Source organism: Paraburkholderia sp. SIMBA_053, assembly GCF_046534895.1.
GTDB classification, from domain to species: domain Bacteria; phylum Pseudomonadota; class Gammaproteobacteria; order Burkholderiales; family Burkholderiaceae; genus Paraburkholderia; species Paraburkholderia caledonica.
This window is the reverse complement of sequence record NZ_JAWRXU010000001.1, coordinates 226,912-284,582: the sequence shown is the minus strand read 5'-3', so window position 1 is coordinate 284,582 and position 57,671 is coordinate 226,912. Positions and strand designations below refer to the sequence as shown.

Here is a 57,671-nt window from a genome sequence, read left to right as displayed (position 1 = left end):
GGGTCGAAAGGATCAAACGGAGACCCTCCCAGATACGACCGTCCGGCTCCTCGAAGCTGCGGCCGTACATGAAGCCGAAGCCCTGCACAGGCGTGGGGTCGGCCCTGCCGCCGGCACCGCTCGCCTTATCGACCATGCTGGAAACTTCGTCCCGACTATCCGCCGAAAGACACAACAGCACCTGCGCGTCCGCGTGTGCGTCGACGATTCGCTTGCTGGTGAACTGGCGCCACATGTCGTGCGTGAGAAGCATCGCGGAAATCGTCTCGGAGAACACCATGCACGCTGCGGTGTCGTCACTGAATGCGGGGAGGGCAAGAATCGACAAAAGCTGATCACGCCTTAAAACCAGACTCCGGGTGGCGCGCGAGAAAGACCGGCAGGTCGGTGGTCGGAGGTTTCGCGGGTACGTCGAAGAACATTTCGCACACCCAGCCGCGGTGATACGAAGCGTGGTTCACGAGATGCATGAACATGGCGCCGCGCGACATGACGGAACGCTCGCCCGAGATGAACGCGAACGAAAGCTCTTCGTCTAGCGAGGCGTTGGTCTGGGCATCGGCCCAGCTTTCGAACCATGCGTTGAGTTGCTGTTGCGCGACGCGCAAGCTCTCCAGGTCGGCGTGCAAAATCACGTTGCGCGAGGTGAAGCCGTGTTCCTTGCGTTCGAGATGCGCCTTCCAGATCAGATCGACCACGTAGTTGTGGTTAAGCGTGCCGATCATTGTCTTGAACAGCGTCTGCCGGATCTTGACGACTTCATCTGGCGGCAATGCGGCGGTAGCGTCGAACAGTACGGTGTCGGCCCAGGTTTTATAACGGGAAAGAATGCGAGCGGTTTGGGTATTGAGCATGCCGGTTTCCTCGATGATTCGTTTGCCTCGTCCAACACATCCAGTGCCGCGCGACGTGCGTCGCATCAACGTTACTCCGTCGCCTGAATACGCTGTATACAAATTATACATCGGGACGTCCTAGGCCGCATTTAGCGGCCACAACAGTCGCGCTCACCGTACCGCATGCGAACACGGACTAACTCAACCGGAAGACCGCCACTGCGTCGCGCAACAGCCTCGCCTGATCGTCGAGCGAGGTGGCCGCAGCCGCTGCCTGTTCGACCAGAGCGGCGTTCTGCTGCGAGACCTCGTCCATCTGCGATACGGCGAGGCTCACCTGTTCGATGCCATCTCGCTGCTCGTCGGACGCGCTCGCAATCTCCCGCATGATTGTGGTGACGCGCGTGATCGAGTCGCTGATCTCGTGCATCGTTTCGCCGGCGACGCTGACGAGCTGTGAGCCTGACGCCACACGTTCGACCGATTCATCGATCAAGGTCTTGATTTCCTTGGCGGCCGCGCCGGCGCGTTGCGCGAGCGAACGCACTTCCGACGCGACCACGGCGAAGCCCCGTCCCTGGTCGCCGGCGCGGGCAGCTTCAACGGCGGCATTGAGCGCGAGGATGTTGGTCTGGAATGCGATGCCTTCAATCACGCCGGTGATGTCGGCGATCTTTTGCGAGCTGCGGTGGATTTCCGTCATCGTTGCCACGACATTGCCGACGACCTGCGAACCGCGCGTCGTGACGCTATGCGCCGACTCGGTCAGCAATTGCGCGGTGCGCGCGTTGTCCGCATTCTGCCGGACTGCCGCGGTCAATTGCTCCATGCTGGCCGCCGTTTCCTGCAGCGAGGCCGCCTGTTCCTCGGTGCGCTGCGAGAGGTCGTTGTTGCCGGCGGCAATCTGCCGCGTAGTGCTGGCAATGGATTCCGAGCCGCGCGTCACTTGCCGCACAACCTTATCGAGACCGCCCTGCATCTGTTGGAGTCCGTCGACGAGTTGGCCCATTTCATCGCTCGTGCGTGCGCGAAGCGACCCAGTCAGATCGCCTTGCGCAATGCGCTGCAGTGCCGCAAGCAGGCTGGAGAGGGGCATCACGATCGCCCGACGCAATCCGTAAGCGCAGGCCGCGCAAATGGCGAGCCCCAGTGCGATCAGCACCGCGCCCACGACGCGCAGCCTTGCATTGAAACGCTCGGCCGAAGCAAACGCCTGCTTGCCATACGCGCTCTTCCAGCGATCGAGCGCCTCGCTGCTATTCGAGAGCACGGTCGAGAGCGGCGAGATCGCCTTCGATGCGATGCGGTCCGCCGTGTCGCGATCGCCTTTTTTGAGTGCATCGGCGAGCGGTACGATGCCACGCTGAACGAGTGCAGTGCGCGCCTCATCCACGCGATCTGCAAGCGCCTGCTCCTCTGGCGGAAGCCCGAGTGAACGGTAGGCGTGCCACGCGCGATCGGAGTCCGACAGGTGGCCGAGCGCTTTCGTGACGGCCTCCGGCACGTTGGCGCCCTCGGGATGTATCAGCGCGCGATTCAGCACCGCGCGCGCGATCTCCAGTTTCAGATTGGCCCTGCCCACGGCAATCGATGCGGCCAGCTGGTTGGAGTAAGCGTAGTCGAGCGCGTCGTTCGAACGTTGTATCGCGAGCTGCCCGAGCATACCCACCGTGACGATGACCACGCCCAGCACGGCCATCACGGCCGAGAGCCGGCCGGAGATTGAAAGACGACGAAACATTTTTTGTCCCCGATTAACATCTGGTCTGAATCAGTTTGGGTCTCTGCCCGAACCGCTTTGTTGTCCCCATTCGTGAGGCGGCGCGTGATCTGCATCGCGCCGTAATGGCCGCGCGTCTGCTGCTATCACCAGAATCAGTGACGCACGGTAATAGCGCAGTTCGTCTGCTCATTCACCGCAACGTCCAGCCTCGTTTTTGCATCCTCAATCCGGAATTCGCCCGGTAAGGCGACACCGTTCCTGACCGCTGTGACCTCGGCCAGAATCGATACCGCGATTTCCGGTGGCGTACGGCTGCCTATGTAAATGCCGATGGGCCCGCGCAGACGGTTGAGTTCATCGTCGGTGAGATCGAAATGCGTTTCGAGCCGTTCGCGCCGCGCGGCATTGTTGCGGCGCGAACCCAGCGCGCCGACATAGAACGCCGGCGTTCTGACCGCTTCCATCAACGCGAGATCGTCGAGCTTCGGGTCGTGCGTAAGCGCGATCACGGCGCAGCGCTCGTCGAGTTTCATGTCGAGAACGGTGTCGTCAGGCATCGTGCGCACGAGCGTCGTGCCCGGCAGATGCCACACGTCGGTATATTCCTCGCGCGGATCGCACACGGTGACCTGATAGTCGAGTCCAAGCGCGATCTGGCAGAGATACTTCGAAAGCTGGCCTGCGCCGATCACGAGCATCCGGTAACGCGGGCCATGAACGGTCAGCAACTTGCGGCCGTTGAAATCCATGCCGTCGGCTGAGTGCGCCGGCAGGAGTTTTACCGCGCCGCTTTTCATATCGAGCGAACGTGCGACGAGCTGGCCTGCCATCACGCGCCTGCAAAGTTCGTCGATACCGCTTGAGCGCGTCAGCGGCTCGAGCATGAGCTCGATCGTGCCGCCGCACGGCAAGCCGAAGCGGTGCGCTTCGTCGGCGGAGATGCCGTATCTGAGAACTTCCGGGCGTGTCTGCTCGATGCCCTGGCGGCGCACGCGGTCGATCAGATCGTCCTCGATGCAGCCGCCCGAAACCGAACCTGCCACCGAGCCGTCTTCCAGAATGGCGAGCATCGCGCCTTCAGGCCGCGGCGACGAACCCCACGTCCTCACAACGGTCACGAGCAGCACGCGCCGGCCGCTTTCGATCCAGCGCGCGCTCGCCTTCAATACTTCGAGATTGACGCTATCCATAAGCACACCGTGTGGTTGCCCGGCCTGAGCCGGGGTTCGGCGAAGTCGCGTTAATGCCGCGTTAATGTCGCTTTAGTGCCGCTTCAATGCCGCGATAGCGCCGAGCGCAACGACATCTCGCGCGCAGCCTCCGGCGTGATGGTCCGGTTGAGCATGAAGCAGGCGACACCCGCCGCGAGCAACGGCAATGCACCGAGCAGAAAGATCGTGCCGATCGGCGTGCCGACGGCGATCAGCAAACCCGCCAGCAGCGGGCCGATGATCGCGCCGATCCGCGCCACGGCGAACGAGGCGCCGGTGGCGGTCGATCGGATGAAGGTCGGATAGATCATGCTGGAAATCGCATTGAGGCCGATGTTGCCGCCCAGCACCAGCAGACCCGAGATCAGCGCCATCGCCATGGTGAGACTCGCGCCCGTGCCGACCGCTACGCCGAGTGCCGCTACCGGAATGGCGCCGAGGATCATCGTCAGCGTCATGACCGATACGCCCTTACGGTCGATCAACCAGCCGAAGAACCAGCTGAAGCCGGCGCCGAGCTGGAACAGCGCCTGGCTGCGCGCTGCGTTGGCGTAGCCGATTTCGTCGGTCAAGAGCGTCGTCATCCATTGCGAGAGGAAGAAGTGCGTGACGAACGAAAGACCGAGCCCGAGCCACAGGAAGGCGGTCATCGCAGAACGGCCCTCGGTAAAGAGGTGCCTCACCGGCACACCCGTACGGATCTGCTCCGGAATCGAGAAGCGTGTGTCGTCGGCGAAATGCGCGCTCGGCTTGAGCTTGCGCGCGTAGTGGAGAATGCGTTCGCTGCCAGGCTTGCGCAGCGTCAGGTAGCGGATCGATTCAGGCAGCCCGATGAGCAGGATGATGCCCGCCACTACCGCGCCAGCGCCGCCCACGTAGAAGACCGAGCGCCAGCCGTACGCCGGGATGATCTCGGCAGCGAGCAGGCCGCCGCCGGAGGAGCCTGCGGTATAGCCGAGATAGAGCAGGGTGATGATGAGCCCGCGCTTGCCTGAGCGCGCGTAGTCGGTGATCAGCGAGACCGCCATCGGCATGCCGCCGCCGATGCCGAGCGCGGCGCAAAAGCGCAGGACCGACAGTTCGACCAGGTTGTGCGCGAACGGCACGGCGAACGTGAAGACGCCGAACAGCGAGGTGGCGAGCAGGATCGCGCGGCGCCGGCCGATCCGGTCGGCCAGCATGGCAAACACCACCGAACCCGCCATCCACCCGACGATGCTGATGTTGAACACGGGCGTCATCAGCGCCCGGTTGATGCCCCATTCCTTGATGATGCCGGGGGCGGCGTAATTCAAAGCCTGATTGTCGAAGCCGTCCGCGAGCATGACGAGCGCGCAGAGAATGAAAAGGCTCACAGTGAACCAGCTTCGCTCCTGCGTCTCGATGACGTGGGCTATATCGACGGTATTGTTTTGAGTCATGGCTGTCTCCGGATGCCTCTGCTCCACGGGTTGTTCAGTGCGGCGTGCAAGCGTGTGCTTATTCGCCGTGGCCACCCGAGGCCTCCCGCACCGGAGTTTCCGGCTTCACGCCGCCTCGCCGGTTGGCCCACGTACGTTCACCCGTTTCGCGCCAGCCGCCCGAGGTCGCCGCTTCTGCGTACTCGTCCCAACGCTTGTCCCAGTCGCCGAGGTGATAGCCATGCCATGGCGGCTGCGGCGTCAGGCTCGGCAGATTCAGCTCTTCCCAGATCTTGCGTGCCGCGCTCATGTATTGCTCCTTCGGCAACGCAAGCGGCGGCATCGGATGCTTGAGCGTCGCGTCGATCAGCAGCGTGCTTTCGAGCGGCGCGCGGCCGGACTTGGGACCGTGACCGCTCGCCCGGTAAGGCGTCACGTGCAGGTCATGCGTGAAGTCGGAGCGATAGGCGAGGGACCAGAAGATCGCATCGGCGTTTTCCGGGTCGATGTCTTCGGAAACGGCGATCACGAGCTTGCCGCACTGCGCCTGCAGCGTCGCGGCGCCTTGCAGACCGCGCCATACTTCCGCCTGCTGCGTGCCGCGCGCGAACTGCAGGAAGATCACCTTGCGCAGGTTCGTGAGCGGCTCGTGCATCACCACGCGCTTGATGCCGCGCACGCCCATCACCTTGCTCAAATGTTCGAGGTACAAAGGCTCGTAGGCAACCTTCTTCAGCACGGAGCTTTCGCTCGGTGTCACCTGACTGATGATGGAGACGAAGACAGGCTTCTTCTTCATCGTGATCGCGGTGACGTGCATCGACATGTTGTAGTCTTCGAGCGCGATGTGGCCGTGGCTTTCGCCGAACGGACCTTCGGGCTCCAGCGCGTCGGTGTCGATCAGACCTTCGATGACGATTTCGGCGTCGGCGGGAACCACCAGATCGATGGTCTTGCAACGCACCACCTCGACAGGGGCGCGCATCAAACTGCCGGCTACGGCCATCTCGTCCTGATCGATCTGCAGTTTTTGCGGACCGGTGAACAGCACGGCGGGCGCGCAGCCCAGCACGATCGCGCACGGCATCTTCTCACCCATCGCGCGATATTTTTCCCAGTGCAGATAACCGCCCGCACCCGACAGACGGCTCGCCATGCGCACGCCCAGCCGGTCTTCCGATTTCAGCGCGGCGCGGTAAGTGCCCATGTTCTGCACGCCGCTCTCCGGATCTCTGGTGACGCACAGCGTAGCGGTGAGATAGGGCGCAGCGTCGAAGCCGGGCGTGGAGACGGGCACCGGCAGACGCGACAGGCCTTTTTCCTTCAGTTCATCGCCGCTGATCACGACTTCATGACACGGCGCCTCGTTCACCATGACGGGCGGGACCGGCTCGGCAATCGCTTCGGTCCATGCCTTGCCGATCTGCTCGACCGGAAGACCGAGGCCGGTGGCGTAAATTTCCGGCGAGGCGGCGAGTCCGCCGACCAGAACCGGGATGTCGTAGGTGTGTCCGTCGCCGTCCACGACGTTGGTGAAGAGGAAAGCGCGACGCTGATCTTCGTGCAGGCCGCCCTGGAACTGCCAGCGCGCGAGCGGGTGCAACTCGGTGTCCTTGTTGATCGGCCGGTCGATGCGCGTCAGGAGGCCTTTGGCTTCCAGCCGGGCGATATGGTCCTGCAAGTCGCGCGGCGCGCCGCCGGTTGCCGTTTGCGAGTGGTCTTGGGGCAAGGGTGACATTCCGTTTCCTAATATGAGACCCAGCAGATGGGGAAATCCGTAGGATTGTATGATTGCATGTGAATAAGACGACTGTCAACGCGACGCTGCGCCTGGAGCCCGGTCGCGGGCTCGCGACGCGGCGTCGCTCAAAGACCGCCCATGCACAGATATTTGATCTCGAGGTAGTCCTCGATGCCGTACTTCGAGCCTTCGCGGCCGAGGCCGGACTGCTTGACGCCGCCGAACGGCGCGACCTCGTTCGAGATCAGGCCGGTATTGATGCCGACCATGCCGTACTCGAGCGCCTCGGCCACGCGCCAGATCCGGCCGATGTCGCGGCTGTAGAAGTAGGCGGCGAGTCCGAACTCGGTGGCATTCGCCGCGGCGATGGCCTCTCTTTCGTTCGTGAAGCGGAAGAGCGGGGCGACGGGGCCGAACGTCTCCTCGGTCGCAAAACGCATCCGTGCGGTCACGTCGCCCACCACGGTCGGTTCGAAGAACAGCTTGCCCGCCGCATGGCGTTTGCCGCCTGTCAGCACGCGCGCGCCGTGCGCGACGGCGTCGGCGATATGCGCCTCGACTTTTTCCACCGCCGCTTCGTTGATGAGCGGCCCTTGCGTCACACCCGTCTCGAATCCGTTGCCGACCTTGATGCGGCCGACCGCCGCCGCGAATTTTTCTGCGAACGCGTCGTACACGCCGTCCTGCACGTAGAGGCGGTTCGTGCAAACGCAGGTCTGCCCCGCGTTGCGGTACTTCGAAGCGAGCGCGCCTTCGACGGCGGCGTCGAGATCCGCGTCGTCGAATACGATGAAGGGCGCGTTGCCGCCGAGTTCGAGCGAGAGCTTCTTCACAGTCGGCGCGCACTGGCTCATCAGCATGCGGCCCACTGGCGTGGAACCGGTGAACGAGAGCTTGCGCACGATCGGATTGCTCGTCATCTCGGCGCCGATCGAACGCGGGTCGCCGACCACCACGCTGAACACGCCGGCCGGCACGCCCGCGCGATGCGCGAGTTCGGCGAGCGCGAGCGCCGACAGCGGCGTGGCTTCCGCGGGCTTCAGGATCATCGCGCAGCCGGCGGCAAGTGCGGGCGCGACTTTGCGGGTGATCATCGCGGCGGGGAAATTCCACGGCGTGATCGCGGCGCATACGCCGATCGGTTCTTTGGTCACCAGCATCCGTTTGTCGGCGGCGGGCGAGGCGAGTACGTCGCCGTCCACGCGCTTGGCCTGCTCCGCGAACCACTCGATGAACGACGCTGCATAACCGATCTCGCCGTTCGCTTCCGCAAGCGGCTTGCCCTGTTCGGCCGACATGATGATCGCGAGGTCGTCCGTGTTCGCGATCATCAGCGCGTGCCAGCGCTTGAGGATCGTCGATCGCTGTGCGGCGGTGAGCTTGCGCCAGCCGCGCTGCGCGTGTTCGCCGGCTTCGATCGCTCGACGCGTTTCGGCGCCGGTCATGAGCGGCACGTCGGCGATCTTCTCGCCGGTTGCGGGATCGTCGACGGCAAACGTGCGTGCATCGTCGGCGCCGCACCATTGGCCGTCGATGTAAGCGAGCGTGCGCAGCAGGCTCGGGTCTGCGAGCCGGGAAAGCGGATTGGATTCAGTCATGGTCATCGCGAAGAAAGCCCGCCGGCACGCGTCGCGCGACGGGTCTGGAAGTAGGGAAAAGGCGCGGGCGGTGCGCCCGTTACGACTCGTGTTGCTGCTCTTTCCAGCGTTTGATCACGCCCGTCTCGATGTCGAACAGATCGAGCATGCGGCCGACCGTGTGATCGACGATATCGGCGATCGTCTGCGGCTTCGAATAGAACGCCGGAACGACCGGCGCGATGATCGCGCCCATGTCCGAGAGTTGCACGAGCGTGCGCAGATGGCCTCCGTGCAGCGGCGTTTCGCGCACGCCGAGCACGAGGCGCCGGCGCTCCTTCAACACGACGTCGGCCGCGCGGCTGATCAGAGAACTCGTGATGCCGGTGGCGATCTCGCTCATCGAGCGCACCGAGCACGGCGCGACCAGCATGCCTCTGGTTTTGAACGAACCCGACGAAATAGCCGCGCCAATGTCGCCGGGCGAGTACCAATGCGACGCTCGCGCGCGAAGGTCGGCGGCGCGGATGTCGGTCTCATAGGTCATCGTGAGTTCGGCGGCCTTGCTGATCACGAGATGCGTCTCGATGCCCGCCTCGGCGAGCAGTTCGAGCGCGCGAATGCCGTAGACCACGCCGGACGCGCCGGTGATGCCGACGATAATGCGCTCCGGAGCGCTGTTATTCGTGCCCACGATTGCCCTCGACGCTGCGCACGGGCGAATTCGGCTCGACGCCGCTCTGGCGGCGCGCGTGATACGACGCGTCGCGCTGCATCCACTCGCCGCGAGTTGCCTGCTCCGCGTTGCGGTCCCACTTCGCAGTCCAGTCGCCGAGCGAGTAGCCGTACCACGGCGACTCCGGCTTGAGCTTCGGCAGACCGAGGCGCTCCCACAGCGCCTTCGCGTTTTCCATGTATTCCTTCTTCGGCAGCGCGAGCGGCGGCATCGGCGTCTTCATCGTCGCGTCGATCAGCATCGCCGAATCGAGGCCCGTATCGTGGTCCGAGCGCGGACCATGGCCGTGCTCTCGGTACGAAATCAGCTTCACGTCCTCGACCGGATTGCAGCGATAGCCCATCGCCCAGAACACGGCGTCGGCGTTGTTCGGATCGATATCGTCGTCGATCGCGATGACGAACTTGCCGATGGCGGCCTGCAGCGACATCGTGCCGTACAGCGCGCGCCAGATTTCGGTCTTCTTCGAACCGCGCTCGAACTGCAGGAACACGAAGCGGCGCAGATTCGTGAGCGGCTCGTGCAGCGACACTTTCTTGATGCCGCGAATGCCCAGGTGATCGCGCAGATGGCGCAGGAACATCGGCTCATACGCAAGACGCTTGATGACACTCGATTCGGACGGCGTGACCTGCGAGATGATCGACGTCAGCACCGCGTCCTTGCGGCGCGTGATCGCCGTGACTTCGATGGAGAGGTTGTAGTCTTCGAGCGCGACGTAACCGTGGCTCTCGCCGAACGGGCCTTCCGGTTCCAGATATTGCGGATCGACATAGCCTTCGACGACCACTTCCGCTTCGGCCGGCACCAGCAGATCGACCGTGCGGCCTTTGACGACGCGAATCGGCGCGCCGGCGAGACCGCCCGCCACGCTCAGTTCGTCGGTGTTCGGGCGCAGCTTCTGCGGACCCTGGAACGCGACGACGGGCGGCGCGCCGAGCACGATGGCGACCGGCATCTTCTCGCCTTTCGCGGCGTATTTGCGCCAATGGTCGAGACCGCCCGCGCGCAGGTTCACGAGCATCATCATGCCAAGGCGCGTGGCGGATTTCAGATGGCCGCGATACGTGCCCATGTTCTGCACGCCGGTGTCCGGGTCGCGCGAGATCACGCCCGTCATCGTCATGTACGGGGCGGCGTCGAAGCCCGGCGTCGAGATCGGCAGCGGCAGCGATTCGAGGCCGTTGCCCGGACCTTCGAGATCCTTGCCCTCGATCACGATGTCGTGCACCGGGCCGCTTTCCACCACGACGGGCGGCACCGGATTGTCGATCGCGCGATTCCACGTATCGCCGATGTCCTCGAGCGACGGCACGTTCATGCCGATCCGGTAGATCTCCGGATTCGCCGCGATGCCGCCGACGATGACCGGAATGTCGTACTTGCGGCCCTTGCTGTCGACGATATTCGTGAAGAGGAACGCCTTACGCTCCGCTTCGGGAATACCGCCGCGAAACTGCCAGCGCACGAGCGGATGCATTTCGGTGTCTTTGTTGACCGGCTCGTCGATGCGGTACAGCAAACCTGCTGCTTCGAGACGCGCGATGTGGTCGTGCAAGTCCGCGTAACCGGCATTCGCGGAAGTGTTGGAAGTAGTGTCTTGATCTGCCATGGCTGGGTGTCCCGTAAAGCACCGCATTGCGCGGCGCCCTTATTGCCTGAAGTGTTGCCCGTTGCGCGAAGCGCGCCGGTAGTATTGCGGCGAGTAAAGAAGGCGTATTAGCGGCGCATCGACGTCATCGCGTTGGCGAGCGACGCACCCGCCATTTCGCTCGCGAGCGAGAAGTCGGGAATCGTGATCTCGCGGAAGTACGTCTTCAGCGTGGCAATCGCGATCCGGTCGCGCGTGCAGATCGAGGCGACCATTGCGTCCGCACGCTCGGCGAGCTTCGCGGCTGCGACGACCTCTGCGACGATGCCCCACTCGCGTGCGTTCGCGGCGTCGATCGTCTCGGTCAGATAGACCATGTGCGCAGACGCTTTCGGCGGCACCTTGTGACGCAGCACGGACAGCACGAGCGTCGGCGGCAGATTCTTCTGCAGCTCCGGCAGGCTGAAGCGCGCGCTATCGGCAGCAACGGCCAGGTCGCACGCGGTGACGAGTGCGCAGCCGAAACCTTCGGCGTCGCCTTGTACCTCGGCGAGAACCGGCACTTCGCTTTCATGCATCGCGCGGTAGACGTCGAGAATCGGATCGGCCACGTTACGGCGGAACTGCGCGGCCGTCGGCGGCGTGGCCGGCGGGGCGCCGACCGCACGGCCGCGGCAGAACGCAGGACCGGACGCGCGAATGCGGATGATCTTGACGTTGTTGTCGCGGCCCGCCTTGCGGATTTCCGCGGCGAGCGCGCGCATGGCTTCGAGCGTGAGCATGTTGCCCTGCTCGGGCTGGCCGAGAGTGATCCGGTATTCGGATTCGTGGAGCGCTGCGGTGAATTCGGTCGTCATGGAGTAAAAGTCCAAACAAGGTAAACAGGGAAGGGCGCCCGCGCTCCGCGCATGGGAGCGGGGCCTGCGCAGGTCAGCGCGCGTAGGCGCCGGCCTCCTTGAGCTTCTGGAACACGCGCTGCGGAACGAGCGGTGCTTCGGTGAATTCGACGCCGTATTCGGACAGCGCGTCCTCAATTGCAGCGACGATTGCTGCCGCCGCCGGGATCGTGCCGCCTTCGCCCGCACCCTTCACGCCGAGCGGATTCAGCGGCGAGGGCGTCTCCAGGTGCACGATGTCGATGTTCGGCACGTCGGTTGCCATCGGCAGCAGGTATTCGCCGAAGTTCGTCGTGGTGGGCTGCGCGTTCTCGTCGTATTGCATCCACTCGAGCGTCGCGTTGCCGATGCCGTGTGCAACCGAGCCGATCACCTGGCCGTCGACGATCATTGGGTTGATGAGCTTGCCGGAGTCGTGCGCCATCACGTAGTTGAGGATCGTGATGTGGCCCGTCTCGCGATCCACTTCGAGTTCGACGACAGCGGTGCCGTTGCAATACGTCGACTGCGCGGGCGAAAAGTATTTGGTCTCTTCGAGACCGGCGGTGAGGCCCTCGGGCATCGTGAAGCCGGGCATGCCCTGCGAGATTTTCGCGAGTTGCCCGTAGCTCATGCGCTGCTCGATGCCGGCGCGCCGCGCAACGTGACCTTCGACCAGCAACAGTTCTTCGGGCTTGCACTTCCACAGGTGAGCAGCGAGAGTGAGCATCTTTTCGCCCACGGCCTGCGCGGCGATGTAGACGGAGTTGCCCGCATTCACCGTCACACGGCTCGCGAACGTGCCAACGCCCATCGAGATGCCGCCCGTGTCGCCCGTGATGACGTCGATCGTTTCGAGCGGCACGTTCAGCTGTTCCGCGCAGATCTGCGCGAAGGTCGTCTTGTGGCCCTGGCCTTGCGGCGATGCGCCCGTGATCACGGCGATGCGGCCGTTCGCCTGCACGCGCACCGTCGCGCCTTCGAACGGACCCATTCCTGTGCCTTCGACGAAGCTCGCCATGCCGATGCCGATGAAGCGTCCTTCACGGCGCGCCTCGGCCTTGCGTTGCGCAAAGCTCGAGTACTTCGCGCGCTCGAGCGCCGCTTTCTGGCAGGCCGGATAGTCGCCGCTGTCGTAACGCAGCGGGCTGCCGTCGCGATAGATGAAGCCCGCGTCGTACGGCATCTGCTCGGGCTGGATCAGGTTGCGCCAGCGCAACTCGGCGCGGTCCATGCCGAGTGCGCGTGCGGCCTTGTCGAGTATCCGCTCCATCGCGAACACCGCCTGCGGGCGGCCCGCGCCGCGCACCGGCGAGGTCGCGCATTTGTTCGTGTAGACGACGTCGAGCTTCGCGCCCATCGCCGGAATCACGTAAGGGCCGGGCGTGGTCGTGATCGAGATGTACGGCGTGATGATGCCCCACGGCAGGAACGCGCCGTTGTCGTGCACCATCTCCAGTTTCACGCCTCGAATCTTGCCGTCGTTTTCGAGCGCGATTTTCACGGTCCACCACTGGTCGCGTTCCTGCGTGACCGCGAGGAAGTGTTCGCGCCGGTCTTCGATCCATTTGACGGGGCGCTTGAGCGCAACCGCCGCAATCGCGACGAGCGCTTCTTCCGGATAGAACGGCAGCTTCGGACCGAAGCCGCCGCCGACGTCGTTCATCAGCACGCGCAGCTTTTCCGCATCCCATTCGAGCAGTTCGACGAGATTCTTCTTCTCGTGGTGCGGCGCCTGGCCCGACGACCAGACAGTCAACTCGCCGTTGGCAGCGTGAAATTCGGCGAGATAACCGCGGGTTTCCATCGGATGCGCGGAGCCGCGGTTCTGCCAGTAGGTTTCCTCGACGACGTGCGGCGCGCCGTTAAAGGCCGCGTCGATGTCGCCAAAACCCATTTCGATATGCGCGACGACATTGTCTTTCGCGTCGGTGTGGCAAAGCGGCGACTCGGGGCGCATGCCGTCGCGGCAATCGGCCACAGCGGGCAGCGTATCGTATTCGACTTCGATCAGGCCGCACGCGTCTTCGGCGATATAGCGGTTGTCCGCGACCACGAAGGCCACCGCTTCGCCCGCGAACGTCACTTCCGTCGAGGCAAGCAATTCCTGCGTGCGCTCGAAACGGATTGCCGGATTCGGCAGCATCGAAGGCGCGCGGCCCCTTGCGCGGCCGCTCAGGTCCGCGTGTGTGTAGACGGCGTGCACACCCTTCAGTTCGCGAGCGGCCGTGCAGTCGATCGAGACGATTTTCGCGTGCGCATGCGGGCTGCGCAGCACGGCGGCTTGTAGCATGTTCGGCAGATGCACGTCGTCCACGTAGGAACCCTGACCTTGCAGCAGCTTCTTGTCTTCGGTGCGCGTCACGCGCTTGCCGATGTAGCGCTGGTCGGTGGGCGCTCCCTTCAGATCGGAAATTTCCATCGTGTTACTCCGTAGCATGTGCCGCGGGCGTCGTCGACGCTGCCGCACGCTGATCGCGGATGCGTTGGGCGGCAAGCAGCGCAGCGGCCACGATCGGCTGATAGCCCGTGCAGCGGCACAGGTTGCCCGTGATCGCTTCGCGGATTTCCGATTCGCTCGGCGAAGCCGTTTCGTTCAGCAATTCGGTGAGCGTCATCAGCATGCCGGGCGTGCAGAAGCCGCATTGCAGCGCGTGCGTTTCGGTGAAGGCTTTCTGCAGTTCGTTGAGCGAGCCGTCTGCGTGAGCAAGGCCTTCTACGGTAGTCAGCGAGCGGCCGTTGACCTGGGCGGCAAGCGTCAGACAGGCGCGCGCGGTGCGGCCTTCGATCAGCACGGTGCAGGCGCCGCATACGCCGTGCTCGCAACCGTAGTGCGTTCCGGTGAGTTCCAGGTCGTGACGCAAGAAGTCGCCGAGCATGCGCCGCGATTCGACTTCGCGCTCATAAGCGGTGCCGTTGACGACGACTCTGACAGTACGAGTCTCCATGTCCATCTCCTTAGTCACTCTACGATTGTCTTGCGACACGCGAGAACGCACGTTTCAGCGCTCTTTCGGTCAGGACGCCGGCAAGATGCTGGCGGTAGTCGGTACTGACGTGCGCGTCGGTCATGACGTCGAGCGCGCTGGCGGCGTCGCTCGCCATGCGCAGCGCGGCGTCGTCCATCGGGCGGCCGCGCAGCGCGGTCTCCACGTCGTGCATGCGGACGGGGCCGGGCGCAACGCCGCAGATCGTCAGCGACACGCGGTCAAGATTGCCTTGCGCGTCGGCGGTGCAGAGCGCCGCGACGCCGACGATCGCGTAATCGCCATGACGCCGCGCGAATTCTTCGAATGCATAGCCATGACCTTCGGGCCAGATGTCGAGCGAAATGCCTGCGAGCAGTTCGCCTTCTTCGAGCGCGGGGGTCATGTACATCACGGCCCAGTCGGACATCGGCAACTCGCGGTGCGTGACCGCGCCGTCTTCATAGCGTGCAATCGTCAACACGCCGTCGAGCGCGGCGGTGAAGCACGGCTGTTCCGACGAAGGATCGAGCTGGCACAGACTGCCGCCGAGCGTGCCGCGATTGCGGATCTGCTTGTGGCTCACGAGCTGATACGCCTCCCGGATCAGCGGCGCGCGTTGAATGACGAGCGGCGACAATTCGATGTCGCGTTGCCGCGCCATCGCGCCGATGTGGAGGCGATTGCCGCGCTGTTCGATGCGGGTCAGTGCTTCGACGCCGTTCAGGTCGATCAGATGACTCGTCATCAGATACCGGAAGTTCATCATCGGCATCAGCGACTGACCGCCCGCCAGCACTCGCGCGTCCTCGAGCGTGCCGAGAAGTTGCACGGCTTCGTCGAGCGTGGTCGGCGCGTGGTACACAAATTCACTGGGTTTCATGCGTGCTCCGATAGTGCAGCGGTGGCGTCTTCAATGTTGCTGTTTAGCGCCGAAGAGCCGCGCGAAGAAATTCCGGACCGACTGCCACATGGCTTTGCGCATGAGTGCGCCCGCGTCGAGCGGAACAACCGGCGCGGCCGCGGGCGGCGGGCGGCGCGTTTCGACGGCCGGGCGCGACGCATCCGTCGTGGCGGTCTGCGTTGCCTCATTGATCCGGTTAGTTTGATCGCCGGGAGCCGATGCGGCGCCGTCGGACGTCGCGGGCGTCGCGTGCGAAGCTTGCGCCGACGTGGCGGTTTCAGCGGCATACGCGGCGTCGGACTCGATCAGCGCGGTCAGATTCTTCGCGAACTGGTTCAGCAACTGTTGCGAGAGCGCTTCGATCATTCCGGCGCCGCGTCCATACTGCGCGACGGTGCCCGACAGATTCACGTCCGAGACGACGTCCACTTTGGTCTTGCCGCTGCCGGCGTCGGTCACGGCCGCGTTGATCTGCGCATCTGCGCCGCCGCGTCCCTTCGTGTCGGTGCCGCTTGCGGACACCACTACCTTGCGGTCTGCGTCGTTCTGTTCAGCGATCTTGAATTTGCCCGCGAATTTCAGCGTAAGCGGGCCGAGCTTCACGGTGAAGCCACCCTTGTAGCTGCCGTCGGGCTGCTGTTCCTTCAGTTCCGCGCCCGGAAAGCACGGGGCGGACCGTTCGATGTCGATCATGGTCTTCCAGACGTCGGACGGCGGTGCATCGACGGTGAAAGACGAACGGATTGTGATTGCCATACTGCCTCCTCGAGACGATCGGCCGTGGCAGCCGCCGCTCCATTTATTCGGTCACTGCTGGGCCGCGCGGCGTGCGAAAAGGTGTTCGCGTGCGCACGGCCAGCGTTTCATTTCATTGAGCAAGGCTCGACAGAAAATCGTCGAACACCGTTGCGAAGACTTCACGCATGTCGAATGCGCCGAAATGCGCGGCGCCCGGCACCACGACGAAACGGCTGTGCGGCAGCGCGTCGGCGATCTTCTGCGATACCGCCGGCGCAATGCTCGCGTCGGCCTCGCCCGCGACGACGAGCGCCGACGCTTTCACGCGGGGCAGCTCGCCAAGGTTATCCAGCTGCGAGATGGCCTGCCAGTTCGCGCTCCAGCTGTACCAGTCGTCGGCGGCAAGACGTGTGCGGCATTTCTCGACGAGGTCCGGGCGCGGGGTGTCGGCGGTGAACCAGCGTGCGATCGTGTCGTCCGTGACTTCGGACATCGAGCCCTGGCGGCTCATGTCGCCGCGCGCAAGAATGCGCGGACGCACTTCGTCGGGGAAGCCGCCCGCCGTGCCGCACAGAATCAGCGCGCCGGCGAGTTCCGGAAACTGGATCGCAACGCGCTGCGCAATCATGCCGCCCATCGAGACGCCGATCAGCGTGGTGCCGCTCAGGTGCTCCTTGCGCAGCACGGCGGCGACGTCGGCCGCATGATCGGCGAGCGTGACGGGCGACGTGATGACGCTCGACTCGCCGTGGCCGCGAAGGTCGATTGCGACGACGTCATAGGACGCCGCCCAATGCTCGACATATTCGTCCCACCAGCTGCGGTCGACGCCGATCGGATGAAGCAGGACCAGCGGCCGGCCCGTCCCGCGACGGGAGTAGGCGATGCGACCTGCGGGGATTTCGCAGAAAGTTGACTGAGACATGACTTGTACAGGTAACGCGTCGGTGACAGGTGTTTCGCGCCCGGCCGCCGCATGGGCGGCTCGCGGCGCGCAACGCCTGGAACTCCCGGAACCGCCAGGCGGACGTGCCCGAGATGAATTGCGACGACGGATCGCAATGTGCCGCGGTCTTGACGGATCGCTTGCGGGATTCAGGCCGTTGCCGCGGCTTTTGCCTTCAGATCGAGCACGACCGCTTTTGCCCGGCGCAGCCCTTCGGCGGCGACCGGAATCCCTGCGTAGACGCCTGCCTGCAGGACAACTTCGGCAATTTCCTCTTCCGTCACACCGTTGTTGACCGCGCCGCGCGTATGAACTTCGAATTCGTGCCAGCGGCCGAGCGACGCCAGCATCGCGAGGTTCAGCATGCTGCGCGTGGCACGCGTGAGGCCGTCCCGGTTCCACACGTTGCCCCAGCATACGTCTTCCGTGTACTCGAGGAACACGGTGTCGAAAAGATGAGGATTCGCGGTGTTCTGCGTATGGTTCGCGCCCAGTACTTCCTTGCGGATCTTTGCGCCGATGGCACGACGTTCGGATAGCGTGATGTCTTCCATGAGTATCCTTCGAGTTTGTCCAGCGGTTGTAGGATTGTATAATGAGAGCGAGTATCGGAGCTTAGCCGTCGAATGTCAATATGATTGTATTACGAAGTATGGCGGCTCCTATTTTTCTACGGCAAAGGGAAGGGATGAATACCAATAGACTGGTTGTGCGGCCGGTGGCCACGCTGCGGCAGCAGGTGATAGATGGTCTGCGTGCGTGTATTAGCGATCTGACGTTCAAACCGGGCGACCGGCTGATCGAGCGCGAGCTCTGTGAAATGCTCGGCGTCAGCCGCACGCTTGTTCGTGAGGCGCTGAGCCAGCTGGTCGCAGAAGGGCTCGTGCAGATCATTCCGCACAAAGGTCCGATCGTCGCCGTCATGACGGGCGACGAGGCGCGCGGTCTATATGAAGTGCGCGCCGTACTGGAGGCGCTAGCGGGCCGCCAGTTCACCGAGCGGGCAACCGAAGAGCAGCGTACAGCGCTGAAGAATGCATTGAGCGAACTGGCGTCGATGCGCGACATGCAAGGTCAGGAAGGCACCATGCGCTTCCTGAAGCAGAAGGCGCAGTTCTACGACGTGATCCTCGAAGGCGCGGGCAATCCGGTGCTCACCGAGATGCTGCGTCTCGTCCATACCCGCGTGATGATGCTGCGTGCCACGACGCTTTCCCAGGAAGGGCGCCTCGTGCAGAGCTACGACGAGATCGCCGCGATTGTCGACGCGGTGATGCGCAACGACGCCGACGCTGCTGCGGCGGCGTGCAAACACCATGTCGAGCAGGCGGAAAGGCTGGCGGTCCAAGTTCTGGCCGTCGCAGCCAACGACCAATGACTAGCAGCGGGCATCGCAACGGCGGCGTATGCCCGCCGCTTGCCTGACCTGATTTATCCCGCATAAGGCACGACGCGCGAATTGCGAGCGTGTCGTCCGTCTTGCTGTCGTGCCGTAATACAATAATCTGTATTGCAATCTAATTGCATTACGATATACTGCGCGCATTGACGAAAGCGGGCCTATGACCCGTACCAATCACACCGCTCGCCCTCACGGCGGAAGATCAGGAGACGGGAACCATGGGCACATCGCAGGGCGCCAAGGCGGCGCCGGTGGCTTCGGTCGACGCGCAGCCATACAGACTGTCGCGTTACCAGTGGCTGGCGCTGATTTCAGCGTTCCTCGGCTGGATGTTCGATTCGATGGACCTGAATCTCTTCACGCTCGTGCTCGTGCCCAGCGTGAGCCAGCTGCTGCATAGCACCGACGCAACGGAAATCAGCAAGATCGGCAGCTACATCATTGCGGGCAAGCTGCTCACGTGGGGGATCGGCGGCGTGCTGTTTGGCGTAGCGGCGGACCGGTACGGCCGCTCGCGTGTCATGGGCCTCACCATCCTCATCTATGCGGCCTTTACGCTCTTGAGCGCATTCGCAAAAACGTGGCCGCAGCTTGCAGTCGCGCAGGCAATGGCCGGTTTCGGTATCGGCGGCGAATGGGCGGCAGGCGCCGCGCTCGTCGCCGAATCATGGCCGGGGCGGCAACGCAACCGCGCCATGCAGATCATGCAAATGGCGTTCGCGTTCGGCTTTCTTGCCGCGGCGCTCGACAACCTGCTGCTCGGCCGATTCGGCTGGCGCGTCGTGCTCGGTGTGGGCGCAGCGCCCGCACTCGTCACCATTCTCGTGCGCCGCTTCGTGCCCGAGCCGCAGCGCTGGGTGCAAGTGCGGGAGAGCGTCGTCGCCGAATCGGCGATGCAGACCTTCACCGCCATTTTCGCGCCGGGACTTCGGCGCAAGACGATTATCGGCGTGATCGTGTCGTCGGCGGCCATGCTCGGCTGCTGGGGCGGTCTCACGTTCCTGCCGAGCTGGATTCATCAGCTTTCGGCTGCCGCTGCTGATCAGCGCAACATCGGCACCACGGTCAGCTACGCGTTCATCCTGATGATGTTCGGCGCGACGCTCGGTTATCTGACACTGATCTGGATGCTCGACGCCTTCGGCCGACGCATGTCGTATTTCATATTTTCATCAGGATCGCTGATCGTGTCGCTCGTGCTGTTCATGACGGTGCACGACGTCGGCGGCGTGCTCTGGCTCATGCCTGTGTACGGCTATTTCGTGATCGGCGCGTTCGGCACGTTCGCCGCCTATCTGCCCGAACTTTTCCCGACTCGTGTGCGCGCAACCGGCCAAGGCTTCTGCTGGAACATGGCGCGTGCGTTGACGAGCATCGGACCGATCGCAGGCAACGCGGTAGTGAGCAAATTCGGCTCGTTTCCGGCGGCGTCGGCTGCAGTGTCGCTGCTCTTTATCGTCGGCATGGTGTCGATCTGGTTCGGTCCGGAAACGAAAGGCGTTCCGCTCGACAACTGAAGTTCGCCGACAGCAGGCGCGCGTCGCCAGACAGGCTTTCCTTTTGGTTCAATGGAACAAACCTTGAATACACACATGCCGAAACCCGGCGCATCGACCCGAGACGCCACCGCGGACATTGCGCCGGCGGGTGTGTTCGACATCGGGATCAACGGGCGTTTGCCGCTGCCGCAACTGGCCGTGCTCGCGCTGCAGAACGTATTCGGCATGACCGGTATGTTCGTTTTTCCGGGAATTCTCGGGCGCGCCTTCCATCTGGCCGATGAGCAGATCGCCTACCTGTACGGAATGACGTTCATCGCGTGCGGGATCATCACGATCCTGCAATCGGTGCTCCTATTGCGTCTGCCGATCGTGCAGGGTCCTTATGCAGGCAGTTTCGGTGCGCTCCTGACGGTAGGTCACTTGCAGTCGGGCGGGCTCGGCACGGCATTCGGATCGTTCTTCGCCGCTTCGCTGATCTGGTGCGTGCTCACGGTGCCGATCCGCGGACGCAGCGTTGCAGGCGTATTCGCGAAGCATCTGCGCCTGCCGATCATCTCCGGAATGATGGTGATGCTGATCGTCGTGCAGATCGCAAGCGTTGCCTTGCCGACGTGGATCGGAAGCACTAAAAGCCCTGGTTTCCCGGTCGTGAATCTGCTTTCGGGCACGGTGGCGGTGGCGGGCATTGTGTTCGCGATGCTGTGGGGCGGACAGCGTATGCGTCGCGTGGCGATCCTGGTGGGCCTCGCGCTCGGCACGTTGGCTTATACGCTGTTCCAGCCCGTGTCGTTCACCGCGGTTGCTGCGGCGCCGTTCCTCGTCGAACCGCGCATCTTTCCATTCGGCTTCGGCGTGCGGCCAGATCTCGTCGCCGTGTTTCTGCTCGTGCTGATTCCGGCCGGCATGGGATCGATGGCGCTCTATCAGGCTGTTGCCGAATGGGGCGATGAGACACTGAGCCCCGGCCGGATGTCAGAAGGCTTGTTCGGCGTCGCACTCGGCTCGGTGGTCGCGGCAGTCTGGGGCGGCTTCAGCACCATTGCGTATCCGGACAACATCGGCATTCTGCGCGCCACGCGCGTGGGTTCGCGTTTCGTTACACTCGCCGCCGGCTGCCTGCTGATCGTGCTGGGCGGTTGCGTGAAGTTCGACATGCTGCTGGTCGTCGTGCCGATTCCGGTGATCTCGGCTGCCGCGACGCTGCTGTTCGGCATCGTCTTCATGCACGGCGTGCATATTCTCGCGCAGGTGGAATGGGACGACCGGCGGCTGATCGTATCGGGGCTCGCATTTCTCATTGGCCTTGGTGGTCTCTTCATCTCGCCCGAAGTGATTCATGCAATGCCGCTGATGCTTCAGCTCGTCGTTCAGCAGCCTGTGATTTCGGGCGGTCTGACTCTCGTCATATTGCACTCGCTACTTTGCTCGAAACAGAAGGCGCCGAACACGCCTTCGGCTGCGCCGTCGCGCACACAGAATCAGACATAAGCAGGGCAGCAGGGCGGACATCCCTGCGCGTCGCTTTCCGGTGACGCGCATAGATATAAAAGTAGAGACCACAGAATCTATATTTCGTAGTCCGTAAAAACCGTCGACGTCGCAAACGTGACTGGACATATCCTGGTATGTCCGTCGCGCGCTGGCTCGCATGCGCACGTTCAGGTTGGAGAAGCAGGAGACTTAGATGCGAATAAGACTGAAAGTAATGGCACTGATCATTGGCGCTGCGTTTTGTGCAGAAGCCGCTCACGCGCAATCTAGCGTGCAGCTTTATGGACTTCTCGATGCGTTTATCGGCTACAAGAAGCCGATGAACGGTCGGGCGAGCGTGATCGCCGGTAATGGCGGCATGACCGCGCCGTATTTCGGCCTGCGCGGCACGGAAGATCTGGGCGGCGGCACCAAGGTCGTGTTCGATCTCGAAGGGTACTTCAACATTCAGACCGGCGCGATGGGCCGCACCGGCTTTCCGCAGGACGGACTGTTCTCGCGTAACGCGTATGTTGGCTTGACCGGCCGCTACGGCACGGTGACGGCCGGCCTGATTCCGCCGTTGCTCTGGTTCTCGACGATCACTTTCAACCCGTTCTTCAATTCGTTCGTGTTTTCGCCGATCGTGCTGCAGAGCTACGTCGGCGTGAATGGACAGGGTGTATTCGGCAATGCGGGCGAATGGTGGAACTCCGTGTACTACGCGTCGCCGTCATACAACGGGCTCGTAGGACGCGCGATGTATTCATTCGGCAACGAAGCGGGCCATCCCGGCCAGAACAAGTGGAGCGGCCAGGTCTCTTACAACAACGGCGGTTTCGCGACTTCGGTCGTCTATCAGCAGATCAAGTACAGCCTTAACGCCGGCGATCTCGGCACGCTGATTCCGGGGCTAACCACGCAGTCCGTAATGAACCTCGGCGTTTCGTACAGCATGAACTTCGTGAAGCTCTACGGACAATATCAGCACGTGTGGGATTCGATCTCGAACGGCGATGTCGGCATCGACACCGCACAGATTGGTTTCGCCATTCCCGTGGGCGTGGGCCGGATTCTCGGTTCGGATGCTTATTCAAAGAGTTCCGGTCACGCGTCCGTCTACCGCAACACCTGGGCGCTTTCTTACGACTACCCGCTGTCCAAACGCACCGATGTCTATGCCGCGGTGCTGTCCGACCGCGCGAGCAGGATGGCGACCGGCACCACAGTCGGCGGCGGCCTGCGCACGCAGTTCTGATTGACGGCCCGCTGCGGCGAATGCGCGGATTTCTCGGGCAATCCACGAAAGATGGCGAAAGGATGGGCAGCGCATGGCATGCCCTCTCGCCTCACAGATTAACGATTTCAATGGAGGAGATATGTTTGAAACTGGAGTAAGGGGGCGCGGCACGCGCAGGATCGGCATGCGGCGCTCGCTGGCGGCAATGACACTGGTGGGACTGTCGAGCGGTGCAGCGCACGCACAAAGCAGCGTTACGTTGTATGGCTCGCTGGACGGCGGGCTGCGTAATCTCGTGAACGGCACCAAGGCAGGCGGTGCAGCGCTGTCTATGGCCTCGAACGGCGTCTACAAATCGAATCGCTGGGGATTTCTTGGGATCGAGGACATGGGCGGCGGCTACTATGTACGCTTCAATCTCGAAGCGGGCTATATTCTGTCGACTGGCGCGAACAGCGCCTCGAACAACACGCTGTTTTCGCGCACGTCGACGGTTGGAATCGGTGGCCCGTTCGGTCAGGTAGACGTGGGGCATCAGTTCACACTGCAGCACCGCCTGATCAAAGACTTCGAGCCATTCGATCTGCGTTATCTGGGCATTACCGAAGCGGCGGCGATTTCGGGCGGCACGAGCGGCCGCGACGACAACGCGATCCATTACCACGGAGACTTCGGTCCGTGGACGCCCCGTGCGGTCTACGCGCCGGGCGGCATCGCGGGCAGTTTGTCTAGCGGCTCCATGATCGCGGGCGGCCTGAATTACCACACCAGGATGTTCAAGTTCGGCGCCGGCTATACGCATCGTTCGAATCCGCTTTCGACTACAGCGACCACGACCCCGTATTTCGCCAACAATCAATACACCGCTGGCGGTGCCGTGACGATCGGTCCGGTCGATCTGATGGCGGGCTATTCGCTCACTACACAGTCCGTTCCTTCGACGGTGCACGGCGAGACTCGCAACCAATACCTGTGGGGCGGTTTCCGCTATAAGGTGTCGTCGTTCTTCAACGTGACGGGCGCGTATTACGACAACAAGAACTCGACGGCCGGCGTGGACGGCAGGAAGGACGTTTCTATTCTCGGCGTCACCTATTCGCTGTCGAAAAGCACACAGTTCTATGCTGACGTCGACTACACGCATTTCACTGGCGGCTATGTCACCAACGCAACGCTCAACCCATCCGGACATGCGAAGCAGACCGGCGTCTCATTCGGTATGAACCATAACTTCTAGTGCTTGTGAGTGGCTACCGAAGGAAACCTCCCGGAGGGAAAGCGGATTCCGACTTCCGTTCTCCGGGAGGAGTACTTCAATCAATGCGCCTCGCACGGGCGTTACATAGCGAGAATTTCCCTGACTGCATCGTCGATGAACTTGACGTCGACGGGATTGGCAGCGGGGCCGCCCGCAAAATGACCCCACACTGATTCGATAGGCCGCAGTAGTGCATTGGGCATCTTCGAGACTTCATACTCACTATCTTCCGGCGGAAAATATAGATCGGTGCGCCCGGGCATCACAATAGCTTTGGCGGTGATGCTGCCCAACGCCCGATCGAAATCACCTTGATAAAGCGAATTCGCGGAGATATCGGCGTATTGCCAGCTCCGCATCATTGACAGGATGTTGTTCGCGTCTTTCTTCAGGAAATCGCCTTCCCAGAAGTGGGTAATGAAGTCCTCTAGCGAGCCATATCCCATGGCTTCCATGTCGAGCCGTTGCCGTAAAAACGCCTGCGAAAATCCCCACCCGGCAAATACACGTGCGGCAGCGCGCATTCCGCGCGTCGGCGGCGTATCGTAGAAGCCGTCGCGGAATTCCGGGTCCAGCAGCAACGGTGCCTTGAGCCCCTCGATAAATACGAAGTTGTGCCGCGAGCACCGTGCCGCTCCGCAAAACGGCAGAATGCGTTCTACCATCTGCGGGTACATCGCCGCCCAGTGGAACGCCTGCATCGCGCCCATCGACCAGCCGGTAACGAGCCTGAGCGACTCAATGCCGAACTTCTCGGTCACGAGGCGATATTGCATCGCGACGTTATCGTAAAGCGTCACGAGCGGAAATCGTCCACGGTCATAAGGTGGCGGATTGTTGCTCGGCGAACTCGACACGCCGTTGCCAAACATGTTGGGAACAATAATGAAGTACTCACGCGGGTCGAGCCCCATGTGCTCGCCTATCAACCATTCATTGTCCGCATGACTGCCGCTATAAAACGTCGGGTAGACAATCGCGTTGTTGCGTGCCGCATTCAGCCGGCCATAGGTCTTGTAGCTGAGCAGCATGTCGGGCAGCGTCGCGCCGGACTGCAGCACGACACGGCCAAGGTTGAAAGTTTCGAAGTCCGTCATGAGAGCCTCTTATTCAATTGGCGACGACGTTAAGGAATTTTCGAGTGCGTTCGTGAGTCGGGTTGTCGATAACCTGCTGCGGCGTACCTTGTTCGATGACTTCGCCGCCATCCATGAAAACGACGCGGTCAGCGACATCGCGGGCAAAGCGGATCTCATGGGTAACGACGATCATCGTCATGCCGGCATCAGCGAGCCCTCGCATCACGCCAAGTACTTCTCCGACAAGTTCTGGATCGAGAGCTGAAGTCGGCTCGTCGAAAAGCATCAGCTTGGGCTTGATCGCGAGCGCGCGCGCAATCGCCACGCGCTGCTGCTGCCCGCCCGATAATCTATGCGGTAAATAATCCTCATGCGCGGCGAGGCCCACGCTTTTCAACAGGTCCCGGCCAAGCGCTTCTGCTTCGGCGCGCGGCACGTCATAGACCTGCCGCTGTGCTTCCACGATATTGTCGAGCGCACTCAAATGACTGAACAGATTGAAATGCTGAAATACCATGCCCACGCGCGCTTCGGCGCGTGCGCGTGCGAGGTTGTGCAGCGGCCGCACCGTGCCGCCGCCGCCCGGCACTTCCCGGTAACCTACGTACTGGGAATCGACCTTGATCGTCCCCCAGTCGAGCGGTTCAAGATGATTGATGAGCTTGAGCAGCGTGCTTTTTCCGGAACCGCTCGGACCCAGAATGACGACCACTTCGCCGTGCGCGATCGACAGATCGACGCCGCGTAAAATCTCGCGTTTGCCATACGATTTCCAGACGTTCCTGCACGCGACGAACGGTTCGTCGCGCTGCCGTGGCGTGCGGCTTTCAGCGGGCAGTAGCGTGCCGATCCATGCGTGATCATTCGGCTCCTCCACCTGAGCGGCGACCGGCAAGACAACTTGTGCGTCGGGCTGTTTCGCATCTGGCGTCGAAGCGCGCAGTCCGAACCACGAGAATGTAAGTTTGCGGTCGCGCTCGTGATCGAAGAGGCGTTCGAGCCATACCTGAGCTAATGAGATCCCGCTCGTCAGGAACAGATAGATCACCGCCGCCGCGCCGAAGACAGTGAAGAACTTGAAGTTCTGACCGACGACCTGTTGTGAGCGAAACGTGAGCTCGTTGACGAAAATTACCGAGGCAATCGACGTCAGCTTCAACATGCCGATGGTGTCGTTGGCGAGACCGGGAATCACCGCCCGCATGGACTGCGGCAGGATGATGCGGCGTAAGGTCAACAACGGTCCCATGCCGAGTGCCGCGGCCGCAATGGATTGCGATCGGTTCACCGACAAGATGCCCGCACGAAACAGTTCAGCGCTGAACGCAGCCTCGTTCAATGCGAAGCCAATAACAGCAGTCGAGACTTCATCGAAGCGCAGACCGATCAATGGCAAAGCATCGAAGATAAAGACCAGCTGTAGCAGTTGCGGTGTCCCGCGCACGAACCAGATGTAGCCCCACGCCGCCGAGTTCAAAGTCCTGAACCGTGAGAGCCGCATTAGCGCAAGACCGAGGCCGAGCACAAGCCCAATCGCCATTGCTATCAGCGTGATTTTCACCGCAATCCACGCGCCGCCGAGCAGGAATGGCGAGCCGACGTAACCCACCAGTTCCCTGAAACCGTCGAGTACCTGGACGCCATCAAGACCGGCGGCCATTGCCGGCTGAAAGACCAGCATGGCGGCAATACCGAGTGCGCCAACGACGTTTTGTTTGATTCGCAATGCCTTCATGTCAGAACCTGATTCATGACGCTACGGACACACCCAACGGCGTGCCGCGCAGGCAGCCTTTATTGAGTAAGCAGCGTGCTCGGCATTTCGAGCGACGGATCCACGCCGTAGTGCTGAAACGTTTTCTTCTGAGTCTGATTGGCCTGCATGATCCTGAGTCCGTCGGACACGGCGGCGATCATATCGGCGTTGCCTTTCTTCACACCCACGCCGATCTTCATGCCGCTCGTCACCATGAATCCGCGGGTGTAGAGCTGCGGGTTCTGTTTCGCGAGACCGTCGACGAGCGCCAAGTCGTACATCATCACGTCGGCGCGATGACTGGCGACAAGGCGTGCACCCGACGCGATATCGGCTGAAGTCATGATGGTCACGTCGGGTTTGCCTTCCGCCTTGCACTTCGCGGCTTGCACTTGCGCCATCGTCAGTTCGACGGTGCCGATGCCTGCTGTGACGGTAAGGCCGCACAGCTTTGCGATGTCATCGATTTTCTTCGGGTTGCCGACGGCCACCAGGCCGCCAGTACCGGCCTGCATATACGTGACGAAAGTCGTTTCCTTTGCGCGTTCGGGCGTGTAGTACAGCAAGTCCCACATCACATCGATCTGTCCGGCGCGCAGTGCCGGCAGCAGACCAGGCCAGCCGGCGGTGAAGAACTCCGTTTTAACGCCCGCGCAATCGAACACGGCGCGAGCCATGTCGGCATCGGCGCCGATAATCTTGTTGAAGTCCTTGCTGTCACGAAACGCATACGGCGGCGACTCCGGATCGACGCCGATCTTGATGGTCTTTCCGGCCAGGGACGGATATTTCTGTGCCACTTTCGACGGCTCGCACGATTGAGCGGATGCGCCTTGTGCGAGAAGAAGGCTGGTGACAGCGCATAAGAGAAGCTTGAACGCTTTTGACATGGACATGGCGGGACCTGTGAAGAGGTTGAACAAAATATCGGTTAAACAGGTGGTATGGCGATGCGAGAAGAGGGGGAGTCAATGGCCAAGGAAGTCCATGTGACTTGCGATCGAACCCGGCGTAGTGATGCAGATGCGGCCTTCGTCGCGCGCGCGGACGATATGCTCGAGCGCTCGCCGCAAGTGAACCAGGCGGTGCGGCTGCCCTGCCAAGTACGCGTGCAAGGCAATGCCCATCACCAGCGGCTCGCGGGCGGACTGCCGCAACATCTCCTCGAAGTGATCTATCACCAGATCGGCGAACGACCTTGCGTCCATCTGACGCGCGAGGATCATTGGAATATCGTTGACTTCTTCCGGGTACGGAATAGCCCACAGCGGCTGACCGTTGCGTGTAACGAGGCGCGTGGGTTGATCGTCGTGACACCAGTTGAGCGTGTACTGGTAACCCGCTTCCGCCACGAGATCGCTGGTGACATGACTCTCGGACAACCACGGCGATAACCAGCCTGCTGGCTGCTGCGCGCTTTCCGCGGCGATTCGCTCGCGACATGCCACGATCAGCGCACGTTCGTCGGCCTCGGACAGCGTTCCCTGTCTCTCCGAATTGGTATGGCCGTGGGCGACAAGTTCATCGCCACGTTGGGCGAACGCGGCGACCAGGTCAGGGCAATGATCATAGAGCGCCGTATTGATGATGCCCGCTACCGGTAGCGCCAGCTCATCGAACAGATCGAGACAGCGCCATGCTCCCACGCGCAACGCGTACTCGCGCCATGCGTGATTTAGTACGTCTGGCTCAGGCATCACTGGACCGATGGTGGGGCCCAGTCCTTCGCCGAACGCAAAATGTTCGATGTTGAAACCGATGTAGACAGCGAGGCGGGAACCGTCGGGCCAGCGATAGACAGGGCGGCCGCCGATCGGCGAATAGTCAAAGCGCCCGTGGCCGGCCAGCGCGCGATATGCGGGAGAATCCATGGTGCAGTGTCCTGTCGAACGGCGCGTACGCCTGTGTTCACGTCAGGACCCATCGTACGGAAGCCAAAATCGCCGCATCGAGCTTGCTGCGAACAAACTCTTGTACGCGCGCGTATTGAAGCCGCCGCTTGCTACGTCACGCTACGTCACGCGGAGAACAGCGATTTCCGGATGATCGCGTGCACGCCCCAATTGCCGTCTACCACCTGCGTCACACCGAAGTCGATCGCGACTGAGATCAGCGAAATCGCCTCGTCCTCGGACAGGCCCTTGGTCGTCATGAGGAAACGCCGCGTTTTGATGAAAGCGTCGCGCATCGCGAGGTCGAGGGTGGATTTTTCGTACACGGCGCTTTGCGCGCTGGTACCGAACTCGGCCAGATAGTTTGGATAGCTGAAGCCGTGGAGTACCCATTCGTCTGCGGTTTCTACTAACGGATACGTGAGGTCGGCGTACACCTGGTTGGCGAGCGTTTCTTTCTTGTGAAGCACTACCTGGAATTCGCCGGTGAGCGAACACTCGATTGCGGTGCCGCACAGCTCCGAGTCTCCTTGAGATGCATGCGGGTCGCCGATGGAGAGAAGGGCGCCGGGCACCCCGACCGGCAAGAACACGCTCGCGCCGCGGGTGACGCGCCAGTTGTCGAGATTTCCGCCGAAGGTCGAAGGCGGAATTGAATCGATTAGCCCATCCTGCTGCGGCGCGACGCTGATCACGCCAAAATGCGGACGCACTGGAATCTGGACATTCCTCAGGATGTCGTGATTCTCAACTACTGTCGAATGATCGACCGGCACGCCGGGATAATCGATTGTCGGATGCATCACGCCGAAAGGATCGCGCTGGGGTGTCCAGCGGAAGTTGTACACGGCGCGGGCGCAGGCGGTCTCGCTGTCGGTTGCGTCCGCATCGAGTTCATAGATGGTGACGACCTCGCGCGGTTTCGGCTCGGTCAATAGCTCGCGATAGTGGAATCCCCACCACGCGGCAGCATTGCTGCCGAACGCACGGCCGGCGAATTTCGGATTGGCGCAACGTCGCGGGTGAATGTCGAGGATGCGCACCTCCAGCACGTCGCCGGGTTGCGCGCCGCGCACGGCGATAGGTCCAGTGCAGATGTGCACGCCGAAGCCTTCTCCCGCGCCACGGCCGTAAATGGACGCATCCATGGGTCCCGCGCCGCGCCGGTTCACGTTCTTTCGCGCTGCGGTCCAGTGGAACACGCTTTCGGCGCCAGGATCGCCGCGCACCATCCGCTCCCAGTCGTCGGCTGCGTGTTGCGTGAGTGTTTCGATAGTCACGGTGTCTGCACTGTCGATTTCCAGCACGGGCTTGAGATCGTGACTGAAGTAGCCCCAATGAATCGTATTGGCGGTTGCGCGCAACAGATGATGACGCGGCTTGCTGGACTCGCGAGTGGGCGATGAGGAAGGAGCTTCGGGTTGCGTCGCAACGTACGGCTCGTCCGCGGCTTCCTGTACGGCACCCTGGCCGGCGAGTTGTGCATGCACGAGCAGGTTCCCCGCGTTGACGGGCAAGCCGCGTGAGATACGCCGCACGAGATGGCGCGCCAGTTCGAGACTCGCTTCGTGCCGGAACGTGCGCGGCGATGCCCGATATTGCTCCCGGAACGCGCGGCTGAAATAGGCCGCGTCATTGAAACCCCAGCGGAAGCAGACATCGGCAATGGAGAGCTTTTCATATAGAGGATTGACCAGATCCGCGCGGCAACGCTCCAGCCTGCGCGAGCGCAGATAAGTCGAGAAATTCTGTCCGACTGCTTCGAAAAGCTTCTGTAAATAACGCGGCGAGACGCGCTCCTGTTTCGCTATCGATGTGAGCCCGAGATCCGGATCGGCCAGATTGGCCTCGATCGTTCGGCACACGCGCGAGAAAAGGGCGGCTTGAGATGGGGTGAGACCACTGAAGCTGCCTTCCTTGTCATGACCGACAAGAGACGCGACGAGGAACTCCGCGAGCGCGAGTTCCAGTGGACGCAACTCGTCGAGCGTCAACGTTTCCACGCTTTCCGCAACCGAGCGCAGAAAGCCGGAAAACACGTGGCCGATACCGGCGTCTCCTGGCAACCGCCCGGCACGCAATGAAAACGGTGTTAGAAGACGTGCGTTGATCGCAGCGCGGGGCACGCGGATCACAAACGCTCGAAAGTCTGACGCGAACGATAGGAGCGCTTCCTCGCGCGAGGAAGCATAGACGATATCGCCGGTAACAACGCTCTCGCTCGCACCGTCGGCAACGAGCGTCAGGCAGCCGTCGATATGCAGCACGATCAGGAGACTGTCGGCGCCGTCGACATTGAGTTCGATGGTTTGCGCGAAAGCGGCGAGCGCGATCAATTCGAAGCCGTTGGTCGACATGCGTGACCTGACGGTGCCATGCAAGTGGGGCGCGGCTGCCTCAGGCGCGCCGGAACGCAGGCCAAATCGGCCCAACGCCTCTTTCCATGCTCGCAGGCGATCTGTCTCGGCGTATGACTCGGTGGTGAAACGCTGTAGATCCAACCCAAGGCTCCCGTACGCTGACGAACGTCAGTCGAGTTGTTCAAGGGCAATGTCCGTGCCATCGATAACAGCCCGGTTGGCGCCGCAGCGCTGCGCTACGGCAGTGCGTGGGCGCACCGCCGTGGCGCGCGCGCACAGCTCACGCGCGAGGTCGTTTCTTCGGAGGAAAAATGCTGCGGGGGATTTTGCAGTGAATGCCCTGACGGCCATCGACCACCTGCGTCACGGAGAAATCGGCCGCCACGCTCATCAGCGAATAGGCGTCGTCGCGTGATAACCCTTGCCGTTCGGTGAGCAGAAGCAACATATCGCGAGAAGCGTTTCTGGTCGCGATATTCAGGTCTTCATCGAAACCGTGGACGATCCAGTAATCCGGCGTCTCCAGCAACGGTGAAGGAAATGTAAAGTCCCGCCGCAACACGATCTGGAACATCACATTGAGCGAGGCCTCAATTGCGGTGCCGCTAATCTCGCCATCGCCTTGCGATACATGGGGGTCGCCGATTGAGAATAGACCACCGTCCACCGCGACTGGGTAATACATGGTGGATCCAGCGCCGATGCGCCAATTATCGATATTGCCGCCATGCGCGCCTGGTGGCACGGTGCTCACGCGGCCAGCTACGTCGGGCGCGACGCCTGCGGTGCCCAGGTGAGGGCGCACCGGCACACGAATGCCTTCGAGCGCCAGTTCGCGGCAGCAGTCCCGAACGTCCGATCGCTTGCCGGGCACCAGATATTTTCCGGGGTAGTCGTATGCATACAATGCGTGAGCCGTATTGGACGTCTGATCGAGCTCATAGATCGTGACCCGCTCTTTGTCGAAGTCGGTAAACAGATGACCCCAGTGCGCGGCGAGATTCGAGCCGTAATTGAAACGCGGGGTCATTTGTAAGTAACGCACCTCGAGCAGGTCGCCGGGTCTCGCGTCTCTCACGAAGATCGGCCCCGTCATCAGATGCACGCCGGGTTGCCGATCGGATTCCGGAATCGTGTCGTAGAGCGCCCGCACCGTGTCGTCCATCATCAGATCGGGCGCGTCGCCCGCATGATGCGTGATCGCGTCGGCGCGCACGAAATCGCCGCTTTCGACGATCAGCGCGGGCGCTAGCGCCGCGTCAAAGTAGCCCCAGTGGACATTCCGTGTAACGGCTGGCAGTTCGTGAAGCATGCTTGGCTTAGCTCCGTAAGAGTATGCGGTCGGTGCGGCGCTACCGATGGCAGATCGTACGGGCGACAAAATGCAACGGCTTGGGCGACTGCGCACAAAAGCTTGTGCGTGAGCGAATCACGCCTACAGGCTCTGACTTACTTCAGTAGCGACTTCAGCGAACGCGCGCGCAGCGGCAGTTCGATATGCACCTTTGCGCCGCAAGAGCGCGGCGGTTCGCTGCGGTAACGAAGGTTCGAGCTTGAGGAGCGACAGGTCACCGTTTTGCCGCGCGATGGCCGCGGGCAGAATGGTCGCGAGCTGGCTGCAGCCGACAATCCCGATAACAGCGCTAATAGAGTTGGCCTCTACTGCTATGCGCGGTGCCACGCCGTGCTCGCGGCAGTAGTGATCGATGTAATGCCGCGTGGCGAACGTTTCGTTCAGCAGTACCCAAGCTTCGCGTTCGAAGTCGCGAGGCGTTAGCGCGCCGCGCTTCCTCGCTCGGGGATGCGAGTTTCCGACCACGACAGCAAGCGCCTCGACAAGCAGAGGCTCAGTTTCGATATCGGGTGAATGCGTGTCTGCGAACGCGATGCCCATATCCAGCTCGTCTTCGTTCAACAGTACTTCCATCCGTTCCTGCGACATCTCCTCGATATTCAGGATGATGCCGGGATAACGCTGGTTGAACCTGTCGACAAGCGGTCCGACGAGGTAGGCGGTGAAAGTCGGCGTCATGCCGAGCCGCAATGAACCACGGCTCAGGTCGTGCACGTCGTGAATAGCCCGTCTGCCGGCGTCCAGATCCTGAAGCGCTCGTTGAGCATAGAGCAGCCACGCCGCGCCGGCGTCGGTCAACCGGATTGTCCGGCCACTTCGATCGAGCAATTGCACGCATAGCGTGTCTTCGAGCTGCCTGATCTGCTGCGACAGGGTGGGCTGCGAGACATGCAGTGACTCTGCCGCGCGCGTGAAATTGCGATGCTCGGCCACGGCGAGGAAGTAGCGGATATGTCGGAGCAGCATGGTCCCTCACTATAGGCGTCTCCTATAGAAACCATAATAAACCGGTCTTGGACGCTATGGTTGAACGGATTCATGCTTCGACCATCGGTTCACAACTTGCCGGAGGGGCGAAGAGATGAAAGACATCATTGACGGTTTCCTGAAGTTCCAGCGCGACGCCTTTCCCCGACGCTCCGAGTTGTTCAAGCGACTGGCCACGAGCCAGAATCCGCGCACTCTCTTTATCTCGTGTTCCGATAGCCGGCTTGTCCCCGAACTCGTTACACAGCGTGAGCCGGGAGATCTGTTCGTGATACGCAACGCAGGTAACATCGTGCCGTCGTACGGTCCCGAACCCGGTGGCGTTTCGGCAACGGTCGAATACGCTGTGTCGGCGCTCGGTGTCACCGACGTCGTGATCTGCGGCCACTCGGATTGCGGCGCGATGACCGCAATCGCCGCCTGCAAATGTTTGGACCACATGCCCGCCGTGCGCAACTGGTTGCGGTATGCGGATTCCGCGAGAGTCGTCAACGAGTCACGCGTGCACGGCAGCGAGCGTGAGCGCGTCGACTCGATGGTCCGCGAAAACGTGATTGCTCAGTTGGCGAACATCAAGACGCACCCATCCGTGAGACTCGCGCTCGAACAGGGGCATCTCGCGCTGCACGGCTGGGTCTACAACATCGAAACCGGTTCTATTGATGCGCTCGACGGCGCGACGGACCGCTTTGTTTCTCTCTCCGAGCATCCGCATGTCTGTGCAACGCCCGCACGACTTTCCCGCGCTGCCTGAATCCTGTTCATCAACTGAAGGAACCATCATGACCCAGTCGCAATTCAGCCAAACCACTCGCCAGAATCTCGCGGATGTGATCATCGACGCGAAGATCCGCAAGAACCTGACCTTTGAGCAGATCAACGAAGGTACCGGTCTCAGCCTCGCATTCGTCACGGCTGCGCTGCTCGGCCAGCATCCGCTGCCTGCCGACGCTGCCAAGGTCGTCGCCGACAAGCTCGATCTCGATGAAGGCGCCATACGCCTGTTACAGAGCATTCCGGTGCGCGGCAGCATCCCGGGGAGCGTGCCGACCGATCCAACGATCTATCGGTTCTATGAAATGGTGCAGATCTACGGCTCAACCCTCAAGGCGCTCGTGCACGAGAAGTTTGGCGACGGCATTATCAGCGCGATCAACTTCAAGCTGGACATCAAGAAAGTGGACGATCCAGAGGGTGGGTCGCGGGCCCTGATCACGCTCGACGGCAAGTATCTGCGACCAAGCCGTTCTGAGTCGACAGTGAAGCATCTTCGGGGCGCTGTGACTTCTGCCTGCTAATACGAATCACGTTGGACTTCAGCGGAAAACGTGGTTCGCTCCATGAAAAGGGAGATATGAAAGTGAAAGTACTTGTCAGACTCGGAACGATTGCGAAAGAAGCCGTATTAACCAGGCTCGTGTTGGTACTGGTTTCCATCGCTGCGAGTTCTCTGCTTGTTTCCACTCTAGCTGTGGCCGATCCCGTGAGCCCGTCCTCGACGAGCACGAGTGCAACGCCGGATGACTATTTTCATACCGGTGCAGGCGCACGATATCTGCGGCGTGCCGATGAAGACATCGTCGTCAATCCTCAACGCGGAAACATCACGGTGCTGATGGGGTCCGGTGGCAACATCACGGTTCTATCGGGCAGGGACGGTAAATTCCTGGTGGACGCGGGCATCAGCAAGTCGCAGCAAAAAGTCCGGGCGGCACTGGACAACATCGGTCCCTCGCCGCTGAAATACGTGGTCAATACTCATTGGCACTGGGACCATACCGACGGCAACGCGTGGATGCATGAGGCGGGGGCCACTATCGTCGCCCAAAGGAATACCACAAAGCATTTGACTGAAACGACGCATGTCAATGCGTGGAACTGGACCTTCGAGCCGGTGCCGGCAGATGCGCGCCCGACACTCCTGATCGATCACAAGAAGACTTTCAATTTTTCGGGCACCAGCGTCGAAGTGGAAAATTTCGGCGGTGGCCATACCGATGGAGATCTGTGGGTGTACTTCAAGAATGCCGATGTGCTTGCTCTCGGCGACACATTCTGGAACGGCATCTATCCATACATCGACAACGAGGACGGCGGCAGTATCGACGGCGCGATCAATTGGGCCAACAAAGCTGTTGCGCGCACAACTGATCACACGATCGTTGTCCCCGGTCATGGTCCCGTTGGTACGCGAACTCAATTGATCGAGTTCCGCGACATGCTTGTCACGGTACGCAATAACGTGATGACGCTGAAGCAGCAAGGTAAGTCGCTTGACGAAATCATTGCCGCCAAGCCGACCGCCGCCTTCGATGCAAAATGGGGGAATTTCGTGTTCAACGGCGATCAGTTCACGAAGATGGTCTACGCCGGTCTGCGATCGTGAAACTGAATTTCGCCGCGCGCCATCGTAGCCGCTAGCTCCATGTGCCCCACGACAAGGCGGGGCAGCCCGCTGTCGCGAGGGCAGCAGTCTTATTGCGTGCCAGATGGCGAACAGCGGGTCGTGACGGTGGCTTCATCGCCACCGATAGTCAACGAAATTGCTTCTACTTACCCGATGCCGGCGACTTCACACTCGGCGTCGCCAAGGTGTTGTTGCCGCCCACCGGTGCGGTGGCGCCGGAAGTCGAATCGCTGTTGACGCTGCTCGGCAGACCGGAGTTGGGACGGCCGGACATGCCGCTGTCGGAATTGGTGGTGCCCGGTGTGCCGTAGCCGCCCGTTGCACTATTCACCTGGTTTGCGGGGCTAGCCGTGCTACCTGCCGAACCGTTCCCACCGGAGCCACCGGCGGCCTGTGCGTAGGCGCCGCCCGACAGCGTGAGTGCGGCGACAGCCGCGAGTAACGCGCTCGTTGCCTTGCTCATGATTTCTGCCTCCTTTGTCAGAGAGAATTGGGACGCAGCCGTTTGCCGCATCCTTAATACTTATGCAGCAATCAATGTGCCGGGCCTCGCGCGGTGGCAAAAAAATGCATATCGAATGTCCGGCAGGAGAGCGAGCCATTCCTCATGTCGCATTGCCGGCTTGCACGTGCGGCCGAACGTTGGGTCAAACCATCGGGCGGTATTGCTGCGTGAGCATCAGGTTCAGGTTCTGAACCGCAGCGCCGGATGCGCCTTTGCCAAGATTATCGAAAACCGCTGAAAGCAGAACGTGCCCGTGATCCACGGCAGGAAATACGCTTAAGCGCATGTCGTTGGTACCGTTGAGCACTTGCGGGTCCAGGTGCTTCTCAGCGCACGATTCATGCAGCGGCACGACACGCACGTGAGCCGCCTCGGCATAGTGGCGTGCGAGGCATTCGTGTAACGTCGCGCCATCGACGCCGGGTGCCAGCAACCGCAACTGTAAGGGCACCGTCAGCACGATGCCCTGGCGGAACGCCCCATACGCAGGCACGAAGATCGGACGCTGCGCGAGCAGGGCGTGCTGCTGGATCTCCGGCGTGTGCTTGTGCGCGAGATCCAGACCATATACCTGGAATGAAGGCGCGTTGATGGCATCGGGACCTTCATGCTCCTCCACTCCGGCACGCCCGCGTCCGGAGTAGCCGGACACCGCGTGAATGCTGAGCGGGTAGTTGTCTGGTATCAGTCCGGCCTGCAACAGCGGACGCAGCAAGCCGATCGCACCCGTCGGGTAGCAACCGGGATTGGTGACCCGACGTGCGCTCGCAATGCGCTCAGGCTGTCCCGACGTCATTTCCGGAAAGCCGTATGTCCAGACCGTCTGCGTGCGGTGGGCCGAACTTGCGTCGACGACCCTGACGGCAGGATTAACGATGGCGTTCACCGCCTCGCGTGCGGCGGCATCGGGCAAACAGAGAATCGCGATGTCGCAGGCGTTGATGGCTTCTGCGCGAAGGCGTGCATCTTTGCGTTCCGCGGCGGCAAGCGTGAACACCGTGATGTCGGTCCGGTTGCGCAGCCTTTCATGGATCTGCAGTCCGGTGGTGCCTTGGTCGCCATCGATGAAAATAACGGGAGCGCTCATACGCGAAATACTCCGAATGGTGGTGATGGGCGGAAGGAGCCTCCATGTTCACCGAACCGCTAGAATAGGAAAAGTTGAATTTTATAACCTTGCAGTTTAGTTTTTCTGAATCGGGACGTCGACATGCGAGAGATCAGTCTGGACCGCCTGCGCACTCTGATTGCGATTACCGAGCGTGGCTCGTTTGCCGATGCAGCGCGCGCGTTGAATCTGGCGCCGCCGACGGTCAGCCTGCATATCGCTGAACTCGAAAGTCGCATCGGGGCGCCGCTCCTGTCGAGAAAACGCGGTCAGGTAAAGCCGTCGGCAATAGGTGAGGTGCTAGTGGAGCGCGCGCGTCGACTGCTGGCCGATGCGGAGCAGGCGTTGGACGATATTCAACGCCAGGTGCAGGGGATAGAAGGGCGCGTGCGGCTCGGTGCGTCGACCGGCGTGATCGCGTACCTGTTGCCGCAAGCGCTCGAGGTGCTGCGCGAGAATAACCCTGCAATCGATATCCAGCTTGCAGTGCTCACGTCGCATGAAACGCTGTCGCGCCTGGCGGAGGGGACGCTGGATATCGGGCTGGTCGCGCTGCCGCAGCCCCCCGTGGCTGGACTCGTGATAAAGCCCTGGCGCCGGGACCCTGTAATGGCCTTCGTCCCGGCGCATTGGCGGTGCCCCGCCCGGGTGACGCCTGAATGGCTCGCCGCTCAACCTCTCATTCTCAATGACGCGACTACACGTCTCTCGCGCCTGACGGCCGAGTGGTTTGCGACCGCCGGGCATCATCCTGCGCCGCGCATCCAGCTCAACTACAACGACGCGATCAAGAGTCTGGTAGCGGCAGGGTACGGCGCAGCGCTGCTTCCCCATGAGGCCACCACGCCAGTCCCCGATCGGCGGATTGTCATGCGTCCACTGCGCCCGGCGTTGTGGCGTCGGCTCGGCATCGCACATCGGGCAGGGTACGTTGAGCGTTCCACTCAACATGTACTCGATGTGTTGTGGGACCTACGATTAGCTTAAACGTTGCCTGGTCATCGAATTTGACATCGGGTTTCATTGACAGCGTGGCCTCGTGTTAAGCGTTTTCTATCACCTGCGATTCGCGTATTTCCTATCTTTCCTGTACCTTATTTACTACATTTAATCCGCCATGCGAATCAATTGATGACTCAAGCCGGGCCACGAGTCAGTTTCGGATTCAAGTCACTTCCAACTACTAGCGAGACGTCATGGGAAAACACAAAATCACTTTTGCAGTTGCGATGCTGTCACTGCTCGCGACAATCCAGACTGCGCTTGCACAGTCGGTCCCGGTACCGGTCACCACCGACAATTTCATTCGTGCAGAATCCGATGCCGAGTTGGCTAAGGTGGTGAAAAGCAATGGATTCGGCAAATTCTTCCACAACAGGGAAATTGCTCCGGTGGACCAGCAGATCGTCGTGCGCGTGAATCGGGATACGCTCTATTCTTCGGCAGTGTTCGATCTCGATGCTGGTCCGGTGACCATCACCTTGCCCGACGCGGGAAAGCGCTTCCGTTCGATGATCGTCATCAACCAGAATCACTATGCTCAGGAAGTCGTGTACAACCCCGGCAGATACACGCTGGACAGAAAGCAGATCGGCACGCGGTATGTGCTCGCGACGGTCCGTACGCTAGTGAACCCGGCTGATCCGGGCGATCTTGCCAAGGCTCATGCGTTGCAAGACGACACCAGGATCGAGCAGAAAAACGTTGGAAGTTTCGACGTGCCCAACTGGGATGAGGCAAGCCAAAAGAAAGTCCGCGACGCGCTTCTGGTGCTTGGGGCCACTCTGCCTAGCGCGCGCAAATCGTTTGGCCGTGAGAGTGACGTTGATCCGGTCCACCATCTCATCGGTACAGCAACTTTATGGGGCGGAAATCCGGATAAAGATGCCATCTACCTCACCCGGACTCCTTCGAGAAATGACGGTACGACGATCTATAAGATCCACGTTGACCGAGGCGTACCGGTTATCGGTTTCTGGTCGGTAACCGTGTATAACGCGGCGGGACTGATCGACCCGAATCCACTCAACGCCTACTCGCTGAACAACACCACCGCGCACAGGAACGCGGACGGCTCGGTGGATATTCAGTTCGGCGGATGCGACGGGAAAGCATCTAACTGTTTGCCCATCGCTGCAGGGTGGAACTACACGGTACGCCTGTACCGGCCCAAGCCGGAAGTTGTGAACGGCAAATGGACGTTTCCGGAGGCTCAGCCGGCTTGAGAGAAGTTGGCTGGTCATCGGGAGTCGCGCAGAGAGGCAAGCGGACGGGAGTTCGACGGCCCACTCGCTCGCAGCCAGCGTCGTCACGCTTGGACATTCAACCATCTGTCCTCAGGCCGATGACCGCCAGCAACGTCGCCAAGTGTTCCATGGCGATCGGTTTCACCAGATGGTGATCAAAACCGGCGTACGGACAGCCGCAGGTAGAAAACCGCGTCCAATGTTCCTGTTTGACGGCGCTCTCCGTGTGCCGCAGTTCGCCTCAGTCGACGGGCGGCACCGCACCTTCCAGCAAGGTCTTGATGAGCCGCTCGCGCCGCTTTTCGAGGTCCGCGATCTGGCGATCGATGGCTTCGAGTCTTGCCCGCTGGACGTCGGTGATCTGGTCGCAGGAGCGGGCGCCTTCGATTAAAAGCATGCAGTCGGGAAAGCCGCGAATATCGTCGATGGTGAAACCGGTCGCGATCATGCGCTGAACCTGCTTGACCTGCGTGACTGCCTTCTCGGGGAACATGCGATAGCCATTGCTCGCACGTACCGAGGCAAGCAGACCGTGTTCGTCGTAATGCCGGATTGATCGCACGCTCGCGCCGGTGAGTTGCGAGAGTTGTCCGATCGTCAGCAGTTCCTGTGAGGGTGTGTCTTTCATAAAGAGCAGGCTAGCATAATTTGCTTGACCATCACACCAGTGTAAGGGTTGAGACTGGCCGCACTGACACTTCCTCGGGAAAGACAATGACCTTACGAACGTTCCCTCGCTTTCTGATCGCCGCGTTCTGCGCGGCGGCACTGTTCGCACCCGCACCCGACGCGATCGCGGCGCCCACCAGCTATACGGTGACATCGACGGATGGGGTGAAGCTGGCGGTTCAGGAAAGCGGTGATCCGGACGGTCCGCCCATCATTCTGGTGCATGGGCTGCTCGGTAGCCGCCTGAACTGGGAAGCTCAGGTGCAAAGTCCCGAATTGCGCCGATATCGGATCATTACGTACGATCTGCGCGGCCACGGTCTGTCGGATAAGCCGTCCGGCCCGGAGCCATATCACGACGGAAACCGTTGGGGGGACGACCTCGCAGCGGTGATCCAGGGCTCGCACGCGCGCAAGCCCGTCCTGGTTGGCTGGTCGCTCGGCGGTGTGGTGATATCGAACTACCTTGCAAAGTATGGCGATCGCGCGGTCGCGGGTGCCGTGTATGTCGACGGCGTGGTCGAGCTCGCGCCGGTTCAGATCGTCGACCATCCCGATGTGTATCGGGACATGAATTCGCCGGATCTGAAGACGCATCTCGACGGTGAGCGCACCTTCGTGGGCCTGTGTTTCAACCATCGGCCTGACGCCGACACCTTTGACCGGCTGCTCGCGAACGCCGCAATGGCATCGTGGGACATGCAAAAAGAAGTGCCGACAATGACGGTGTTCGCTGCAGAGGGGCTCGGCAAGGCGCGCGTCCCGCTGCTCTTCATCTACGGCGGCCGCGACGCGCTGGTGGACACGCATGCGACGCTGGCTCGTGCGGCCGCGCTGAATCCGCGGATCGTCAGCAAGGTGTACGCAGACTCGGGTCACGCGCCGTTCATCGAGGAAGCCGCGCGTTTTAATCGCGATCTGGCGGAGTTTGTCAGGTCAGCGTCGCAGCAATGAAGCCACGTTTGACGAGGAGATGAGCATGACGCATGGAGACGAGCAGGACTTCTTTCCGGGCTTCGCGAGCCTCGACGTGGAAGCGGGCGATGTCTCGTTTCGCGGCAGGATCGGCGGGAGCGGATCGCCGGTTCTGCTTTTGCACGGTTACCCGCAAACCCACGTCGCGTGGCGATTGATTGCGCCGACGCTCGCGAGGTCGCACACCGTCATCGTGCCCGATCTGCCGGGGTACGGCGACAGCCGCACCCGCAACGATCAGCCGCGTTGGACCAAACGTCGCGTAGCCAGCGCGCTTGTCGCGATGATGGTCCGGCTCGGGCACGAGCGATTCGCGGTGGTCGGGCACGACCGCGGCGCTCGGGCCGGATACCGGCTTGCGCTCGACCATCCTCAATGCGTTGCGGCGTATGCCTCGCTGACCGTGATACCGACGCTCGATGCATTCGCATCTATCGACAAGACATTCGCTTTGAACGCCTGGCACTGGTTCTTCCTGGCGCAGCCCGGCGATCTCCCGGAGCGGATGCTTGCGGCTGACCCGGACGCTTATCTCGACACTGCACTGGCGAAGATGGCCGGCGGTCTCGAGCGGATCGATCCCTTGGCCCTCGACGCCTATCGAACCGCGTTCAGAAGTCCGCATGTACGCCACGCCATGTGCGAAGACTATCGAGCCGCTGCTTCCGAGGACCTGGAACACGATGCAAGCGATGCAGCTGCGGGACGAAGACTCGCCTGTCCTGTCCTTGTACTGTGGAGTGAGAGCGAACAGAAGGCCCGAAGCATACTGCCTCTCGACACCTGGTCCCGATGGGCAGCGAATGTGACGGGCAAGGGGCTGCCCGGCGGCCATCTGCTTCCTGAGGATGCGCCAGGTGAGGTCTTGACGTCGCTTCAGGATTTTTTGGCCGGACAGGTTTAGCGTTGGACAGCATGGCGACCCATACCGTGGTTCGGCGCCGGTTCCCCGCCGCCCGCGTAGCGCGTCAGGGTTTAATGACCGAAACGATGGGAACCTCGCTATCGGAGACCGACTGCCGCTCGGCAATATCCATAGCTTCGACCACCCGATTGCGACCGCGTGCCTTCGCCCGATACAGGGCCGTGTCTGCCAGCCCCAGGAGGGCGGGCGCCGATTCGGGCGGATCTGGGAAAGTGCTGGCCATGCCGACCGAGACGGTGACGGGGGCCCCGGTCGGTGATGCCGATCTGATCGCAAGTTTCTCGACAGCGGCTCTTAGCGATTGCGCGACGCGTAGTCCCGCCGCCGGTTCGCATGACGGGAGAACCACCACGAACTCTTCGCCACCGTAGCGCGCGACAAAATCGCCCTGCCGCCGCAGGGTGCCTGATAGCGCCCCTGCGACTTTCTTCAGGCAGTCGTCGCCGGCCATATGTCCATACGTGTCGTTGTACTGCTTGAAATGGTCGACGTCGAGCAGCAGGACACACAACGGCTGTTTGCTGACCGAAGCTAACGAAAACTCACGCGCGAACCGGTCGTCGAAATAAGCACGGTTGAAAACGCCGGTGAGGCCGTCGCGTGCCGAGGTCTCAACGAGTTTCCGGTGCGTCTCGGACAGTCGCCGATACAGACCCGTAGTCTCGTAGATCAGCATGCCGAGCACTGCGCTTGACGACACCATCGAAGCGACACGCGCTGCGTACCATCCGACGCTGTATCGCGCGCCCGCCGAAAGGGTGAGTGTCACGTCAATGAGCGCACCGACGAGCGCAACAGCGAGCCACAAGTCCATCAACGAGCGCACGCGGGTTGTCGACACATGAAGCCCCAGCGCCGCGAGGCAAAGCGCTTCGACAATGATCCCTGCGGGACTGTCCGACAACTGCGTGTACGAACCGGATCTCGCGACCAAGGGCGGGAGGTGAGATTGTCCCGCGGTGGCGAGGATGCACAGTCCGACCGCCACAGCGACGGCGCCAACCGCGACGACTCTAGCAAGAGTGCGGTGCGTCAAGCTCGCGGGAACCGACCGGGCGAACAGGGATGCCGTCACCAACGCGGGAAAGCCGCCGTGCCAGAAAACCCAGATCCATACCGCCGTCTGCGGTCCTGCACCTAACAGGCCGGTAGGGGAGAACACGCCCGGAAAGACGAGCAGCTGGATAGCGGCGACGACACTGGTGAACGAATAGGCGCCGCTGAGCGCCGCGAACAGCAGCCGGCCTGAGACTGCGTACTGTGTCCACAGCAGCAGCGCCGTCAGGGCCTCGGTCAAGGTAACCCAGGTCGAGAACACCGGGAGAAATGGCGGAACTACCGGGCCCGGATCTTTGGCATGTGGCCAGACCAGAACGGCGGCGGCAATCGCCAGCACGGCGACAACCGCGGCCATGACTTTATGTCGGGGCGTGGACGGCAGGTGGACAAGCGTCGTTTGCATTGGAAGAAGAGTCACGAGTGCGGCGGGCGCCACTATAACCCGGCCGCGGCGGGGAACCCTTCGTTTTGACGGCAGCATGCGGGATTTCTTGAGCCCGGCGCCTTCCAGGCGGTCGCCTTTCCCGTTCTATTCCGAGGCGGTGTTTGTCATTCTTGCCGCGAGGCAGGTCCAACCGGACCTGTCACGCACTCGAGAAAGAGGTCGCGCATACACATGGCGGAACCGTTCCGGTTCTGTCGAACCGCGCGGCGGGAACGACCTCCATGGTGTTTCTACCACCTGCGCATAGAAAGTCGCCGAATAAGAGTCTGTCTATCGGCCACCCTCCATCGCAAGTTCTTCGGGCTTGATGCTTGCGATCGGTTGAAGGATCGAACTATCGAATGTCCGGGGCTCGCGCTGCTTTGCCAGCAGTTTCGGCAGATCGGGATTGGCGAGCGCGCCGCGACCGACCGTCACCAGATCTGCCCCGGCGGCCAGTGCGTTTTCAATCCGCTCAGCCGTGTGCAAGCCACCGTTTGCAGTGATTGTGACGTTGGGCGCATAACGGCGTGCCAGCGTCACGAGGCTGTCGCGCGTGCCTTCGAAGGCTGGTTGCCATGCCTCGTGCTCGGTCACGTGAAGGAAGTCGATGCCCGCATCCGCAAGTGCGCCGAAGATCACTTCTGCATCCGCCTCGCCTCCCGACCACTTCGAACCAAAGTCATTGACCTTGCCTTGCGAAATCCGGATGCCCACGGGCACAGCATCCCCAATGCTGTGCCTGACAGCGTTCACGACATCGACGAGCAGTTGCGTCCGGGCCTTCGTGTCGCCACCCCAACGGTCGGTCCGACGATTGGTACCCGCCGTCAGGAACTGATCGAGGAGGTATCCATTGGCGCCGTGAATTTCCACGCCGTTGAACCCGGCGATATTCACGGCACGTCGTGCCGCGTCGGCGAAGCCCTGGATAGCCTCATCGATCTCGGCGTCCGTCATCTGTTTCGGCTCGGGATAGAGCCCCTCGCCCCAGTAAAACGTCATCTGTTCACCCTTGGGGCGAACGGCCGATGGTCCGACTGTATGGTTTCGGTAAACGTTTCCTTGACTCAGCGCGCCGGCATGCATGAGTTGCGCGAACACAAGGGTCCCATGCTCGTGCATCTCCCGATTGAACGCCGACCACGCCTTCGCCTGTTCGTCGTCGGCCAGGCCCGGCTGAAACCGGTATCCTTGCGAGAACGCCTTGTCGGTATAAATGCCTTCAGTCGTTACCAGCCCGAAGCCACCTTTCGCGAATCGCTTGTAGTAGTCGAACATGGTTTGGGTCGGCTGCCCGTGTTCCGTGGCCGTAATACGCGTCATAGGCGCGACGGCGATGCGGTTGCGTACCGTGATGCCGTTGCGGTTATACGGGGAAAGGATAGGGGAGGTTGAGTCGTTCATCTGGCCGCTCGTCTCGTGAAGGAAGGTGATTGCATGGTAGGCGGCGAGAGCAGCGGGAAACAGAGCTTTGACCGTGAAGCCGCCCTAACATTTTTGGATATAACCGATGCTCCTTCCAGACGTTCAGACATTCCTCGCCGTAGCGTCAGCAGGAAGCCTGTCAGCGGCGGCGCGTCAGCTGAACGTGGTGCCTATGCAGGTCTCGCGGCGCATTGCCGCGCTCGAAGAAGACCTCGGCGTGCGCCTCTTTCATCGGACCACTCGGTCGCTTACGCTGACAGCGGAAGGCGAGGCTTTTGTTCCGTACGCCAAGGCAATGGTCGATGCGGAAGCGGGCGCGCGAGCGGAACTGAGTCCGTCACCAGGCACCGCGTCGGGCGTGTTGCGCATGACCGCACCGAGTGGTTTCGGACAATCCGTCGTTTTGCCGATGCTGCCAGGCTTGCTGGAAAGCAACCCTGACCTTCGTATCGACCTCGATCTGTCGGATCGGCAAGTCGATATAGTGGGGCAGGGACTGGATCTCGCGTTGCGCATTGCGCCACTGGAAGATTCGGAACTGGTGGCCAGAAAGATTGCCCCGAACCCGCGCCTTATTTGCGTGTCGCCCGGGTATGTCAAGCGGTATGGGCGGCCTGATACGGTCGCAGACCTCGACCAGCATCGTTGCATCAAACTCGATGCCGTCGGGCGGTGGCCGCTCGTCGTCGACGGCAAGTTGATACGCAAGCGTATTGAAGGCTACGTCACCACCACGAGTGTTGAGGCGGCGCGTACGGCTGCGGTGCAGGGACTGGGCATTGCTATGCTGACCCACTGGGATGTATTCAGGCAGCTAGCTGACAATTCGCTTGTGGAAGTGCGTCTGCAGGACGCCTCCATGGAGGACCTGTCGGTGTGGGCCGTCATTCCGAGCCGGCGGTATGTGCCCAACCGCGTGAATGTGTTTCTCGCTGCGCTTCAGAAGGAACTCTCGGATCTGGCGGGAACGCGCGGTTTACAGCCGCTCTGAACGTTAGGTGAACTTGGGGCGAAGCCCGCAGGCCTAAAGGCGTCGTCAAGTGTTGCCGATATAACATAGTGTGGCCGCGTCAGGGACGCTGGCTATCCTTTCAATCGATACCTCCCCAGGTATCAAGGTATGGTTATGTCCGCTTTGCCCAGTACATCGCACGAGTTCATTGACGGCATGACGATAGGTATCGCTGTCGTGACGCGCGATTCGCGCGGTGAACCGGTCGTCAGCGCGTGCAACGACGTCTTCCTGGCAATGATGGACGACGCTCGCACACATCCGCGATCTTTTCCTGTGCCACTCGAGACATCGGTGCTGGACAAGGCAGGGTGTGGATTGCGCAAAAAGCTCGATGCGTGCTTCGACTCGGGCAAAGCCCAAGGATCGGAACCGGCCTGCGTGTCCCTCGATGGCGCACGGACATGGCGAGTCGCACTGGAGCCGATGGTCGGCGCGCACACGCCTACTGTCTGCATGACGGTCATTGGCCATGCCCCGGCGCGGCAGGTGTCGCGTGAACTGGAAGCTAGCGCATCGCGGTTCCAGGCCGTGATCGACTCCGCTTACGACGCGATCGTCACCATTGACGAGGAGCACCGCATCAGACTGTTCAACCGCGCGGCCGAGAATCTGTTCGGTTATCGGGCGGACGAAGTGATCGGACAGCGGATCGAAATGCTGTTGCCGGAGAAGTTTCGCGGGAACCATGCGCGCAATGTGCGGCAGTTCGCGAACTCGACGCAGAAAAGCCTGCGCGCAGTCACGCCGCCGCGCATGGACGAAAGCAACAGCGTGTACGGGCGGCATCGGGACGGCACGATTATTCCGGTCGAGATTGCAATTTCGAAGATTGAACTCGAGGGCGAAGTGGAGTTCACTGCTGTCGTTCGCGACATCTCCGATCGTGCCCGGCTCATCCAGCTACTCAAGAAACAGGCGGTTACCGATGCGCTGACTGGCTTGCCCAATCGCCGCGAGTTCATCGATTCCGTCGAAAAAATGCTCGCCGCCGATGGTGTGCTGTCCGTTTTCATTCTAGACATCGACTACTTCAAGAAGATCAACGACAGCTACGGCCACGATATTGGCGATGAAGTCTTGCGTGTGCTGGCAGATGTGGGCATGACGATCCCGTATGAGTCGAAGCTATTCGCGCGCTGGGGTGGCGAGGAGTTCGTCGGAGCGCTGCCGGGCGCGGACGCGTCCGTCGCGTTCCGCATCGCCGATGCACTGCGCAAGCGCTGTGAGCAGCAGGAATCGGAGCACGTGTGGCGGACGAAGCCGATCGCATTCACGGTGAGCATTGGCGTGGTGACGCGTGAGGCGGGCGAACGCGACGTCGACGCGCTGATGCGGCGCGCAGACCGTGCGCTTTATCGCGCGAAAGAGACTGGAAGGAATCGCGTCGCGGTTGGTTGAGTGAGCGCGAGTCGTGGGTTCGGTCGACATTGGCCATGTCCGGCTGGATCATACGGGACGCGGTTGCGTAGCGAAGAGCCGCGCGGACATGGCGGAAGGCGGTCCAATCTGCGATGATTGTTTTCCGTCCTCGTGGCTCGTGGCTCGTGGCCGCGCTGGCCCATTGCTGCGCAAAGCCGGCATAGGCGCGTCGGCAGGCGGATCCTGCAAGCGGCCCAGCAAGCGAAGAGAGCTCGATTATGGCCAGACTTCGAAATCTTGCCGCAGCCGTTATGATTGTCATGCTGGCCGCATGCGCCAGCCTGCCCCCACAAGTCGGACGCACGCCGACCTATGCGGCGCAAGATACACAAGCGACGCCGCTTGCCGAGCACTTCGCGTCCGGCGAGCACGGACATCCTGGCGAGAGCGCGTTCCACCTGCTACCCGATTCCGTCGACGCGCTCCTCGCGCGGGTGATCCTTACCGAAAAGGCTGAGAAAACACTCGACCTCGAGTACTACATCTGGCACAGCGACCTGACGGGGCGCGCTCTTGCGTTGGCCGTGCTGAAGGCGGCGGACCGCGGCGTCAGGGTGCGGGTACTGCTCGACGATCTCGGCACGAACGCCGACGACCAGGCGTTGCTCGCATTGAGCGCCCACCCCAGCATTTCTATTCGGCTCTTCAACCCCGTGGCGAGCCGCCGGTTCAAGAAGATTTCGGCTGCACTCGACTTCTCGCGCGTGAACCGCCGCATGCACAACAAGGCACTGATCGCCGATAACCGGGCCACGATTCTGGGCGGGCGAAATGTCGGCGACGAATATTTCGGCGCGTCGAGTGCAGTGTCATTCGGGGATCTCGACGTGTTGATGCATGGGCCGATCGTCCAGGATGTCTCGAACTCCTTCGACACCTTCTGGAATTCCGATGCGGCCTATCCGATCGACCGGCTGATGGGCACCCCGGCAGACCCCGAAAAACTCGCGGCGTATCGAGACGAGCTGGACCGCTACGTCGCTTCGGAACAGGCCTCGCCCTATGTCGTGCACGCGAGACAGCGGCTGGCTCAAGTCATCGAGAAGGGCGCCGCCGAGTATAGCTGGGGCAAAGCCACGCTGCTCTACGATGACCCGTCGAAAGTCACGCGCGCCCCTGAAGAGTCGCAAGGCCGTTTGCTCACCGCTCTCAGAGCGCGGGACCTTCATCCGAGTCGTGAACTGCTGATCATCTCCCCGTACTTCGTACCTGGAAAAAATGGCGTGGCCTGGCTGCGTGAGTTGACTGAAAATGGCGTGCGCGTGACGGTGCTGACCAACTCGCTGGCGGCGACCGACGTCGCCGCCGTTCATGCGGGATATCGGCGCTACCGCGAAGACCTGCTCGCCGCGGGCGTGCAGCTCTATGAATTCAAGCCCGTTGCAGCAGGCGTAGACGCGGCGAACAAGAAGCAGTTCTTCGGCTCGTCGAAAGCATCGCTGCATGCGAAGACGTTCGTATTCGACCGTGAACGGGTGTTCATCGGCTCGATGAATCTGGACCCGCGCTCCGTTCACCTCAACACTGAAATCGGCGTGTTGTGCGACAGCGCAGCGATCGCGAACCAGGTGATCGGATACGTCGAACCGCGGTTGAATCAGATCGCGTGGCAGCTCGTACTGCGCACCGACGCAAACGGCAGTCGCAAAATCGTCTGGATCGATACCGCTGCGGACGGGACGGTGAGGGAACTGCACACAGAGCCGGACACCACCGTCCTGCGCCGCACCGGTGTGTGGTTCATGGGTCTGCTGCCCATCGAATCGCAGCTTTGAGCTGACGGAGGCATGCTCACGTCGCTGCCGGTCTGCAGCCGCATGCCGCTGACGTCGGAATGCTCGCGCTTGTCCCGGTACTCGCGGTACTCACCGGTCTCACGCCTGTGAAAACAAGTTCCGAACTGCCGTCTCTTTCATATACTGCTCATATCAGCATCCCATGTTGGCAGCTACGAAACGTCTCGTTGACTATCTCCGGTCGGGGGCCATATGAGTACTATCGTGCCGGACGGACATGCCGAACCCGAACGGCGTGAACCGATTCTTAATACCGTTGACCGTGTCTGTGAAATATGTTTTGGCCTGTTCATGGCCTTGACATTCGTCGGCGCCGTCAAGGCAGTGACTGCACGCGAAGATGAGGGGTACAGGATGTTCTTTGCCGCACTCGGATGCAATCTCGCGTGGGGCCTCGCCGACGCCGTGATGTACCTCGTACGCACGCTCGCCGATCGAGGGCAGCGCCTGAAACTCGCGCAGACCGTACAGCGGGAGCAGGACCCGGCGGTAGCCTTGCGGTTGTTGCGCGAAGCATTGCCCGAGAAGCTGGGGCGGCTCGTCGAAGATGCCGACCTCGAGCCGATCCGCGCGCGCCTCGCGACCGCATCGACGCTGCCACCCCGGGCCAGTTTTGTGCGTGGTGACTTCGTCGGCGCGCTAGGCATTTTTCTGCTTGTGGTCCTGGGGACGTTTCCGGTCGCGGTGCCGTTTCTTGTCGTGAGGGATGTCACAACGGCACTGATCGCCTCGCGCGTGCTGACTCTCGGGATGCTTTTCATCGCCGGCTTTGCGCTGGGGCGCTATACCGGTGCAGGGCCAATGAAGGCAGGTATTGCCATGATCGCGGTTGGCATTCTCCTTACGATGGCAATCATTACGCTCGGCGGCTAACGACTCCGAGCCGACTCGGGCGGAAACGGGTCGGTGACCTTTCAAATTAGAATCGTTAGCATTTCGATCGAGGCAACCGTCGGCTTGCGGCATCGCTTCTAACGCCTTTGAGCGCGACAGCCGGGCCTGAAAAATCATGGTCAACGCGTCCTTCTTCGCCAGCGAGAAGGGTGGCGTCATGACCCAGATCAATCCCGGTTCTCAGGTTACTTCTACTCTTCTTTCATGAACTCGTCGTCCTTGCGACTACGGTAATTCACGTGTGCGCGGTCAAAGCGGGTTCTCCCGACAATAGGGCTCCGGCTCCCGGTATGCGGTGACGGGTCTTATGCCACCCGTCGACATGGTCGGCTCACGAGCGACCTGGGAGGAAGTGAAAATGTCTCGCAATCTGGACATACATCAGCGTGCGACAGTCACTGCCGCACCGTCCGCCGAAGAGATACTCAAGGATAGTGATGATTTTTCCGTAGTGCTTGGAGGTCCGTTCTTCCAGCTTCTGTGTCGCGCGCACATGGCCAACGATACGCTGGCTCTGATACGCCAGCGCATCGCCGTCATCGCGCTGCTGACCTGGGTGCCTCTCGCTGCGCTTGCCGCGCTTGAAGGGCATCTGCTGGACCGGACTATCGCCGTGCCGTTCCTGTACGACTTCGAAGTTCATATCAGGCTCCTTGTCGCAGTACCGCTATTGATACTCGCCGAGCTTGTCGTGCATCGGAGGCTCCGCCCCATTGCACGAGCATTCATTGACCGAAAAACGATTCCAGAAGCGTCGTCAGCACGGTTCGATGAGGCAATCAGGTCCGCATCCCGCCTGCGCAATTCCGTGCTTGCCGAGGTACTGATGCTTGCATTCGTCTATGGCGTCGGCGTTCTTGTCATCTGGCGTCACTACACCGCACTCCACGCAAGTACCTGGTATGCGACGGCCTCGCAGGACGATCTCAAGTTATCGCTCGCCGGAATGTGGTACGGCTACGTGAGCCTTCCGATCTTCCAGTTTCTGCTGCTTCGCTGGTATTTCCGGTTGTTCGTCTGGACCCGGTTTCTCTGGCAGGTCTCACGTATCAAGCTCAGCCTTGTCCCGACCCACCCCGATCGGGTCGGGGGGCTCGGCTTCCTCGCAAACACGGTCTATGCGTTTACCGTCCTGCTGGTAGCGCACGGTGCCATGTTGGCAGCGCAATTCGCAAATCGAATCCTGTTTATGGGCGCAGCGCTCACCGAGTTCAAGGTAGAGACTGGGGCGATGGTTCTGTTTCTCCTCTGCATAGTCTTCGGACCGCTGCTGGTTTTTGCCCCCCAACTCGCGAGTGCTAAACGCACAGGGCTGGGCGAATATGGCTCTCTGGCCCAGCGCTACGTGCGCGAATTCGATGAAAAATGGCTGCGAAATGGCGGGTCGCAGAACGAACCGCTGGTCGGCAGCGCAGATATCCAGTCGCTGGCTGATCTTGCGAACAGCTTTGAAGTGGTCAAAACCATGCGAATTGCACCCATTACGAAGGATGCCATCCTACGGCTCGCCGCCGCCGTTCTTGTGCCCATCGTGCCGTTAGCGCTCACCATGATGTCTCTTGAGGAGTTACTGAAAAGACTATTCGGCTTGGTGTTCTAACAAGCCGGCGGTTGGCGGGATTCAGTTACGGGTCCGCGAGGAAGGAGAAGACCCGGCATGCTAACGGATGTACTTCTTGTGTTTCTCCCGATAGCGATTGCTCTGGACGCCCTGGCTACGGCCTCATATCGCCCGTGTCGCCGCATCGATGTGCAATCCGCCCGGCAGCAGCTCGCGACGCGGGAACCGTACAAGCACAAATGCCCGCACTATGGCGGGATTACCTGGAATGCGCGCGAAGTGGAACTCGATTTCCCGGTCCGTCTCGCCCCCTCCAGGTTGGATCACATTCATCATGTCGAGACGAACGCGTTTGCTCTGCACATAAAGGTGATCGGACGGTTTCGACAATACATTGCATACGCACTCCAGTTCGAGCTCGGCCTGCGTCCCGGGCACCCTGAGGGTGGCAAGTGTCTTCGTATGCTCGTCGATCTGCTCTTGAAGTCGATCCAGCTCGGCTAAGTCGGTACCTGAGTCGGTACCTGAGTCGGTACCTGAGTCGGTACCTGAGTCGGTACCTGAGTCGGTACTGAAGGGCGCGCCGACGACCGCCCGCAGACCCGTGCCTTGCCGTTCCAACAGCGCGACTCGCTGCTCGATCAATGCTCGCGATTGCGTCGCCAGATCACGTTGCCTCGTGGCGAGACCTGCAAGGCCTTCCAACGCCAGTTGATCGATCATGCGGTGCGCAATCTCCGCACGCAACGACACGTCAGAATTGCCGCAGATTCTAATGCGATGATCGCTGAAGCACAGCGTAGTTTGCGGCACGTCATGACGAACGGAGTCTCCTTCCATGGTGACGCCCAATGTGTGCCGCTCGGTCATTGCCATCCCGAGGACGGCGTATGCTTCGGTTAAATTGGTCTGTCGATCGAAATAAGCACGCAAGGTTTCCGACCGGCTAAAGGCTTCAGCCAGATCGTCGCGCGTCGCAAAGAAGGCGCGGATTGCCGGATCGCGCGACCATGCGTCGGCGTTGGCATCGTGCGGCGGCGGCAGCGAAGCGACAAGATCGTCCGCATAGCGCAATGACAGAGTCACCGCGCGGGTGAGCTTCGCTTCGTAGTGACGCGCATACTTTAGTCCAGGGTTCATCGAAAGAACACGAGCAACCGCTTCGCTGGTCCTCGCATCCGGAATCGTGTGCGCCTGCTGACGCCTGAACAATTCATGGAGAAATCCCATTTCGTGACTCCTGCCGGCATGTCCCAATGAACAATAAATAAAGCAAGGTTGGCGAACCCAGCTTGATCTGGAGCAAACGAACTCACGACCCACTCACGTCCACGCGGGAGTGACCACCGATCGAGCCAATTGCAGCAAGTTCACAGACGTCGTTGCCGACTTCACCTTTGGTCTTGGCCCACACCCACAACCTGCTCCTTGACGACTTTCGCCATCAGGTACGCGCGTTCTGTTTCCAACAAGGATTTCGCGTCGATTCGCCCGAATATGTCCAACAGCGGCGCGATCAACCCTGTCCAGCCCGTCTGATGACTGGCCCCCAGACCAGCTCCGTTGTCGCCGTGGAAGTACTCGTAAAACAGGATCAGATCGCGCCAGTGCGGATCGCTCTGGAATTTTTCCGTTCCGCCGTAGACGGGCCGTCTGCCATCTTCGCCGCGCAGGAAGGTGCCCGACAATCGACGGACAATTTCCTCGGCCACTTCGAACAGCGACATCTGCTGGCCAGAACCGGTAGGACATTCGACCTTGAATTCGTCGCCGTAGAAACTGTACAGATTAATGAGCGCCCGCACGATGAGCAGATTAACCGGCATCCAGACCGGCCCGCGCCAATTGGAATTTCCGCCGAACATGCCGGTATTCGACTCGGCCGGCAGGTACTGAACCGTGTAGTCGATGCCACCAGTACGAAATACGAACGGGTGATCCTCGTGATAGCGCGAAAGCGACCGGATGCCGTGAGGTCCAAGGAATTCGTTTTCGTCGAGAAGATAGCCGAGCACGCGCTCGAGTTTCTTCCTGTTCAGAATGGCGAGCAGGCGTCTTTTCTTGTAACCGATGAAACCTGCTTCTGTTGGTGCGACCTGCGCAATCAACTCTGGATGGCGTTCGCGAAACTGGGCAATCAACTCCATCAACTTCGGATACCGGTCGACCGCATCTCCTTCGAATACCGTCGACGCGCACAACGGCAACAGCCCTACCATCGATCGCACCTTCAGCCGTGTTGCCTGGCCGTCCGGAAGGCGCAGCAGATCATAGAAGAAGCCGTCTTCCTCGTCCCACATTTCGTCGTGATGTACGCCACGGCGGTCCATCGCATACGAAATCCACATGAAATGCTGGACGAACTTGAAAGCAACCTCTTCATAGAGCGGATCGTATTCCGTCAGCAGGGTGGCCATCTCCAACATGCACTGGCAATAGAACGCCATCCACGCGGTTCCGTCCGCCTGCTCCAGTGTGCCTCCCGTCGGGAGTTGTGCGCTCCGATCGAACACGCCGATGTTATCCAGCCCGAGGAAGCCGCCCGCAAAGACGTTCCGGCCGGAAGGATCTTTGCGATTGACCCACCAGTTGAAATTGAGCATCAATGCCTGGAACGACCGCTCGAGGAAGCGGGGGTCTGCACGGCCCAACTGTTTTTCATACTTGTAGAGCCAGAGCGTGGCAGCGGCATGTACCGGCGGATTTACATCGCTGAAGTTCCACTCGTAAGCAGGAATCTGTCCGCTAGGGTGGAAGTACAGGTTCCGCAGCATCAACAGCAGCTGTTCTTTGGCGAAGTCGAAATCCACCAGCGCAAGCGAGACCGTGTGAAACGCCAGATCCCAAGCCGCGTACCACGGGTACTCCCACTTGTCAGGCATTGAGATCACGTCCGCGTTGAGCATGTGGAACCAGTCAGTGTTGCGCACGTCGCGTCGAGCCGAGTCCAGCAACGGATGGCTCTTATGCTCGCGTAACCACTTTTCCAGGTCGAAGTAGTAATACTGCTTGCTCCATAACATCCCGGCCAGCGCCTGCCGATGAACACGGCGCTGATCCTCCGTCAGCGTCTTTGGTGCAATGCGCTCGTAGAACTCGTCAGCCTCGGCGATGCGGCTGTCGAACACCTTCTCGAAGCCGTCGAACGCATTCTCCATTTGCGCTGCTCGTAACCGCAGCCGGAACGTCTTGCTGCCTCCGGCTGGCACCTCGACAGCATAGTGAGCCGCTGCCTTCGTGCCGCTTTTCGCGGGATTGACCGCGTCCGCTCGCGAGACGACGTAGTCGTGAAACGCGTCCTTCACGTAAGGAGACGAATTCGCCACGCCCCACAGACGCTGAGCATTGCTTTCATTTTCGGTGAACAGAGCCTCGCAATCTCCATCGCAATATAGCCAGTACTGCCTTAGCTCATGATGGGTGGCGCGGATAATGCCGGACCCCGCTTCGGTCAACGAGGGTTTCCGGTCGTCGCCGCCCCACGACCAGGTGTTGCGGAACCAGAGTGTCGGCAAGATCCGGATCTGTGCCGCATCCGGTCCGCGGTTGTGCACGGAAATCCGTACGAGTATGTCTTCCGGATCTGCCTTCGCGTACTCTACGAACACGTCGAAATAGCGGTCTTCGTCGAAGATGCCAGTGTCGAGCAGTTCGTACTCCATTTCTGTTCGCGATCTTTTGCGGTTGGTTTCGACAAGGTCCCGGTACGGATATTCCTTCTGCGGATATTTGTAGAGATACTTCATGTACGAGTGCGTGGGCGTACTGTCGATGTAGAAGTAATACTCCTTCACGTCCTCGCCATGATTGCCTTCGCTATTGGTGAGACCGAACAGGCGCTCCTTCAGGATCGGATCTTGCCCGTTCCAAAGCGCGAGCGCAAAGCAGAGCCGCTGCTGATCGTCACACAGTCCGCCGAGTCCGTCCTCGCCCCATCTGTACGTGCGTGAACGCGCCTGGTCGTGCGAAAAATAGTCCCATGCGTTGCCGTCGTCGCTGTAATCCTCCCTGACCGTCCCCCATTGCCGTTCGCTCAGGTAAGGTCCCCACTTTTTCCACGGGACCTGAGCTTCACGCTGTTCGTTCAAACGCTTCTGCTCCGTGACATCCACAATTGCGTCAGCCATGGTTTCAGCTCCGATACTGGGGTGAATCGATTCCGCTCGACCGTCGTGACATACCCGGCTTGACGTCGTCCTGATGGCACGCTTTCGCCTGACTAAAATGGACGTACCGACCCTTGAAACTCAGGCACCGTTCCGAAACTACGTCTCGGCCCAATTTCCTCCTGAACGATCAACCATACGGTGAATGCAGCCAATAGGACTTTGGTCCCACGGTTCGATAGCACTACGCAAATTGAGAAATGCCGACAGCCTCCTGTCGAACGGTCACCGCGCGCGCGGTTCAAGTTTCGTCGCCACCAGCGAAGAGGCCATGCTCGGGTGGCGCCTGCTCGTGATCGATACATTGGACATGCCAGTGCCCAGTCATCAGCGCGCGGCCGCGCTTCGCGCACCATTGCGCGCGCCCGGTTTCGCCTTCAAAGGGACCGTCGCAACCGTTGAGATCCAACCCTTCGAGAACGCATAGCGGTGTGGCGTCGTTGGGGCCGCACACGAGCGTATTGCCGCAATCCATGTGCAACGAACCCCATTCCGGCAGTTCCAGCCCGAGGTGACCCTCGCGCGACCATCGCCGCGTGTCCTCATCGAGCCAGAGGATTGCAAAAGCCATCGGATGGACGCAATTGAATGTGTCGAGATGAACTGTGAGGCGCATGACAATCTCCGAACGTAGCTGCCGTCAATTGACCCGGACTACGGGAACCGTGGTTTTCGCAGGGCGGTTATTGACTGAGTACCCATTGCACCAGCGTGTGTGCGTCTTCTGCCGATATCGGCCCGCCACGATCGGCTGGCAACGGCATCGCCATGTCGCCCCAATGCGCCTTGCCGCCTAACCGCAGCTTGTGCTCAAGCATGAATTGCGCGTTCGGAACGTCGCGGTAGCGAGCGGCGATCTGCTCGAACGACGGCGCGAGGAACGGTGCGTCACGTGTGTGGCAGAACATGCAGTGATGCTGATCGACCAGAGCGGCCGGCTCCGGCTCGGCCTGAACGGCGGTAGCAACCAGCAGAAACGCGGCACATGCGAGACGGCAGCGACGGGATATGGCATTCATGGCGCGCGCTCCGGTGCATGGGAATGAGACCAGTGTAAGGTCGGCCGCTGCTGCGCCGTTGACCTCGATCAACCGGAATAAGGCGTGTGAATTTGACCGGCAGCGCGTAGATCCTATGCTGATGACAGGCACACTGCGATGAGACCGCATACGCCATACAATCGGGTGGCTGTCGCGAAGATTCGGGCTTCAGAGCCGATTCACTGCGCGAAGAAGATCTGCTCGCTGCGTTTGAATTGATCGGCGTCGCATCGAACAAGCAGACAATCAATCTGCTAAACAGGGATGGCGCAAAGCCGTGCTCTTACACAGTGGTTACTTCCGCTTTTGTGACTGAAACCCACGAGTCTATTGTTTTGGGGCGACAGAGGTTCAGTACTGACCAAAGGGAGTTCCTATGCGCGCAATGGTTTTCGATGGTGACTCACCGATCCTACGCGAAGATGATGTGCCGGATCCTAAGCCCGGTATTGGAGAAGTACTGATCGACGTTCACGCGTGCGGCGTGTGC

49 protein-coding genes and 1 pseudogene (2 of these 50 only partly in view) are annotated in these 57,671 nt (G+C 61.2%); 18 read left to right on the top strand and 32 right to left on the bottom strand.

Annotation, left to right across the window (positions count from 1 at the left end; all coding sequences use genetic code 11):
• The 16 genes from SB753_RS01305 to SB753_RS01230 all read right to left on the bottom strand — a co-directional run.
• A protein-coding gene (locus SB753_RS01305; RefSeq protein WP_410798624.1) for a glyoxalase/bleomycin resistance/extradiol dioxygenase family protein crosses the window boundary here: on the bottom strand, nucleotides 1-328 show its 5' portion. Its footprint begins 47 nt before the window's first position; only the first 328 of its 375 coding nucleotides appear in the window; it begins with the start codon at nucleotides 326-328; the stop codon falls past the left edge of the window.
• A 7-nt stretch (nucleotides 329-335) separates the two neighbouring features.
• Nucleotides 336-854, bottom strand: coding sequence for a DinB family protein (locus tag SB753_RS01300; RefSeq protein ID WP_410798622.1), 519 nt, complete (start codon nucleotides 852-854; stop codon nucleotides 336-338).
• Nucleotides 855-1,032: 178 nt separating this feature from the next.
• Entirely contained in the window at nucleotides 1,033-2,577 is a 1,545-nt protein-coding gene (locus SB753_RS01295) for a methyl-accepting chemotaxis protein (RefSeq protein ID WP_410798620.1), read from the bottom strand.
• A gap of 134 nt (nucleotides 2,578-2,711) precedes the next feature.
• A complete protein-coding gene (locus SB753_RS01290; protein ID WP_410798618.1) occupies nucleotides 2,712-3,749 on the bottom strand; it encodes an XdhC family protein in 1,038 nt (345 codons plus the stop codon).
• A gap of 83 nt (nucleotides 3,750-3,832) precedes the next feature.
• Nucleotides 3,833-5,191, bottom strand: coding sequence for an MFS transporter (locus SB753_RS01285; protein WP_020067712.1), 1,359 nt, complete (start codon nucleotides 5,189-5,191; stop codon nucleotides 3,833-3,835).
• A 58-nt stretch (nucleotides 5,192-5,249) separates the two neighbouring features.
• Entirely contained in the window at nucleotides 5,250-6,908 is a 1,659-nt protein-coding gene (locus SB753_RS01280) for a UbiD family decarboxylase (protein ID WP_410798616.1), read from the bottom strand.
• A 128-nt stretch (nucleotides 6,909-7,036) separates the two neighbouring features.
• The gene (locus SB753_RS01275) at nucleotides 7,037-8,509 is read right to left on the bottom strand and encodes an NAD-dependent succinate-semialdehyde dehydrogenase (protein ID WP_410798615.1); all 1,473 of its coding nucleotides are present in this window, start codon (nucleotides 8,507-8,509) and stop codon (nucleotides 7,037-7,039) included.
• A 79-nt stretch (nucleotides 8,510-8,588) separates the two neighbouring features.
• Nucleotides 8,589-9,182, bottom strand: coding sequence for a UbiX family flavin prenyltransferase (locus SB753_RS01270; protein ID WP_087750360.1), 594 nt, complete (start codon nucleotides 9,180-9,182; stop codon nucleotides 8,589-8,591).
• Nucleotides 9,169-10,836 (bottom strand): UbiD family decarboxylase, encoded by a 1,668-nt coding sequence (locus SB753_RS01265; RefSeq protein WP_410798613.1) that lies wholly within the window; start codon nucleotides 10,834-10,836, stop codon nucleotides 9,169-9,171. Before SB753_RS01265 ends, SB753_RS01270 begins: the two co-directional genes overlap by 14 nt.
• A 107-nt stretch (nucleotides 10,837-10,943) precedes the next feature.
• Complete coding sequence (locus SB753_RS01260; protein ID WP_310066914.1) at nucleotides 10,944-11,672, bottom strand: enoyl-CoA hydratase/isomerase family protein; 729 nt, start codon at nucleotides 11,670-11,672, stop codon at nucleotides 10,944-10,946.
• 73 nt (nucleotides 11,673-11,745) lie between these two features.
• Nucleotides 11,746-14,112: a xanthine dehydrogenase family protein molybdopterin-binding subunit gene (locus tag SB753_RS01255; RefSeq protein ID WP_204521405.1), complete on the bottom strand. Its 2,367-nt coding sequence runs from the start codon at nucleotides 14,110-14,112 to the stop codon at nucleotides 11,746-11,748.
• Between the two features lie 4 nt (nucleotides 14,113-14,116).
• The gene (locus tag SB753_RS01250) at nucleotides 14,117-14,638 is read right to left on the bottom strand and encodes a (2Fe-2S)-binding protein (protein ID WP_410798611.1); all 522 of its coding nucleotides are present in this window, start codon (nucleotides 14,636-14,638) and stop codon (nucleotides 14,117-14,119) included.
• Between the two features lie 19 nt (nucleotides 14,639-14,657).
• Nucleotides 14,658-15,539: an FAD binding domain-containing protein gene (locus tag SB753_RS01245; protein ID WP_410798609.1), complete on the bottom strand. Its 882-nt coding sequence runs from the start codon at nucleotides 15,537-15,539 to the stop codon at nucleotides 14,658-14,660.
• Between the two features lie 30 nt (nucleotides 15,540-15,569).
• The gene (locus tag SB753_RS01240; RefSeq protein ID WP_410798608.1) at nucleotides 15,570-16,316 is read right to left on the bottom strand and encodes an SRPBCC family protein; all 747 of its coding nucleotides are present in this window, start codon (nucleotides 16,314-16,316) and stop codon (nucleotides 15,570-15,572) included.
• A gap of 112 nt (nucleotides 16,317-16,428) precedes the next feature.
• Nucleotides 16,429-17,223 carry an alpha/beta fold hydrolase gene (locus SB753_RS01235; protein WP_410798606.1) on the bottom strand — a complete coding sequence of 265 codons (795 nt, stop codon included), beginning with the start codon at nucleotides 17,221-17,223 and terminating at the stop codon, nucleotides 16,429-16,431.
• 170 nt (nucleotides 17,224-17,393) lie between these two features.
• A complete protein-coding gene (locus tag SB753_RS01230) occupies nucleotides 17,394-17,798 on the bottom strand; it encodes a carboxymuconolactone decarboxylase family protein (RefSeq protein WP_410798604.1) in 405 nt (134 codons plus the stop codon).
• Between the two features lie 134 nt (nucleotides 17,799-17,932).
• On the opposite strand from SB753_RS01230, the gene SB753_RS01225 reads away from it, so the two are divergent.
• From SB753_RS01225 to SB753_RS01205, 5 genes are all read left to right on the top strand, one after another.
• Complete coding sequence (locus SB753_RS01225; RefSeq protein ID WP_310066917.1) at nucleotides 17,933-18,622, top strand: GntR family transcriptional regulator; 690 nt, start codon at nucleotides 17,933-17,935, stop codon at nucleotides 18,620-18,622.
• A gap of 242 nt (nucleotides 18,623-18,864) precedes the next feature.
• Nucleotides 18,865-20,163 carry an MFS transporter gene (locus tag SB753_RS01220; RefSeq protein WP_410798602.1) on the top strand — a complete coding sequence of 433 codons (1,299 nt, stop codon included), beginning with the start codon at nucleotides 18,865-18,867 and terminating at the stop codon, nucleotides 20,161-20,163.
• 63 nt (nucleotides 20,164-20,226) lie between these two features.
• Nucleotides 20,227-21,636, top strand: a complete 1,410-nt coding sequence (locus SB753_RS01215; RefSeq protein ID WP_241077878.1) for a uracil-xanthine permease family protein — start codon at nucleotides 20,227-20,229, stop codon at nucleotides 21,634-21,636.
• Nucleotides 21,637-21,832: 196 nt separating this feature from the next.
• Nucleotides 21,833-22,876 carry a porin gene (locus tag SB753_RS01210; protein ID WP_410798600.1) on the top strand — a complete coding sequence of 348 codons (1,044 nt, stop codon included), beginning with the start codon at nucleotides 21,833-21,835 and terminating at the stop codon, nucleotides 22,874-22,876.
• Between the two features lie 121 nt (nucleotides 22,877-22,997).
• Nucleotides 22,998-24,095, top strand: coding sequence for a porin (locus tag SB753_RS01205; RefSeq protein WP_410798598.1), 1,098 nt, complete (start codon nucleotides 22,998-23,000; stop codon nucleotides 24,093-24,095).
• A 101-nt stretch (nucleotides 24,096-24,196) separates the two neighbouring features.
• Here SB753_RS01205 and SB753_RS01200 read toward each other — a convergent pair whose 3' ends face one another.
• From SB753_RS01200 to cynR, 7 genes are all read right to left on the bottom strand, one after another.
• Entirely contained in the window at nucleotides 24,197-25,213 is a 1,017-nt protein-coding gene (locus SB753_RS01200) for an alpha/beta fold hydrolase (protein ID WP_131315531.1), read from the bottom strand.
• Nucleotides 25,214-25,226: 13 nt separating this feature from the next.
• Complete coding sequence (locus SB753_RS01195) at nucleotides 25,227-26,930, bottom strand: amino acid ABC transporter permease/ATP-binding protein (RefSeq protein WP_410798597.1); 1,704 nt, start codon at nucleotides 26,928-26,930, stop codon at nucleotides 25,227-25,229.
• 59 nt (nucleotides 26,931-26,989) lie between these two features.
• A complete protein-coding gene (locus tag SB753_RS01190) occupies nucleotides 26,990-27,847 on the bottom strand; it encodes an ABC transporter substrate-binding protein (RefSeq protein ID WP_410798595.1) in 858 nt (285 codons plus the stop codon).
• A 72-nt stretch (nucleotides 27,848-27,919) separates the two neighbouring features.
• Nucleotides 27,920-28,822 (bottom strand): polysaccharide deacetylase family protein, encoded by a 903-nt coding sequence (locus SB753_RS01185; RefSeq protein WP_131315526.1) that lies wholly within the window; start codon nucleotides 28,820-28,822, stop codon nucleotides 27,920-27,922.
• 146 nt (nucleotides 28,823-28,968) lie between these two features.
• Nucleotides 28,969-31,344 carry an acetamidase/formamidase family protein gene (locus tag SB753_RS01180; protein WP_410798593.1) on the bottom strand — a complete coding sequence of 792 codons (2,376 nt, stop codon included), beginning with the start codon at nucleotides 31,342-31,344 and terminating at the stop codon, nucleotides 28,969-28,971.
• A gap of 139 nt (nucleotides 31,345-31,483) precedes the next feature.
• Complete coding sequence (locus SB753_RS01175; RefSeq protein WP_410798591.1) at nucleotides 31,484-32,515, bottom strand: acetamidase/formamidase family protein; 1,032 nt, start codon at nucleotides 32,513-32,515, stop codon at nucleotides 31,484-31,486.
• 123 nt (nucleotides 32,516-32,638) lie between these two features.
• Nucleotides 32,639-33,523, bottom strand: a complete 885-nt coding sequence (cynR, locus tag SB753_RS01170) for a transcriptional regulator CynR (RefSeq protein ID WP_410798589.1) — start codon at nucleotides 33,521-33,523, stop codon at nucleotides 32,639-32,641.
• Between the two features lie 115 nt (nucleotides 33,524-33,638).
• Here cynR and SB753_RS01165 point away from each other — a divergent pair, with 115 nt between their 5' ends.
• From SB753_RS01165 to SB753_RS01155, 3 genes and pseudogenes are all read left to right on the top strand, one after another.
• Nucleotides 33,639-34,298, top strand: a complete 660-nt coding sequence (locus SB753_RS01165) for a carbonic anhydrase (RefSeq protein WP_087750375.1) — start codon at nucleotides 33,639-33,641, stop codon at nucleotides 34,296-34,298.
• Between the two features lie 28 nt (nucleotides 34,299-34,326).
• A pseudogene (gene cynS / locus SB753_RS01160) lies at nucleotides 34,327-34,796 on the top strand (cyanase).
• A 102-nt stretch (nucleotides 34,797-34,898) separates the two neighbouring features.
• Nucleotides 34,899-35,930, top strand: a complete 1,032-nt coding sequence (locus tag SB753_RS01155; protein ID WP_410798587.1) for an MBL fold metallo-hydrolase — start codon at nucleotides 34,899-34,901, stop codon at nucleotides 35,928-35,930.
• A gap of 163 nt (nucleotides 35,931-36,093) precedes the next feature.
• On the opposite strand, the gene SB753_RS01150 is transcribed toward SB753_RS01155, so the two are convergent.
• Complete coding sequence (locus SB753_RS01150) at nucleotides 36,094-36,414, bottom strand: hypothetical protein (protein ID WP_310066930.1); 321 nt, start codon at nucleotides 36,412-36,414, stop codon at nucleotides 36,094-36,096.
• Nucleotides 36,415-36,598: 184 nt separating this feature from the next.
• Complete coding sequence (gene argC / locus SB753_RS01145; RefSeq protein WP_410798585.1) at nucleotides 36,599-37,543, bottom strand: N-acetyl-gamma-glutamyl-phosphate reductase; 945 nt, start codon at nucleotides 37,541-37,543, stop codon at nucleotides 36,599-36,601.
• A gap of 123 nt (nucleotides 37,544-37,666) precedes the next feature.
• Here argC and SB753_RS01140 point away from each other — a divergent pair, with 123 nt between their 5' ends.
• A complete protein-coding gene (locus SB753_RS01140) occupies nucleotides 37,667-38,551 on the top strand; it encodes a LysR family transcriptional regulator (RefSeq protein WP_410798583.1) in 885 nt (294 codons plus the stop codon).
• 209 nt (nucleotides 38,552-38,760) lie between these two features.
• Nucleotides 38,761-39,789, top strand: coding sequence for a DUF1214 domain-containing protein (locus tag SB753_RS01135; RefSeq protein WP_088176424.1), 1,029 nt, complete (start codon nucleotides 38,761-38,763; stop codon nucleotides 39,787-39,789).
• A gap of 262 nt (nucleotides 39,790-40,051) precedes the next feature.
• Here SB753_RS01135 and SB753_RS01130 read toward each other — a convergent pair whose 3' ends face one another.
• Nucleotides 40,052-40,438 carry a MerR family transcriptional regulator gene (locus SB753_RS01130; RefSeq protein ID WP_087750379.1) on the bottom strand — a complete coding sequence of 129 codons (387 nt, stop codon included), beginning with the start codon at nucleotides 40,436-40,438 and terminating at the stop codon, nucleotides 40,052-40,054.
• A gap of 86 nt (nucleotides 40,439-40,524) precedes the next feature.
• Here SB753_RS01130 and SB753_RS01125 point away from each other — a divergent pair, with 86 nt between their 5' ends.
• Together SB753_RS01125 and SB753_RS01120 are read left to right on the top strand one after the other, a co-directional pair.
• Nucleotides 40,525-41,433, top strand: coding sequence for an alpha/beta fold hydrolase (locus tag SB753_RS01125; RefSeq protein WP_410798581.1), 909 nt, complete (start codon nucleotides 40,525-40,527; stop codon nucleotides 41,431-41,433).
• Nucleotides 41,434-41,458: 25 nt separating this feature from the next.
• Nucleotides 41,459-42,358 (top strand): alpha/beta fold hydrolase, encoded by a 900-nt coding sequence (locus SB753_RS01120; RefSeq protein ID WP_410798579.1) that lies wholly within the window; start codon nucleotides 41,459-41,461, stop codon nucleotides 42,356-42,358.
• A gap of 64 nt (nucleotides 42,359-42,422) precedes the next feature.
• On the opposite strand, the gene SB753_RS01115 is transcribed toward SB753_RS01120, so the two are convergent.
• Nucleotides 42,423-43,793 carry a GGDEF domain-containing protein gene (locus tag SB753_RS01115; protein ID WP_410798578.1) on the bottom strand — a complete coding sequence of 457 codons (1,371 nt, stop codon included), beginning with the start codon at nucleotides 43,791-43,793 and terminating at the stop codon, nucleotides 42,423-42,425.
• Between the two features lie 360 nt (nucleotides 43,794-44,153).
• Complete coding sequence (locus SB753_RS01110) at nucleotides 44,154-45,269, bottom strand: NADH:flavin oxidoreductase (protein WP_410798577.1); 1,116 nt, start codon at nucleotides 45,267-45,269, stop codon at nucleotides 44,154-44,156.
• Nucleotides 45,270-45,375: 106 nt separating this feature from the next.
• Here SB753_RS01110 and SB753_RS01105 point away from each other — a divergent pair, with 106 nt between their 5' ends.
• From SB753_RS01105 to SB753_RS01085, 5 genes are all read left to right on the top strand, one after another.
• Complete coding sequence (locus SB753_RS01105) at nucleotides 45,376-46,281, top strand: LysR family transcriptional regulator (protein ID WP_204521390.1); 906 nt, start codon at nucleotides 45,376-45,378, stop codon at nucleotides 46,279-46,281.
• Nucleotides 46,282-46,416: 135 nt separating this feature from the next.
• Nucleotides 46,417-47,703 (top strand): diguanylate cyclase, encoded by a 1,287-nt coding sequence (locus tag SB753_RS01100; protein WP_410798576.1) that lies wholly within the window; start codon nucleotides 46,417-46,419, stop codon nucleotides 47,701-47,703.
• Nucleotides 47,704-47,942: 239 nt separating this feature from the next.
• On the top strand, nucleotides 47,943-49,499 hold the full coding sequence (locus tag SB753_RS01095) for a phospholipase D-like domain-containing protein (RefSeq protein ID WP_410798575.1): 1,557 nt from the start codon (nucleotides 47,943-47,945) through the stop codon (nucleotides 49,497-49,499).
• A 213-nt stretch (nucleotides 49,500-49,712) separates the two neighbouring features.
• Complete coding sequence (locus SB753_RS01090) at nucleotides 49,713-50,393, top strand: hypothetical protein (RefSeq protein WP_410798574.1); 681 nt, start codon at nucleotides 49,713-49,715, stop codon at nucleotides 50,391-50,393.
• A gap of 379 nt (nucleotides 50,394-50,772) precedes the next feature.
• On the top strand, nucleotides 50,773-52,014 hold the full coding sequence (locus SB753_RS01085) for a hypothetical protein (protein WP_310066939.1): 1,242 nt from the start codon (nucleotides 50,773-50,775) through the stop codon (nucleotides 52,012-52,014).
• A gap of 123 nt (nucleotides 52,015-52,137) precedes the next feature.
• Here the strand turns inward: SB753_RS01085 and SB753_RS01080 are convergent, their stop codons facing one another.
• From SB753_RS01080 to SB753_RS01065, 4 genes are all read right to left on the bottom strand, one after another.
• On the bottom strand, nucleotides 52,138-53,205 hold the full coding sequence (locus SB753_RS01080) for a hypothetical protein (protein ID WP_410798572.1): 1,068 nt from the start codon (nucleotides 53,203-53,205) through the stop codon (nucleotides 52,138-52,140).
• A 161-nt stretch (nucleotides 53,206-53,366) separates the two neighbouring features.
• Entirely contained in the window at nucleotides 53,367-56,102 is a 2,736-nt protein-coding gene (locus SB753_RS01075) for an MGH1-like glycoside hydrolase domain-containing protein (RefSeq protein WP_410798570.1), read from the bottom strand.
• A 280-nt stretch (nucleotides 56,103-56,382) separates the two neighbouring features.
• Entirely contained in the window at nucleotides 56,383-56,757 is a 375-nt protein-coding gene (locus SB753_RS01070; RefSeq protein WP_410798568.1) for a DUF3564 domain-containing protein, read from the bottom strand.
• Nucleotides 56,758-56,824: 67 nt separating this feature from the next.
• A complete protein-coding gene (locus tag SB753_RS01065) occupies nucleotides 56,825-57,160 on the bottom strand; it encodes a c-type cytochrome (protein WP_179214059.1) in 336 nt (111 codons plus the stop codon).
• A 397-nt stretch (nucleotides 57,161-57,557) separates the two neighbouring features.
• Between SB753_RS01065 and SB753_RS01060 the strand changes: the two genes are divergently transcribed.
• Nucleotides 57,558-57,671: the 5' portion of a zinc-dependent alcohol dehydrogenase family protein gene (locus SB753_RS01060; protein ID WP_410798566.1), read on the top strand. The gene runs 879 nt beyond the window's last position; only the first 114 of its 993 coding nucleotides appear in the window; its start codon is at nucleotides 57,558-57,560; its stop codon lies beyond the right edge, outside the window.

Excerpts from the sequence above, each read along its gene's own strand:
- SB753_RS01300 (WP_410798622.1), bottom strand. The coding sequence starts at position 854 with ATGCTCAATACCCAAACCGCTCGCATTCTTTCCCGTTATAAAACCTGG.
- SB753_RS01295 (WP_410798620.1), bottom strand. The coding sequence starts at position 2,577 with ATGTTTCGTCGTCTTTCAATCTCCGGCCGGCTCTCGGCCGTGATGGCC.
- SB753_RS01290 (WP_410798618.1), bottom strand. The coding sequence starts at position 3,749 with ATGGATAGCGTCAATCTCGAAGTATTGAAGGCGAGCGCGCGCTGGATC.
- SB753_RS01285 (WP_020067712.1), bottom strand. The coding sequence starts at position 5,191 with ATGACTCAAAACAATACCGTCGATATAGCCCACGTCATCGAGACGCAG.
- SB753_RS01280 (WP_410798616.1), bottom strand. The coding sequence starts at position 6,908 with ATGTCACCCTTGCCCCAAGACCACTCGCAAACGGCAACCGGCGGCGCG.
- SB753_RS01275 (WP_410798615.1), bottom strand. The coding sequence starts at position 8,509 with ATGACTGAATCCAATCCGCTTTCCCGGCTCGCAGACCCGAGCCTGCTG.
- SB753_RS01265 (WP_410798613.1), bottom strand. The coding sequence starts at position 10,836 with ATGGCAGATCAAGACACTACTTCCAACACTTCCGCGAATGCCGGTTAC.
- SB753_RS01260 (WP_310066914.1), bottom strand. The coding sequence starts at position 11,672 with ATGACGACCGAATTCACCGCAGCGCTCCACGAATCCGAATACCGGATC.
- SB753_RS01255 (WP_204521405.1), bottom strand. The coding sequence starts at position 14,112 with ATGGAAATTTCCGATCTGAAGGGAGCGCCCACCGACCAGCGCTACATC.
- SB753_RS01250 (WP_410798611.1), bottom strand. The coding sequence starts at position 14,638 with ATGGAGACTCGTACTGTCAGAGTCGTCGTCAACGGCACCGCTTATGAG.
- SB753_RS01245 (WP_410798609.1), bottom strand. The coding sequence starts at position 15,539 with ATGAAACCCAGTGAATTTGTGTACCACGCGCCGACCACGCTCGACGAA.
- SB753_RS01240 (WP_410798608.1), bottom strand. The coding sequence starts at position 16,316 with ATGGCAATCACAATCCGTTCGTCTTTCACCGTCGATGCACCGCCGTCC.
- SB753_RS01235 (WP_410798606.1), bottom strand. The coding sequence starts at position 17,223 with ATGTCTCAGTCAACTTTCTGCGAAATCCCCGCAGGTCGCATCGCCTAC.
- SB753_RS01230 (WP_410798604.1), bottom strand. The coding sequence starts at position 17,798 with ATGGAAGACATCACGCTATCCGAACGTCGTGCCATCGGCGCAAAGATC.
- SB753_RS01225 (WP_310066917.1), top strand. The coding sequence starts at position 17,933 with ATGAATACCAATAGACTGGTTGTGCGGCCGGTGGCCACGCTGCGGCAG.
- SB753_RS01220 (WP_410798602.1), top strand. The coding sequence starts at position 18,865 with ATGGGCACATCGCAGGGCGCCAAGGCGGCGCCGGTGGCTTCGGTCGAC.
- SB753_RS01210 (WP_410798600.1), top strand. The coding sequence starts at position 21,833 with ATGCGAATAAGACTGAAAGTAATGGCACTGATCATTGGCGCTGCGTTT.
- SB753_RS01205 (WP_410798598.1), top strand. The coding sequence starts at position 22,998 with ATGTTTGAAACTGGAGTAAGGGGGCGCGGCACGCGCAGGATCGGCATG.
- SB753_RS01200 (WP_131315531.1), bottom strand. The coding sequence starts at position 25,213 with ATGACGGACTTCGAAACTTTCAACCTTGGCCGTGTCGTGCTGCAGTCC.
- SB753_RS01195 (WP_410798597.1), bottom strand. The coding sequence starts at position 26,930 with ATGAAGGCATTGCGAATCAAACAAAACGTCGTTGGCGCACTCGGTATT.
- SB753_RS01190 (WP_410798595.1), bottom strand. The coding sequence starts at position 27,847 with ATGTCCATGTCAAAAGCGTTCAAGCTTCTCTTATGCGCTGTCACCAGC.
- SB753_RS01185 (WP_131315526.1), bottom strand. The coding sequence starts at position 28,822 with ATGGATTCTCCCGCATATCGCGCGCTGGCCGGCCACGGGCGCTTTGAC.
- SB753_RS01175 (WP_410798591.1), bottom strand. The coding sequence starts at position 32,515 with ATGCTTCACGAACTGCCAGCCGTTACACGGAATGTCCACTGGGGCTAC.
- cynR (WP_410798589.1), bottom strand. The coding sequence starts at position 33,523 with ATGCTGCTCCGACATATCCGCTACTTCCTCGCCGTGGCCGAGCATCGC.
- SB753_RS01165 (WP_087750375.1), top strand. The coding sequence starts at position 33,639 with ATGAAAGACATCATTGACGGTTTCCTGAAGTTCCAGCGCGACGCCTTT.
- SB753_RS01155 (WP_410798587.1), top strand. The coding sequence starts at position 34,899 with ATGAAAGTGAAAGTACTTGTCAGACTCGGAACGATTGCGAAAGAAGCC.
- SB753_RS01150 (WP_310066930.1), bottom strand. The coding sequence starts at position 36,414 with ATGAGCAAGGCAACGAGCGCGTTACTCGCGGCTGTCGCCGCACTCACG.
- argC (WP_410798585.1), bottom strand. The coding sequence starts at position 37,543 with ATGAGCGCTCCCGTTATTTTCATCGATGGCGACCAAGGCACCACCGGA.
- SB753_RS01140 (WP_410798583.1), top strand. The coding sequence starts at position 37,667 with ATGCGAGAGATCAGTCTGGACCGCCTGCGCACTCTGATTGCGATTACC.
- SB753_RS01135 (WP_088176424.1), top strand. The coding sequence starts at position 38,761 with ATGGGAAAACACAAAATCACTTTTGCAGTTGCGATGCTGTCACTGCTC.
- SB753_RS01130 (WP_087750379.1), bottom strand. The coding sequence starts at position 40,438 with ATGAAAGACACACCCTCACAGGAACTGCTGACGATCGGACAACTCTCG.
- SB753_RS01125 (WP_410798581.1), top strand. The coding sequence starts at position 40,525 with ATGACCTTACGAACGTTCCCTCGCTTTCTGATCGCCGCGTTCTGCGCG.
- SB753_RS01120 (WP_410798579.1), top strand. The coding sequence starts at position 41,459 with ATGACGCATGGAGACGAGCAGGACTTCTTTCCGGGCTTCGCGAGCCTC.
- SB753_RS01115 (WP_410798578.1), bottom strand. The coding sequence starts at position 43,793 with ATGGCCGCGGTTGTCGCCGTGCTGGCGATTGCCGCCGCCGTTCTGGTC.
- SB753_RS01110 (WP_410798577.1), bottom strand. The coding sequence starts at position 45,269 with ATGAACGACTCAACCTCCCCTATCCTTTCCCCGTATAACCGCAACGGC.
- SB753_RS01105 (WP_204521390.1), top strand. The coding sequence starts at position 45,376 with ATGCTCCTTCCAGACGTTCAGACATTCCTCGCCGTAGCGTCAGCAGGA.
- SB753_RS01100 (WP_410798576.1), top strand. The coding sequence starts at position 46,417 with ATGTCCGCTTTGCCCAGTACATCGCACGAGTTCATTGACGGCATGACG.
- SB753_RS01095 (WP_410798575.1), top strand. The coding sequence starts at position 47,943 with ATGGCCAGACTTCGAAATCTTGCCGCAGCCGTTATGATTGTCATGCTG.
- SB753_RS01090 (WP_410798574.1), top strand. The coding sequence starts at position 49,713 with ATGAGTACTATCGTGCCGGACGGACATGCCGAACCCGAACGGCGTGAA.
- SB753_RS01085 (WP_310066939.1), top strand. The coding sequence starts at position 50,773 with ATGTCTCGCAATCTGGACATACATCAGCGTGCGACAGTCACTGCCGCA.
- SB753_RS01080 (WP_410798572.1), bottom strand. The coding sequence starts at position 53,205 with ATGGGATTTCTCCATGAATTGTTCAGGCGTCAGCAGGCGCACACGATT.
- SB753_RS01075 (WP_410798570.1), bottom strand. The coding sequence starts at position 56,102 with ATGGCTGACGCAATTGTGGATGTCACGGAGCAGAAGCGTTTGAACGAA.
- SB753_RS01070 (WP_410798568.1), bottom strand. The coding sequence starts at position 56,757 with ATGCGCCTCACAGTTCATCTCGACACATTCAATTGCGTCCATCCGATG.
- SB753_RS01065 (WP_179214059.1), bottom strand. The coding sequence starts at position 57,160 with ATGAATGCCATATCCCGTCGCTGCCGTCTCGCATGTGCCGCGTTTCTG.